The 52,937-nt window shown below is 68.0% G+C and carries 63 protein-coding genes and 3 tRNA genes (2 of these 66 only partly in view); 35 read left to right on the top strand and 31 right to left on the bottom strand.

Annotation, left to right across the window (positions count from 1 at the left end; genetic code table 11):
* A protein-coding gene (locus ACQUSM_RS09220) for an ABC transporter ATP-binding protein (protein ID WP_435117971.1) crosses the window boundary here: on the top strand, nt 1–122 show its 3' portion. 652 nt of this gene lie to the left of the window's left edge; the window shows 122 of its 774 coding nt (coding positions 653–774); its start codon lies off the left edge, out of view; its stop codon occupies nt 120–122.
* Nucleotides 115–825 carry an ABC transporter ATP-binding protein gene (locus ACQUSM_RS09215; protein WP_435117969.1) on the top strand — a complete coding sequence of 237 codons (711 nt, stop codon included), beginning with the start codon at nt 115–117 and terminating at the stop codon, nt 823–825. The genes ACQUSM_RS09220 and ACQUSM_RS09215 overlap by 8 nt, the downstream gene beginning before the upstream one ends.
* A 110-nt stretch (nt 826–935) precedes the next feature.
* Here ACQUSM_RS09215 and ACQUSM_RS09210 read toward each other — a convergent pair.
* From ACQUSM_RS09210 to ACQUSM_RS09195, 4 genes are all read right to left on the bottom strand, one after another.
* A tRNA-Val gene (locus ACQUSM_RS09210) sits at nt 936–1,010 on the bottom strand.
* Between the two features lie 42 nt (nt 1,011–1,052).
* Nucleotides 1,053–1,316: a DUF7553 family protein gene (locus ACQUSM_RS09205; protein ID WP_435117967.1), complete on the bottom strand. Its 264-nt coding sequence runs from the start codon at nt 1,314–1,316 to the stop codon at nt 1,053–1,055.
* A 43-nt stretch (nt 1,317–1,359) separates the two neighbouring features.
* Nucleotides 1,360–1,899 (bottom strand): cob(I)yrinic acid a,c-diamide adenosyltransferase, encoded by a 540-nt coding sequence (locus tag ACQUSM_RS09200; protein ID WP_435117965.1) that lies wholly within the window; start codon nt 1,897–1,899, stop codon nt 1,360–1,362.
* On the bottom strand, nt 1,896–2,135 hold the full coding sequence (locus ACQUSM_RS09195) for a glutaredoxin family protein (RefSeq protein WP_435117963.1): 240 nt from the start codon (nt 2,133–2,135) through the stop codon (nt 1,896–1,898). Before ACQUSM_RS09195 ends, ACQUSM_RS09200 begins: the two co-directional genes overlap by 4 nt.
* 576 nt (nt 2,136–2,711) lie before the next feature.
* Between ACQUSM_RS09195 and ACQUSM_RS09190 the strand changes: the two genes are divergently transcribed.
* Complete coding sequence (locus ACQUSM_RS09190) at nt 2,712–2,879, top strand: hypothetical protein (protein WP_435117961.1); 168 nt, start codon at nt 2,712–2,714, stop codon at nt 2,877–2,879.
* A gap of 24 nt (nt 2,880–2,903) precedes the next feature.
* Here ACQUSM_RS09190 and gcvPB read toward each other — a convergent pair whose 3' ends face one another.
* From gcvPB to gcvT, 5 genes are all read right to left on the bottom strand, one after another.
* The gene (gene gcvPB, locus ACQUSM_RS09185) at nt 2,904–4,355 is read right to left on the bottom strand and encodes an aminomethyl-transferring glycine dehydrogenase subunit GcvPB (protein ID WP_435117959.1); all 1,452 of its coding nucleotides are present in this window, start codon (nt 4,353–4,355) and stop codon (nt 2,904–2,906) included.
* The gene (gene gcvPA / locus ACQUSM_RS09180; RefSeq protein ID WP_435117957.1) at nt 4,352–5,674 is read right to left on the bottom strand and encodes an aminomethyl-transferring glycine dehydrogenase subunit GcvPA; all 1,323 of its coding nucleotides are present in this window, start codon (nt 5,672–5,674) and stop codon (nt 4,352–4,354) included. The genes gcvPB and gcvPA overlap by 4 nt, the downstream gene beginning before the upstream one ends.
* Nucleotides 5,675–5,829: 155 nt before the next feature.
* Nucleotides 5,830–6,144, bottom strand: coding sequence for a hypothetical protein (locus ACQUSM_RS09175; protein WP_435117955.1), 315 nt, complete (start codon nt 6,142–6,144; stop codon nt 5,830–5,832).
* A gap of 76 nt (nt 6,145–6,220) precedes the next feature.
* Complete coding sequence (gcvH, locus tag ACQUSM_RS09170) at nt 6,221–6,601, bottom strand: glycine cleavage system protein GcvH (RefSeq protein WP_435117953.1); 381 nt, start codon at nt 6,599–6,601, stop codon at nt 6,221–6,223.
* Nucleotides 6,598–7,707: a glycine cleavage system aminomethyltransferase GcvT gene (gcvT, locus tag ACQUSM_RS09165; RefSeq protein WP_435117951.1), complete on the bottom strand. Its 1,110-nt coding sequence runs from the start codon at nt 7,705–7,707 to the stop codon at nt 6,598–6,600. Before gcvT ends, gcvH begins: the two co-directional genes overlap by 4 nt.
* A gap of 89 nt (nt 7,708–7,796) precedes the next feature.
* On the opposite strand from gcvT, the gene ACQUSM_RS09160 reads away from it, so the two are divergent.
* The 6 genes from ACQUSM_RS09160 to ACQUSM_RS09135 all read left to right on the top strand — a co-directional run bounded on the left by ACQUSM_RS09160 (nt 7,797) and on the right by ACQUSM_RS09135 (nt 11,148).
* Nucleotides 7,797–8,084, top strand: coding sequence for a hypothetical protein (locus ACQUSM_RS09160; protein WP_435117949.1), 288 nt, complete (start codon nt 7,797–7,799; stop codon nt 8,082–8,084).
* Nucleotides 8,081–8,470, top strand: coding sequence for a hypothetical protein (locus ACQUSM_RS09155; RefSeq protein ID WP_435117947.1), 390 nt, complete (start codon nt 8,081–8,083; stop codon nt 8,468–8,470). The genes ACQUSM_RS09160 and ACQUSM_RS09155 overlap by 4 nt, the downstream gene beginning before the upstream one ends.
* Complete coding sequence (locus ACQUSM_RS09150) at nt 8,460–8,999, top strand: DUF7504 family protein (protein WP_435117945.1); 540 nt, start codon at nt 8,460–8,462, stop codon at nt 8,997–8,999. The genes ACQUSM_RS09155 and ACQUSM_RS09150 overlap by 11 nt, the downstream gene beginning before the upstream one ends.
* A gap of 77 nt (nt 9,000–9,076) precedes the next feature.
* Nucleotides 9,077–9,451, top strand: coding sequence for a translation initiation factor IF-5A (locus tag ACQUSM_RS09145; protein ID WP_435117943.1), 375 nt, complete (start codon nt 9,077–9,079; stop codon nt 9,449–9,451).
* Nucleotides 9,451–10,299, top strand: a complete 849-nt coding sequence (locus ACQUSM_RS09140; protein WP_435117941.1) for an arginase family protein — start codon at nt 9,451–9,453, stop codon at nt 10,297–10,299. The genes ACQUSM_RS09145 and ACQUSM_RS09140 overlap by 1 nt, the downstream gene beginning before the upstream one ends.
* Before the next feature lie 27 nt (nt 10,300–10,326).
* Complete coding sequence (locus ACQUSM_RS09135; protein WP_435117939.1) at nt 10,327–11,148, top strand: MBL fold metallo-hydrolase; 822 nt, start codon at nt 10,327–10,329, stop codon at nt 11,146–11,148.
* A 7-nt stretch (nt 11,149–11,155) separates the two neighbouring features.
* On the opposite strand, the gene ACQUSM_RS09130 is transcribed toward ACQUSM_RS09135, so the two are convergent.
* Complete coding sequence (locus ACQUSM_RS09130) at nt 11,156–12,109, bottom strand: DUF5787 family protein (RefSeq protein WP_435117937.1); 954 nt, start codon at nt 12,107–12,109, stop codon at nt 11,156–11,158.
* Between the two features lie 131 nt (nt 12,110–12,240).
* On the opposite strand from ACQUSM_RS09130, the gene ACQUSM_RS09125 reads away from it, so the two are divergent.
* The 10 genes from ACQUSM_RS09125 to ACQUSM_RS09080 all read left to right on the top strand — a co-directional run bounded on the left by ACQUSM_RS09125 (nt 12,241) and on the right by ACQUSM_RS09080 (nt 19,288).
* Nucleotides 12,241–13,476: a translation initiation factor IF-2 subunit gamma gene (locus ACQUSM_RS09125; protein WP_435117935.1), complete on the top strand. Its 1,236-nt coding sequence runs from the start codon at nt 12,241–12,243 to the stop codon at nt 13,474–13,476.
* Nucleotides 13,473–13,859: a twitching motility protein PilT gene (locus ACQUSM_RS09120; protein WP_435117933.1), complete on the top strand. Its 387-nt coding sequence runs from the start codon at nt 13,473–13,475 to the stop codon at nt 13,857–13,859. Before ACQUSM_RS09125 ends, ACQUSM_RS09120 begins: the two co-directional genes overlap by 4 nt.
* 1 nt (nt 13,860) lies before the next feature.
* Nucleotides 13,861–14,427 (top strand): DNA-directed RNA polymerase, encoded by a 567-nt coding sequence (locus ACQUSM_RS09115; protein WP_435117931.1) that lies wholly within the window; start codon nt 13,861–13,863, stop codon nt 14,425–14,427.
* Nucleotides 14,428–14,625, top strand: a complete 198-nt coding sequence (gene spt4 / locus ACQUSM_RS09110) for a transcription elongation factor subunit Spt4 (protein ID WP_049979771.1) — start codon at nt 14,428–14,430, stop codon at nt 14,623–14,625. It begins immediately after the preceding gene.
* Nucleotide 14,626: 1 nt separating this feature from the next.
* On the top strand, nt 14,627–15,157 hold the full coding sequence (locus ACQUSM_RS09105) for a GTP-dependent dephospho-CoA kinase family protein (RefSeq protein WP_435117929.1): 531 nt from the start codon (nt 14,627–14,629) through the stop codon (nt 15,155–15,157).
* Between the two features lie 549 nt (nt 15,158–15,706).
* Nucleotides 15,707–16,024, top strand: coding sequence for a 30S ribosomal protein S24e (locus tag ACQUSM_RS09100; RefSeq protein ID WP_435117927.1), 318 nt, complete (start codon nt 15,707–15,709; stop codon nt 16,022–16,024).
* 6 nt (nt 16,025–16,030) lie between these two features.
* Nucleotides 16,031–17,623, top strand: coding sequence for a bifunctional N(6)-L-threonylcarbamoyladenine synthase/serine/threonine protein kinase (locus ACQUSM_RS09095; RefSeq protein WP_435117925.1), 1,593 nt, complete (start codon nt 16,031–16,033; stop codon nt 17,621–17,623).
* A gap of 52 nt (nt 17,624–17,675) precedes the next feature.
* Entirely contained in the window at nt 17,676–17,960 is a 285-nt protein-coding gene (locus tag ACQUSM_RS09090; protein ID WP_435117923.1) for a DUF5808 domain-containing protein, read from the top strand.
* A 128-nt stretch (nt 17,961–18,088) separates the two neighbouring features.
* Nucleotides 18,089–18,715 (top strand): non-canonical purine NTP pyrophosphatase, encoded by a 627-nt coding sequence (locus ACQUSM_RS09085; RefSeq protein WP_435117921.1) that lies wholly within the window; start codon nt 18,089–18,091, stop codon nt 18,713–18,715.
* Between the two features lie 102 nt (nt 18,716–18,817).
* Complete coding sequence (locus tag ACQUSM_RS09080) at nt 18,818–19,288, top strand: GNAT family N-acetyltransferase (protein ID WP_435117919.1); 471 nt, start codon at nt 18,818–18,820, stop codon at nt 19,286–19,288.
* Between the two features lie 8 nt (nt 19,289–19,296).
* On the opposite strand, the gene ACQUSM_RS09075 is transcribed toward ACQUSM_RS09080, so the two are convergent.
* A complete protein-coding gene (locus ACQUSM_RS09075) occupies nt 19,297–19,767 on the bottom strand; it encodes a DUF7384 family protein (RefSeq protein WP_435117917.1) in 471 nt (156 codons plus the stop codon).
* A gap of 347 nt (nt 19,768–20,114) precedes the next feature.
* Between ACQUSM_RS09075 and ACQUSM_RS09070 the strand changes: the two genes are divergently transcribed.
* Nucleotides 20,115–20,726: a metal-dependent hydrolase gene (locus ACQUSM_RS09070; RefSeq protein WP_435117914.1), complete on the top strand. Its 612-nt coding sequence runs from the start codon at nt 20,115–20,117 to the stop codon at nt 20,724–20,726.
* A gap of 43 nt (nt 20,727–20,769) precedes the next feature.
* Nucleotides 20,770–21,141, top strand: coding sequence for a cupin domain-containing protein (locus ACQUSM_RS09065; protein ID WP_435117912.1), 372 nt, complete (start codon nt 20,770–20,772; stop codon nt 21,139–21,141).
* On the opposite strand, the gene ACQUSM_RS09060 is transcribed toward ACQUSM_RS09065, so the two are convergent.
* Together ACQUSM_RS09060 and ACQUSM_RS09055 are read right to left on the bottom strand one after the other, a co-directional pair.
* Entirely contained in the window at nt 21,138–21,731 is a 594-nt protein-coding gene (locus ACQUSM_RS09060; RefSeq protein WP_435117910.1) for a hypothetical protein, read from the bottom strand. The two genes, ACQUSM_RS09065 and ACQUSM_RS09060, sit on opposite strands and share 4 nt — an antisense overlap.
* A 220-nt stretch (nt 21,732–21,951) precedes the next feature.
* Nucleotides 21,952–22,488, bottom strand: coding sequence for a DUF7344 domain-containing protein (locus ACQUSM_RS09055; RefSeq protein WP_435117907.1), 537 nt, complete (start codon nt 22,486–22,488; stop codon nt 21,952–21,954).
* A 196-nt stretch (nt 22,489–22,684) separates the two neighbouring features.
* On the opposite strand from ACQUSM_RS09055, the gene ACQUSM_RS09050 reads away from it, so the two are divergent.
* A complete protein-coding gene (locus tag ACQUSM_RS09050) occupies nt 22,685–23,473 on the top strand; it encodes a helix-turn-helix transcriptional regulator (protein WP_435117904.1) in 789 nt (262 codons plus the stop codon).
* Between the two features lie 32 nt (nt 23,474–23,505).
* On the opposite strand, the gene ACQUSM_RS09045 is transcribed toward ACQUSM_RS09050, so the two are convergent.
* The 8 genes from ACQUSM_RS09045 to ACQUSM_RS09010 all read right to left on the bottom strand — a co-directional run bounded on the left by ACQUSM_RS09045 (nt 23,506) and on the right by ACQUSM_RS09010 (nt 31,875).
* The gene (locus ACQUSM_RS09045) at nt 23,506–24,042 is read right to left on the bottom strand and encodes a hypothetical protein (RefSeq protein WP_435117902.1); all 537 of its coding nucleotides are present in this window, start codon (nt 24,040–24,042) and stop codon (nt 23,506–23,508) included.
* On the bottom strand, nt 24,032–24,895 hold the full coding sequence (locus ACQUSM_RS09040; RefSeq protein ID WP_435117900.1) for a signal peptidase I: 864 nt from the start codon (nt 24,893–24,895) through the stop codon (nt 24,032–24,034). Before ACQUSM_RS09040 ends, ACQUSM_RS09045 begins: the two co-directional genes overlap by 11 nt.
* A gap of 52 nt (nt 24,896–24,947) precedes the next feature.
* Entirely contained in the window at nt 24,948–25,622 is a 675-nt protein-coding gene (locus tag ACQUSM_RS09035) for a hypothetical protein (RefSeq protein WP_435117898.1), read from the bottom strand.
* Between the two features lie 462 nt (nt 25,623–26,084).
* The gene (locus ACQUSM_RS09030; protein ID WP_435117896.1) at nt 26,085–26,711 is read right to left on the bottom strand and encodes a hypothetical protein; all 627 of its coding nucleotides are present in this window, start codon (nt 26,709–26,711) and stop codon (nt 26,085–26,087) included.
* A gap of 47 nt (nt 26,712–26,758) precedes the next feature.
* Entirely contained in the window at nt 26,759–27,346 is a 588-nt protein-coding gene (locus tag ACQUSM_RS09025; RefSeq protein WP_435117893.1) for a SipW-dependent-type signal peptide-containing protein, read from the bottom strand.
* A gap of 116 nt (nt 27,347–27,462) precedes the next feature.
* Nucleotides 27,463–29,235, bottom strand: coding sequence for a SipW-dependent-type signal peptide-containing protein (locus ACQUSM_RS09020; RefSeq protein ID WP_435117891.1), 1,773 nt, complete (start codon nt 29,233–29,235; stop codon nt 27,463–27,465).
* 115 nt (nt 29,236–29,350) lie between these two features.
* Nucleotides 29,351–31,036: a SipW-dependent-type signal peptide-containing protein gene (locus ACQUSM_RS09015; RefSeq protein ID WP_435117889.1), complete on the bottom strand. Its 1,686-nt coding sequence runs from the start codon at nt 31,034–31,036 to the stop codon at nt 29,351–29,353.
* A gap of 8 nt (nt 31,037–31,044) precedes the next feature.
* Nucleotides 31,045–31,875 (bottom strand): SipW-dependent-type signal peptide-containing protein, encoded by an 831-nt coding sequence (locus tag ACQUSM_RS09010; protein ID WP_435117887.1) that lies wholly within the window; start codon nt 31,873–31,875, stop codon nt 31,045–31,047.
* A gap of 222 nt (nt 31,876–32,097) precedes the next feature.
* On the opposite strand from ACQUSM_RS09010, the gene ACQUSM_RS09005 reads away from it, so the two are divergent.
* The gene (locus tag ACQUSM_RS09005) at nt 32,098–32,628 is read left to right on the top strand and encodes a DUF7344 domain-containing protein (protein ID WP_435117885.1); all 531 of its coding nucleotides are present in this window, start codon (nt 32,098–32,100) and stop codon (nt 32,626–32,628) included.
* 28 nt (nt 32,629–32,656) lie between these two features.
* Here ACQUSM_RS09005 and ACQUSM_RS09000 read toward each other — a convergent pair whose 3' ends face one another.
* The 3 genes from ACQUSM_RS09000 to ACQUSM_RS08990 all read right to left on the bottom strand — a co-directional run bounded on the left by ACQUSM_RS09000 (nt 32,657) and on the right by ACQUSM_RS08990 (nt 34,505).
* Complete coding sequence (locus tag ACQUSM_RS09000) at nt 32,657–33,472, bottom strand: hypothetical protein (RefSeq protein WP_435117883.1); 816 nt, start codon at nt 33,470–33,472, stop codon at nt 32,657–32,659.
* 242 nt (nt 33,473–33,714) lie between these two features.
* A tRNA-Thr gene (locus tag ACQUSM_RS08995) sits at nt 33,715–33,786 on the bottom strand.
* A gap of 53 nt (nt 33,787–33,839) precedes the next feature.
* Nucleotides 33,840–34,505, bottom strand: a complete 666-nt coding sequence (locus ACQUSM_RS08990; protein WP_435117881.1) for a DUF7114 family protein — start codon at nt 34,503–34,505, stop codon at nt 33,840–33,842.
* Between the two features lie 145 nt (nt 34,506–34,650).
* On the opposite strand from ACQUSM_RS08990, the gene ACQUSM_RS08985 reads away from it, so the two are divergent.
* Nucleotides 34,651–35,373, top strand: coding sequence for a DUF3105 domain-containing protein (locus ACQUSM_RS08985; RefSeq protein WP_435117879.1), 723 nt, complete (start codon nt 34,651–34,653; stop codon nt 35,371–35,373).
* A gap of 9 nt (nt 35,374–35,382) precedes the next feature.
* Here ACQUSM_RS08985 and ACQUSM_RS08980 read toward each other — a convergent pair whose 3' ends face one another.
* Nucleotides 35,383–36,216: an NAD+ synthase gene (locus ACQUSM_RS08980; protein ID WP_435117877.1), complete on the bottom strand. Its 834-nt coding sequence runs from the start codon at nt 36,214–36,216 to the stop codon at nt 35,383–35,385.
* Between the two features lie 170 nt (nt 36,217–36,386).
* Between ACQUSM_RS08980 and ACQUSM_RS08975 the strand changes: the two genes are divergently transcribed.
* Nucleotides 36,387–36,457: transfer RNA gene (locus tag ACQUSM_RS08975), tRNA-Gly, on the top strand.
* Nucleotides 36,458–36,611: 154 nt separating this feature from the next.
* Nucleotides 36,612–37,868, top strand: coding sequence for an RNA-guided endonuclease InsQ/TnpB family protein (locus ACQUSM_RS08970; protein WP_435117875.1), 1,257 nt, complete (start codon nt 36,612–36,614; stop codon nt 37,866–37,868).
* Nucleotides 37,869–37,946: 78 nt separating this feature from the next.
* Here the strand turns inward: ACQUSM_RS08970 and ACQUSM_RS08965 are convergent, their stop codons facing one another.
* Together ACQUSM_RS08965 and ACQUSM_RS08960 are read right to left on the bottom strand one after the other, a co-directional pair.
* On the bottom strand, nt 37,947–38,858 hold the full coding sequence (locus ACQUSM_RS08965) for an acyltransferase (protein WP_435117873.1): 912 nt from the start codon (nt 38,856–38,858) through the stop codon (nt 37,947–37,949).
* Between the two features lie 555 nt (nt 38,859–39,413).
* On the bottom strand, nt 39,414–40,922 hold the full coding sequence (locus ACQUSM_RS08960; protein ID WP_435117871.1) for a heme-binding protein: 1,509 nt from the start codon (nt 40,920–40,922) through the stop codon (nt 39,414–39,416).
* Nucleotides 40,923–41,079: 157 nt separating this feature from the next.
* On the opposite strand from ACQUSM_RS08960, the gene ACQUSM_RS08955 reads away from it, so the two are divergent.
* Complete coding sequence (locus tag ACQUSM_RS08955; protein ID WP_435117869.1) at nt 41,080–41,604, top strand: PadR family transcriptional regulator; 525 nt, start codon at nt 41,080–41,082, stop codon at nt 41,602–41,604.
* A 3-nt stretch (nt 41,605–41,607) separates the two neighbouring features.
* Here ACQUSM_RS08955 and ACQUSM_RS08950 read toward each other — a convergent pair whose 3' ends face one another.
* The 3 genes from ACQUSM_RS08950 to pyrH form a co-directional block, all read right to left on the bottom strand.
* Nucleotides 41,608–43,476 (bottom strand): site-2 protease family protein, encoded by a 1,869-nt coding sequence (locus tag ACQUSM_RS08950; protein WP_435117867.1) that lies wholly within the window; start codon nt 43,474–43,476, stop codon nt 41,608–41,610.
* 84 nt (nt 43,477–43,560) lie between these two features.
* On the bottom strand, nt 43,561–45,261 hold the full coding sequence (gene lysS, locus ACQUSM_RS08945) for a lysine--tRNA ligase (RefSeq protein ID WP_435117864.1): 1,701 nt from the start codon (nt 45,259–45,261) through the stop codon (nt 43,561–43,563).
* On the bottom strand, nt 45,254–45,976 hold the full coding sequence (pyrH, locus tag ACQUSM_RS08940) for a UMP kinase (RefSeq protein ID WP_435117862.1): 723 nt from the start codon (nt 45,974–45,976) through the stop codon (nt 45,254–45,256). The genes lysS and pyrH overlap by 8 nt, the downstream gene beginning before the upstream one ends.
* A gap of 90 nt (nt 45,977–46,066) precedes the next feature.
* Between pyrH and ACQUSM_RS08935 the strand changes: the two genes are divergently transcribed.
* The 3 genes from ACQUSM_RS08935 (at nt 46,067) to ACQUSM_RS08925 (ending at nt 48,635) form a co-directional block, all read left to right on the top strand.
* Nucleotides 46,067–46,843: a molybdopterin synthase gene (locus ACQUSM_RS08935; protein WP_435117860.1), complete on the top strand. Its 777-nt coding sequence runs from the start codon at nt 46,067–46,069 to the stop codon at nt 46,841–46,843.
* Between the two features lie 256 nt (nt 46,844–47,099).
* Nucleotides 47,100–47,363, top strand: coding sequence for a DUF7123 family protein (locus tag ACQUSM_RS08930; protein WP_435117858.1), 264 nt, complete (start codon nt 47,100–47,102; stop codon nt 47,361–47,363).
* Between the two features lie 126 nt (nt 47,364–47,489).
* Entirely contained in the window at nt 47,490–48,635 is a 1,146-nt protein-coding gene (locus tag ACQUSM_RS08925) for a site-2 protease family protein (RefSeq protein WP_435117856.1), read from the top strand.
* A 13-nt stretch (nt 48,636–48,648) separates the two neighbouring features.
* Here the strand turns inward: ACQUSM_RS08925 and thiL are convergent, their stop codons facing one another.
* On the bottom strand, nt 48,649–49,530 hold the full coding sequence (thiL, locus tag ACQUSM_RS08920; RefSeq protein ID WP_435117854.1) for a thiamine-phosphate kinase: 882 nt from the start codon (nt 49,528–49,530) through the stop codon (nt 48,649–48,651).
* Nucleotides 49,531–49,613: 83 nt separating this feature from the next.
* On the opposite strand from thiL, the gene ACQUSM_RS08915 reads away from it, so the two are divergent.
* The 5 genes in view from ACQUSM_RS08915 to hisS are tightly spaced (at most 58 nt apart) and all read left to right on the top strand, a layout consistent with a single transcriptional unit that may run on beyond the window.
* Nucleotides 49,614–50,648 (top strand): lysylphosphatidylglycerol synthase transmembrane domain-containing protein, encoded by a 1,035-nt coding sequence (locus tag ACQUSM_RS08915; protein ID WP_435117852.1) that lies wholly within the window; start codon nt 49,614–49,616, stop codon nt 50,646–50,648.
* Nucleotides 50,649–50,706: 58 nt separating this feature from the next.
* Nucleotides 50,707–51,162 carry a 30S ribosomal protein S19e gene (locus tag ACQUSM_RS08910; RefSeq protein WP_435117850.1) on the top strand — a complete coding sequence of 152 codons (456 nt, stop codon included), beginning with the start codon at nt 50,707–50,709 and terminating at the stop codon, nt 51,160–51,162.
* A gap of 43 nt (nt 51,163–51,205) precedes the next feature.
* The gene (locus ACQUSM_RS08905; protein ID WP_435117848.1) at nt 51,206–51,559 is read left to right on the top strand and encodes a DNA-binding protein; all 354 of its coding nucleotides are present in this window, start codon (nt 51,206–51,208) and stop codon (nt 51,557–51,559) included.
* A complete protein-coding gene (locus ACQUSM_RS08900) occupies nt 51,559–52,149 on the top strand; it encodes a DUF7411 family protein (protein WP_435117846.1) in 591 nt (196 codons plus the stop codon). Before ACQUSM_RS08905 ends, ACQUSM_RS08900 begins: the two co-directional genes overlap by 1 nt.
* Before the next feature lie 37 nt (nt 52,150–52,186).
* Nucleotides 52,187–52,937: the 5' portion of a histidine--tRNA ligase gene (gene hisS / locus ACQUSM_RS08895; protein WP_435117844.1), read on the top strand. It continues 560 nt past the right edge of the window; only the first 751 of its 1,311 coding nucleotides appear in the window; the start codon lies at nt 52,187–52,189; its stop codon lies beyond the right edge, outside the window.

The raw sequence follows: 52,937 nt of genomic DNA, 5'->3' as shown, positions 1-52,937 counted from the left end.
ATCTCGCGGATCCGATCGTGGTGCTCAACCAGGGTGCCGTCCTGATGGAGGGCAGCCCGGACCAGGTGCGCAGCGACGACCGCGTCGTCGAGGCGTACCTCGGGGGTGGTGGCGATGTCTGATCGCGTCCTCGAGGTCGACTCCGTCGACGCCGGCTACGGCGACGTGCAGGTGCTCGACGACCTCTCGATGCATCTCCAGTCGGAGGAGATCGTCTGCCTCGTCGGCCCGAACGGCGCGGGGAAGTCCACCGTCCTGAAGACGGTGTTCGGGCTGCTGACGCCGTGGGAGGGCTCCGTTCGGTTCCGCGGCGAGGAGATCTCCGGGGCCGAGCCCCCGGATCTCGTCCGGAAGGGGATGGGGTACGTCCCGCAGGTCGACAACGTGTTCGGCTCGATGACGATCGACGAGAACCTCCGCATGGGCGGCGTGTCCCGCGAGAGCGGCCTCGAGGAGACGATGGACGAACTGTACGACCGCTTCGACATCCTCGACGACAAGCGGCGGGCGAAGGCCAGCACGCTCTCGGGCGGCCAGCGGCAGGTGCTGGCGTTCGCTCGCGCGCTGATGACCGAGCCGGACGTCCTGCTCATCGACGAGCCGTCGGCCGGGCTCGCGCCGAACATCGTCCAAGACGTGTTCCAGAACGTCCAGACCGTCAACGAGCTCGGGACGGCGATCCTGATGGTCGAACAGAACGCCGTCGAGGGGCTGGACATCTCCGACCGCGGCTACGTCCTCGATCAGGGGACCGTGCGGTTCGAGGACGACGCCGACGCGCTGCTGGACAACCCCGAGGTCGGGCAGCTCTACCTCGGGGGGTGACGGCGGGGCGGCGAGAGTGTCCCGATTTCGGCCACCCGCCGTGACCGTTCGCCGACGACAGGCTGTCGAAGAGACGCGACGCTCGTCGATCGACGATCGAGCCGAGAAAGTGGGTCGGCCAAGATTTGAACTTGGGGCCTGCTCCGTGTGAAGGAGCCGTCATAACCGGACTAGACCACCGACCCTTCACCACGAACAACGCCGAGGGCGGACTTAAGCGTACTGTCTCACTCCTCGCGCTGCTCGCGGTAGGCGGTCACGCGCTCCCGGGCGTTTTCGACTGCTTCGCGGGCCTCGCCGGAGGCGCGCCCCTCGAGCTCCTTCAGGTCGGCCTGGAGCTTCTCCAGCCGGCCGGGCTCGGGCGCTTCTTCCGTCCCCGTCAGTTCTCGAACGCGCTCCTCCAGCGACTCCAACTCCTCCACGATACCCGCTTTCGCGTGGTCGACCGCACGACCCATGTAGTAGCGCGCGTCTTGGAAGTGGTCGGCCATATCTAGTGTTGTGCGACCGAGGTCGAAAAGCCTTGAGGCCGACTCAGTACGTCGGCGATTCCTCGGGCACCCCGTCGCGCTGGTTCACGAGCCGTGCGGCGGTGAACAGGTAGTCCGAGAGGCGGTTGAGATAGGTGATCGCCTCGGCGTTGACCTCTTCGTCGTCCTGCTCCGCGAGCGCGACCGCGCGTCGCTCGGCGCGACGGGTGACCGCGCGGGCCTGGTGGAGGCGCGCGCCGGCGTCGCCGCCGCCGGGGAGGATGAACGAGGTGAGCGGCTCCAGTTCCTCGTCGGCCTCGTCGATCCAGTCCTCCAGCTGCTCGACGTCCTCGGGGCCGATCTGGGGATCGTCCTCGCCCGTGTCGGGATTGGCGAACTCCGCCTGCACGACGTGGAGGCAGTTCTGGACCCCCTTGAGCTGCTCGTCCACGTCGTCGTACTCCGTCGGGCGCACGCGGCCGACGAGCGCGTTGGCCTCGTCGACGGTGCCGTAGGCTTCGATGCGGTGGCTGGTCTTCGAGACGCGTTCGGCGTTGCCGAGGTCGGTCTGCCCCTCGTCGCCGCGGCCGGTGTAGACGGTCACGCGAGGGTCTTCTCCACGTACTCGACGATGTTCGCGCTCTCGGCCATGGTGACGCCGTGGTCCTCGTCGACGAGGACGGGCACCGCGCGCTGATTGCTCACGCGGGCGACCTCGTCGCGCTCGGAGTGGAGCGCGTCGACCCAGACCGTGTCGTACTCGACGCCGGCGTCTTCGAGGGCGTCGTGGGCTTTCTCACACCACGGGCAGCCGTCCAGTGCGTACAGCGTGACGGACATGGACGGTGGTTGGGCTGGGTGGGGGAAGTAGCTTGTTACGACGGTGTTCGGTTTTCCGTGATCGACGTCGAAGTGGGGGCGATGACTCTGAACGCGACCGAGATTTCGGTGTTTCGACCGCGAACAGCGACAGCATCTCGGAGTCTGACTACTTGCGACCGCACCGCCTGGCACAGCCCTCGAACCTCCCCAGCCGATTCGCTCGTTCGCTTCGCTCACTCGCTCATCCCTCGCGCTCGGCTCGCGCACGGAGGCGCGAGCGCTTCGCGCCGACAGCGACCGCGGTGCGGTCGCGGTGGACGCCTCGCGATCGGCGATCGCCGCCGATCGCGGGGGGAGGGGTGGGGACTCGGGGCTGTGCCGAACCTCGTGTTCGGCGCACTGCGGTCACAAGTGGTCTACGAACGAGCTGCTGTCGCTGTCGCGGTCGCTGTTCCATGTGCCAACGAGCGAGATACCGTTGCTGTCGCGGTCGCAGTCACGTACTCACCCCTCGAACCGACCAATCCGACCGTACTCACGGCGTCGATGGAAGAAACGACATCTTCAACACGCCCACGACCGAACTCCACAGCCATGAGCCTCGAAGCCGAACACGAGTGCCCGGAGTGCGGGGGAACACGGACGTTCTGGAAGACCGCGTCGATGAACCTCCACCTCGGGAAGAAGACGAAGTGGCAGTGTGAGGACTGCAACTACGGCTTCATCGAGATCAACGGGATCAGCACCCAGCAGCCCGCATAACGCGGACCGCGGTTTCTCGATTCGCTACTCCTCGTCCAGCGCCTGCCACGAGAGCCGCGGGTTCCGCGCGGCGCTCGTCTGGTCGATCCGCGTCGCGGTCGTCCGGCTCGGCGCGTCGTGGCGCTCCTCGTCGGTCGACCCCAGCGCGGCGTCGAACGCCGCCGCGAGATCGTCCAGCGACTGCTTGCTCTCGATCTCCGTCGGCTCGGTCAGCATCGCCTCCGGCACCATCTCCGGCCAGTTCGTCGTCGGCGGGTGGACGCCGAAGTCGAGCATCCGTTTGGCCACGTCGGCGGCCTCGGCGTCGCCCGCCGTCGCCGCGAACTCGTGGTGGAACGGCTCGTACGGCACCTCGAGATCGATCTGCTCGGCGAGGTAGTTCGCGTTCAGCACCGACTTCGCGCTCGCGTCGCGCAGCCCCGCGTCACCCAACCGGGCGATGTAGGCGTACGCCTTCACGAGCACGAGCCAGTTCCCCTGGAACCCGTGGACGCGCTCGATCGCTTCGTCGGTCTCGACCAGCTCGTAGCCCGAGTCGGTCTCCGCGACGCGGGGGTTCGGGAGGTACGGCTCCAACTCCTCGGTGACGCCGACCGGGCCGGCACCCGGCCCGCCGCCGCCGTGGGGCGTCGCGAACGTCTTGTGGACGTTGTAGTGCATGATGTCGAACCCCATGTCCCCGGGCCGCGCGCGGCCGAGCAGGGCGTTGAGGTTCGCGCCGTCGTAGTACAGCAGGCCGCCGGCGTCGTGGACCACGTCCGCGATCTCCTCGATGTCGCGCTCGAACAGCCCCACCGTGTTGGGGTTGGTGAGCATCAGCGCCGCCGTGTCCTCCGAGACTGCGGCCTCCAACGCCTCCATGTCGACGCGACCGTCGTCCCCGGAGGGGAGTTCGACCACGTCGTAGCCCGCAAGCGCCGCCGTCGCGAAGTTCGTCCCGTGGGCGGAACTCGGGATCAGCACCTCGCTGCGGTCCTCGCCGTTGGCGCGGTGGTACGCCCGGGCGATGGCGATCCCGGTGAACTCGCCTGCCGCGCCGGCGGGCGGCTGGAGGGTCACGGCGTCCATTCCGCCGATGCGGGCGAGGTAGTCCTGCAGCCCCGCGAGCAGGCCGAGCGTCCCTTGGATCGACGAGTCCGATCGATCGGGGTGCACCGCCGCGTTCGGGTCGGCGGCCACGTCCTCGGTCACTGGGGGGTTGTACTTCATCGTACACGAGCCCAGCGGGTAGGGGCCGGACTCGATGCTCCAGTTCATCTGGGAGAGCCGGGTGTAGTGTCGCGCGACCTCGGGCTCCTCGGGGTTGGGCAGCGTGAGTTCGTCCCGCGTTAGATCGTCCGGCAGCGCGTCGCCGGGTTCGACGGTGTCGCTGCGCTTCTCGCTCAGCAGCGGCTCGTTCTCCTCGTCGCTCACCGCATACGTGGCTTGGTCGTACGTTCGCCCGGGCTCGCGTCCGTCCGGTCCGTTGCCGCTCATGCCGCCACCTCCTCGAACGCCGCGACGAGATCGTCCGCCGCGTGGGCGTTCGCGTCGGTGATACACACCTGCAGGCGGTGGTCGCCGACCACGTGGACCGCGAACCCCTCCTCTTCGAGATCGTTCGCGACCGCCTGTGCGGGCTGATCGGTTCCCACGACGAACTCACGGAAGTGGTGGCGGTCGTCGACCGGTGCGCGTAGGCCGGTGATCTCGTCGATGTCCGCCGCGAGATCGCGGGCGAGCGTCACGCAGTCCTCCGCGAGGTCGACGAGCCCGTCGGCGCCCAGATACGCGGCGTGCATCGCCGCCCGGAGCGCGACCCACGCCTGATTGGTGCAGATGTTCGAGGTGGCGCGCTGTTTCCGGATGTGTTGTTCGCGGGTCTGGAGCGTGAGGGTGTACGCCCGCGTCCCGTCGGCGTCCTCGCTGGCGCCGACGAGCCGGCCGGGCACCTGTCGGAGGAACTCCTCCTTGCAGGCGAACAGCCCGAGTCCCATGCCGTAGGCGGCGGGCAGGCCGAGCACGCCGGCCTCGCCGACGACCACGTCGGCGCCGACGCTCGCCGGCTCCTCGAGGATCGACAGCGCCACCGGATCCGAGCCGAGACAGAAGACGGCCCCCGCCTCGTCGGCGATCTCGCCGATCGTCGCGAGGCTGGGCTCGATGCAGCCCCGGACGGTCGGCGTCTCGGCGTAGACGAACAGCGTCTCGTCGCCGGCCACGTCGGCCAGCGCGTCCACGTCGGCGGTCCCGTTCTCGATCGGGTAGCTCTCGATCCGCAGCTCCGCGCCGTCGACGTAGTTCGCGAGCACCGAACGCTTCCCCTCCCGGAGCGTCTCGGGCACGAGTACGACCTCGCCGTCGGCGCTGCGCACGCGGTCCGCGAGCAGCGCGGCCTCGCCCAGCGCGGTCGCAGCGTCGTACATCGAACAGTTCGCGATCCCCAGCCCCGTCAGCTCCACGAGCATCGACTGGTACTCGAACAGCGCCTGCAGGAACCCCTGCGTGATCTCGGGCTGGTACTGCGTGTAGGAGGTGAGGAACTCCGAGCGCTGCGAGAGGCTGTCGACCACGCTCGGCACGTAGTGTTCGTAGTGGCCGCGCCCGAGGAACTCGGTCAGGTCGTCGTTGCGATCGAGCAGCCCCGAGAGCTCCCGCCGGAGCGCCTGCTCGCTCCGGGGTTCGATGCCGAACTCGCCGTCGAACGCGACGGGGTCGGGGATGTCGAACAGGGCGGCCTCGTCGTCGACGCCGACGGCGTCGAGCATCGCCGCCGTCTCGGCATCCGTGTGGGGGGCGTACGGGCTTCCGCTCATCGTCCCCCTCCGTGGTGAGATGGGTTCCGGCCGTGGTCCGAACTGCCGTTGCTCATGGTCGAAACCGTGGTCCCTCGGGGACAAAGACGTGCCGACTCCGGCCAGTCAGGCGGGGTGGCTGTACAGGGTCGTGGGGCGACCGCCGGCCCGCGGGGTCAGCTACTGCTGCTCCCGGCCTCGAAGCTCGCGAAGTTCACGACGACGAACAGCGCCAACAGCGCGACGCCGCCGACGCCGAAGACGAGCGCAGTGGTGCGCTGCTGTGTGGGCGTGAGGTCGAACCGCTCGGCCGCCCACGGCGTCGCGACGACACCCGAGAGCAGCAGGCACAGTCCTGAGAGCCCGAGCCACGCGCCGGCCAACGGCGACGCACCGAACACGAGCGCGCCGTAGCCGAGCAGCGCGACGCCGAGGGCGGCGACGACGACGGGGAGGAAGCCGACCGACTGCTGGGAGGATCTACTGCTCACGACTGTCCTATGGCTCGCTCCGGGGATAGCTATTGCGGGCGTGGCGCCCGGAGAAAAGCGGCCCCTGCCGGCCGAATCAGGCGATCTGCTCGCGGTACTCCTCGGCGTCCATCAGCTCCTCGAACTCCGACTCGTCGCTGGGCTCGACCTCCAGCAGCCAGCCGTCGCCGTAGGGGTCCTCGTTGACCAGTTCGGGCTGATCACGCAGCGCCTCGTTCACGGCGACGACCTCGCCGGAGATCGGCGCGTAGAGGTCCGACACCGCCTTGATCGACTCGACGACGCCGAACGCCTCGTCGTGGGAGATCTCGTCGCCCTCGTCGGGCAGTTCCACGAACACCACGTCGCCGAGCTCGTCCTGCGCGAAGTCGGAGATGCCGATTCGGGTGGGCTCGTCGGTGGTGACCCACTCGTGCGATGCGAGGTAGTGCCGGTCGTCGGGTACGTCGAAGCTCATTGGTCGATGAAGGGGGGTGTGGTGACTGTCGCTCGCTTCTCCTCGCCGCGGATCACGACGTGGAGTTCGGTGCCGTCCTCGGCCAGCTCCGTCGGCAGGTAGCCCAGCGCGATCGCCTCGCCGAGCGTCGGGCTCATCGTCCCGCTGGTGACCTCGCCGACACGCTCGCCGTCGTGGGTGATCTCGTAGCCGTGGCGGGCGACGCCGCGCTCCTGCAGCGTGAGCCCGGTGAACGTCTCGTCGATCCCCGCCTCGTTCTGGGCCGCCAGCGCGTCCCGGCCGACGAACTCGGTGTCGAGGTCGACGGTGAAGCCGATCCCGGCCTCGTAGGGGGTCCGGGGGTTCTCCTCGGGATCGAAGTCCTGCCCCGAGAGCAGCAGCCCGGCCTCCATCCGGAGGGTGTCACGGGCACCGAGCCCGCAGGGCTGGGAGTCGAACGCGCTCCAGACCGCCTCGGCGTCGTCGGTCGAACAGAGGATCTCCACGCCGTCCTCGCCCGTGTAGCCCGTGCGGGCCACCAGACAGTCGACGCCGGCGACGGTCGCCTCGGTCGCCGTGAACCGCGAGAGGTCGGCGATCTCGTCGCTCTCCGCGGCCAGCGGCGCGCCGATCGCGTCGACGGCCTCGCTCGCGAGTCCGACCGCGTCCGGCCCCTGCACCGCGAACATCGCCCAGTCCGCGGTCTCGTTGGTGACCGCCGCGTCGAGGTCGTGCTCGTCGCGGTAGTCGACCCAGCGTGCCTCGGCCTCCTCGTCGTGGCCCGCGTTGGGGACGAACAGGAACGCCCCGCCGGGGAGCTTGTAGATCATCGTGTCGTCCTGGATGATCCCGTCCTCGTCGGTGATGCAGGTGTACTGGGCGTCGCCCGCGTCCATGGCGGACACGTCGTTGGTCGTGAGCCGTTGCATCAGGGTCTCGGCGTCGGGCCCTTCGACGCGGATCTCCCCCATGTGGGAGACGTCGAAGATCCCGGCGGCCTCCCGGACGGCGGCGTGTTCGGCCCGGATGGAGTCGAACTCCACGGGCATCTCCCAGCCGCCGAAGTCGGTGAACCCCGCCCCGCGGTCCTCGTGGACCCCGTACAGCGGTGGTCGCCGTGTGGCCATAGAGGCAGTGCCGGTGGCGGGAAGTAATGTCTTGCCATCCGCCCCCTGCGGTCCCAAAGGCTAACTGCGATAGGGTCAAGCAACATCGTGTGCCAGCGCTCGTCGAACTGTTCCGGCTCGGGCAGGTCGTCGTGCTGTCGACGACGCTGCCGTTGGCGGTCGTCGCCGCCCGCGGCTTCCGCGGGACGCCGTTCGGGCGGGTGGTCCGCCCGCTCGTCCCGATCACCGGCGCGTACCTCGCGATCGCCGCGACCAAGGTCGTGGCTCCCGCGGCGGCGGCCACCGCCAGCCGCGTCTTCGGTACGCTCGCCGTCGTCCTGATGGCGTGGACCGCCGTACAAGCGATCCTGCTCCTGAGCGGACGGAGGGCGCTATGAACCACGTCCTGTTCACGGTCCAGACCGCGGTGTTGGTCACGATCTCGCTGGCGATCCTCTACCCGGTGGTGGCCTACTCCCGATCGGTGCTGCACACCGAAGCGATCGTGTCGCTCGCGGCGTCGATGCTCGTGTTCACCGCCGGCTCGCTGGTCGAACAGGCGCTCGGATACCCGGTCGCCGCCGAGGGGATCTACCTCCTCTCGGGGGTGGTGCTCGCCCTTGCCGTCTGGCTGTTCGCACGGGAGTTTGTCCGTCCCGGGGAGACTGCCTTCGAGGAGGGCGACGACACCACGTCGGGAGGGTCCGCCGGGTTCGGTGACGCCGTCCCCGACGCGGCCGAGGGCGGGTTCGCGAGCGCTCCGGAGGACGACGATGGCGAGTAGCGAGTACAGCCGCGCCGACCCGGAGCTCGATCTCACCCCCGGGGAGGCGGCGTTGGTCCGGCTCTCGGGCCGGGCGTCGGCGGTCGAGCAGCTCCCCCGGGAGGCCTACGAGAACCTCCTCGTCGTCACCGTCGACGCCCCGGAACGGGTCGAGGCGGCGGTCAGGAACGGCGGCGGCAACCCCGAGAACGTCGGGATCGTCCCGGTGTCGGCGTCGCCGGTGCGCTACGACGGTCCCTGCTGGACCGCCGACCGGGTGTCGCCGTCGGACCTGACGGGGATCAGCATCCAGTTCTCCCGCGGTGAGCGCTACCTCCGCGAGGGGTCGGGCTGGGTCGTCGTCGACGGGCTGGGGACGCTGCTGATGTACACCGACGAGGGGAAGCTCTACCGGCTGCTCTCCCACCTGATCACCCGTGCCCGGGAGCGACAGCTCCGGCACGTCACCGGCGTCGGCTCGGGCGTGCTCTCGCCGGAGACACTCGCGCGCTTCCGGGGGGTCCACGACCGCTCGATCGACTTCGAGTGATCCGCGGAACCGCGGCGACGGCGGGGCTCCCGGCCCGTTCCAAGAGGTTTATACCGTTCACCCGGGAACCCGCAGGCATGGCGAAAGAGCAGAAGCAGGTGCGCGAACTGCAGGAGGGGAGCTACGTGATGATGGACGAGGCCCCCTGCGAGATCAACCACTACAGCACCGCCAAGCCCGGCAAACACGGCAGCGCCAAGGCCCGGATCGAGGGCGAGGGCGTGTTCGACGGGAAGAAGCGGAGCCTCTCCCAGCCCGTCGACGCCAAGGTCTGGGTCCCGATCGTCGAGCGCAAGGGCGGGCAGGTCGTCTCCGTCGAGGGCAACGACGCCCAGATCATGGACCTCGACACGTACGAGACGTTCACGATGCGCGTCCCCGAGGACGAGGAGCTCACTCCGGACGACGAGATCGAGTACCTCGAGTACGAGGGCCAGCGGAAGATCGTGTGATGGGGTTCCCCGGCGCCGTCGCCGAGCGCGAGCACGCCGACTACGCGATCGTCGGCGCACCGCTCGATGTCTCGACGACGTTCCAGCCGGGAGCCCGGTTCGGCCCGGAACGGATCCGGCGGTTCGGCCAGTCCTACGACGACTACGACCGCCGCACCGACCAGCAGTTCTCCGAGTTGGGGGTCCACGACGCCGGCGACGTGCGGGCGTGGGACGACGCCCCCGAGTACCTCGAGTTCCTCGGCGGCAGCCTCGCCGATCTCGTTCGCGACGACGTGACCCCCCTCACGCTCGGCGGCGAGCACACGGTCACCGCCGCGGGCGTCCGCGCGACCGACCCCGACGTGCTGGTCGTGCTCGACGCCCACCTCGACCTCCGGGAGGCGTACGACGGGAACCCGTGGAGCCACGCCGCGGTCACGCGGCGCGCGCTCGACGGCGACCCCGCGGACGAACCGCTCTCGACGATCGACGGCACCGCCGACCGTGCGGTGGTTCTCGGCGCTCGAACGGGCTCGGAAGCCGAGTGGGAACGCGCCGAGCGCGACGACGTGACGGTCGTTCCCCCTGAGGACGTGGCCGACTGGGAACCGGAGTTCGGCGACGAGTCGGTCTACCTCTCGGTGGACATCGACGGCGCCGATCCGTCGGTCGCACCCGGAACCGGGACGATGGAGCCGTTCGGGCTCTCGGCACGCGAGATGCGCGACGTGGTCCGTGCCGTCGCCCCGACCGCCGTGGGCTTCGACGCCGTCGAGGTGAACGACCGCGACGACGGGCAGGCCGCGGCGCTGGCGGCCAAACTGTGTAAGGAGTTCGTGTTCGCGAACGCCGACCCGGACCACTAAGTCCACGGCCGCCCGCTCCCGAACTGAATGCGCGTCACCCTCCTCGGCACCGGCGACACCACCGGCACCCCGACGGTCGGCTGTGACTGTGCGACCTGCGAGCGGGCTCGCGAGCGCGGGATCGAGCGCTCGCGGTTCTCGGTCCACGTCGAGAACGAGCGCACCGGCGAGTGTCTGCTGATCGACGCCTCTCCCGACTTCCGCTCGCAGTTCCTCGAAACGGGCGCCGCCCTCCCCGACGCCGCCGTGATCACCCACATCCACTTCGACCATCTCGACGGGCTGGGGAACGTCTACCGCCTGACCGACGACCTCCCGGTCCACGCCGCCAGCGAGGTCGACCCGTTCACCGACGAGAGCGTCGCCGACTCGATCCGGGAGCGCTACGACTACCTCGATGTGGTCGAGATTCACGGACAGGAGCCCCTGACGACGTTCTCGGCCTGCGGCTTCGAGCTGACGCTCGTCCCGGTCGAACACCCGCCGATGGCGTGCTACGGGCTGGCCGTCGAGGAGCCCGAGACGGGGGCGAAGCTCTCGCTGTCGGGCGACACGAGCTACGACATCCCCGAGGCGTCCCGCGACGCGCTCCGCGATCCGGACCTGTTGCTGGCCGACGCGATCGTCCCGGCATCGCTGGCCCCCAAACACCCCATGGGCGGCTCGGACTTCGTGGACGACGTACCGATGACGTTCGGCACGAAGCACATGACCCGCGAGGGGGCGATCCGGCTGGGTGAGGATCTCGACGCCGACGAGACGCGGCTGGTCCACCTCGCCCACTACTACCCGCCCGAGGAGGCGTTCGAGGAGCCGTTGGCCGTCGACGGCGAGGTGTACGAGCTCTGAACGACCGCTAGAACTGATCCAGTCCCGTCTGCCTGCGAGCGACGCCGGCGGGGTCGCGGACCCACTGGCTCCGCTCGTCGCGGACCGCGTCCGGATCCACGCCGGGCGCTTCCCCGGACTCGTACCCCGGACAGTCGCTCCCGCAGTCCATCGACGGCGCGACCGGGCGATCGTGGAACGCACAGTACGGAACGCCGGCGTCCGTCGTCGAACACCGCGTACAGCCGGGGAACGCGTCGGGCCGCCACCCCTTCCCCCACGCGCGTTCGGCGATCCGGCGGCGCTGGCGGGCTTTCGCGTCGGCGCTCACCAGACGTATGTCGGTCCGGAGCGCCTCCTCGGCGCGGAGTTCGATCCCCGGCTCGTCGACGGGAAGCGGCGACGCTTCCCGGACCGTCTCACGCTCGCCCGTCTCGGGGTCGAACCGCCAGACGCCCACGGAGTCAGGAATACGGTTCAGGTGGGCGCCGGTGACGTAGCTCTCTGTCGCGAGCCACACCTCGTCGAACAGCGCGAGTTCGACGTCGAAGCGGAGTTGGAAGTCCAGATCGCCCGGCCGGCCGAGGTCGGGCTTGTTCTCGACCCCGACGAGTCGGTCGATCCAGTCGGGGTAGCGCGTCGTCTGCCGGACGTACGTGCGGCCGCCGCGGCGCTCGCGCTCGAAGAACCCGAGTTCGGCGGCGTGTTCGGCGACCGCCTCGGCGCGCTCCGTGCTGCAGTCGAGCGCGTCGGTGACGGCCACCGCCTCCCCGGCGCCGACGGCGCCCTCGATCGCCAGCGGCGGGATCGTCTCGCTGGTGATGGCGGCACGGTCCGTCACCGCGTCGGTGGGGACGACGCCGACGGTGTCCATCACACGGGCGCCGGGGTTCTCGACGGCGGCGCCCAGCTGGCGAGCGACGACCCAGTCGGTCGCGGCTTCGAGGTGGGCCGACAGCGCGAGTTCGAACGCGACCTCCACAGTCGGTGGTGGGTGACCGGCGGACAAAAGCGCGTCTCTCTCGCCGACGCGGCCGTCGCGAGGAGGGGAGAACAGCACCTTTATCAGTCGCTCGGGGCGAATTTAGCATAGAATTCCTCTCAGGAGGTCACATGGTGACGGAGAACTCAACACAACCGGAGGTGAACATCGGACTGGTCGGCCACGTCGACCACGGGAAGACGACGCTCGTGCAGGCGCTGAGTGGTTCGTGGACCGACAAGCACAGCGAGGAGATGAAACGCGGGATCTCCATCAGACTGGGGTACGCCGACGCGACGCTGCGTCGGTGTCCCGAGGAGGAGGAGCCCGAGTGCTACACGGTCGAGGAGCACTGCGAGGAGCACGACGTGGACACCGAGATCGTCCGCGACGTGTCGTTCGTCGACGCCCCGGGGCACGAGACCCTGATGGCGACGATGCTCGCCGGCGCGGCGATCATGGACGGCGCGGTGCTCGTCGTGAGCGCCACCGAGGACGTGCCCCAGGCCCAGACCGAGGAGCACCTCATGGCGCTGGACATCATCGGCATCGAGAACGTCGTCATCGCCCAGAACAAGGTCGATCTGGTCGACGGCGAGCGGGCCCGAGAGAACTACCGCCAGATCCAGGAGTTCGTCGAGGGGACCGTCGCCGAGGACGCGCCGGTCGTCCCGATCAGCGCCCAGCAGGAGGTCAACATCGACCTGCTGATCGACGCGATCGAGCGCGAGATCCCGACGCCCGAGCGCGACCCGACCGCCGACTCCCGGATGTACGTCGCACGCAGCTTCGACATCAACAAGCCGGGGACGACCGCGGACTCGCTGCTCGGCGGCGTCGTCGGCGGCTCGCTCGCGCAGGGGACCCTGAGCGAGGACGACGAGATCGAGCTCCGCCCCGGCCGCGAGGTCGAAGAGGGCGGCGAGAGCGAGTGGCGGCCCATGACGACCACCGTGCGCTCGATCCAGGCCGGCGGCAACCCCGTCGAGGAGGCGACGCCGGGCGGGCTGCTCGGCGTCGGTACCGGGCTGGACCCCTCCTACACGAAAGGCGACGCGCTCGCGGGGCAGGTCGCCGGCGAACCCGGCACGCTCCCCCCGACCGTCGAGGGGTTCGAGATGGACGTGGAGCTGCTCGACCGCGTCGTCGGAGAGGGCGACGAGGTCGAGGAGATCTCGACGGGCGAGCCGCTGATGCTCACCGTCGGCACCGCCACCACCGTGGGCGCCGTCACCAGCGCCCGCGGCGGCGAGTGTGAGGTGTCGCTCAAACGGCCCGTCTGTGCGGAAGCCGGGGCGAAGATCGCGATCAACCGCCGCGTGGGCGCGCGCTGGCGGCTCATCGGCATCGGCACCCTGAAGGAATGAGCACGACGGCGGTGCTGGACACCAACGCCCTGATGATGCCGGTCGAACTCGACGTGCGCGTGTTCGACGAACTCGACCGGCTGCTCGGAGCGTACGAGGCTGTCACCCCCCGAGCGGTCGTCGCGGAGCTGGAGAAACTCCGCGACGGCAACGGGGCGGAAGGCACCGCCGCCGCGGTCGGCCGTGATCTGGCCGAGCGCTGTCGGATCGTGGAGACGGAGGAACCGTACGCGGACGACGCCGTCGTCGCGGCCGCGAAAGCGGCCGACGGCGACGTGTACGCGGTGACCAACGACCGCCCGCTTCGCGACCGCCTGCTCGACGCGGGCGTTGACGTAATCGGTTTAAGGGGGCGGAACACACTGGAGATAACTGAAACCTAGCATGTACAAACGGGTACGACTCAAGGACACGGTCGAGGTGCCGCCGCGGAACCTCGCCGACGTGACGGAGGAGCGGGTGAAAGCCCTGCTCCAGGACAAGCTCGAGGGACGGATGGACGAGGACGTGGGCAGCGTCGTCAGCGTCGTCGAGGTGCACGACATCGGCGACGGCGCCGTGTTGCCCAACCGGCCGGGCGTCTACTACGAGGCGGAGTTCGACGCCATCACCTACGACCCGGACATGCAGGAGGTCGTCGACGGCACGGTCGTCGAGGTCGTGGAGTTCGGTGCGTTCGTCGGGATCGGCCCGATCGACGGCCTGCTCCACGTCTCCCAGATCTCCAACGAGTATCTGGCCTACGACGGCGAGAACCAGCAGCTCGCCTCCTCGGACTCGGACAAGACCCTCGGCGTCGACGACGCCGTGCGCGTCCGGATCGTCACCAAGAGCATCGACGAGCGCAACCCCCGGGACTCCAAGATCGGCCTGACGGCCAAGCAGCCGGGGCTCGGCAAGCACGAGTGGCTCGCCGAGGAGTACGAGCAGCGACAGGAGGAGGAAGCGTAGATGGCAGATCCGCGACTGGCGTGTCGGGAGTGTCACTACGTCAACGACCCGGACAGCCAGAGCTGTGACTACTGCGGCTCCTCCAGCCTGACGGAGGACTGGGCGGGGTACGTGATCATCAACCACCCCGAGGAGAGCGACGTGGCCGACGAGATGGAGGTCACCGAGCCGGGGAGCTACGCGCTGAAGGTTCGCTAACGTGCTCACGCTGCCGCCCGAGCTTCGCGAGGCGTTCAAGGAGCCGTTCGGCCCGCTGTTCACCGACGTGGAGTCGCTGCTCGCCGAGGCCGAGGAGCCGATCATCGCCGTCGGCGACATGGTCACCTACCACCTGCGGGAGGCGGGCCACGAGCCACACGTCTCGGTCGTCGACGGGCTGACCGAGCGCGCCGCGATCCCCGAGGAGGTCCGTGCGGCGCTCGAAGACGCCGGCGAGCACCGGACCGAGGTGGTGAACGAGCCCGCGGAGCTCTCGCGGGAGCTGCTGCTCGCGCTCCGGGAGGCCGTCGACGCCGAGGCCGACACGCTGCTGGTCGTCGAGGGCGAGGAGGACCTCGCGACGCTGCCCGCGGTGCTGGCGGCGCCGCTGGGCGGCAGTGTTGTTTATGGCCAGCCCGGCGAGGGGATGGTCCTGATCGAAGTGACGGAGGCGGCACGGGCGGAGATGCGCGATCTGCTGGTGCGGTTCGACGGCGATGCGGATGCCGCGTTGGCTGCGTTGGGTGTGTGAGTTCGGCGTTTCTGACCGTGTTCGTTTCTGGGTGGATGGTCGTCTATCGCTGGTAGCGACTGCGACGGAAGCGGTGACTGAGACGGAAGCGGTGACTGCGACATCAACAGCAGTTCGATCGCTGGCACCTTGTGACCGCACCGCCCCGCACAGCCCACGAACCTCCCCAGCCGACTCGCTCCCTACGGTCGCTCGTCCCTCGCGCTCGGCTCGCGCACGGAGGCGCTCGCGCTTCGCGCCACCGCGACGGCGGTGCGGTGGACGCCGCGGCCGCCGACGGTCGGCGGCCGCGGGGGAGGGGTGGGGACTCGGTGCTGTGTCGGGCCTCGTGCCCGACACCCTGCGGTCGCAAGTGGCCAGCGATCGAGCTGCTGTCGCGGTCGCAGTTGCCAACGATCGAGCAACGGCCGCCGTCACAGCCCGACCCTGCCACAGTGACCACCGAAACGCCGTCACCGCCACACCGACGCCCATCCAACGCGACACAGCCCGACAGTAGCCCTTCGAAATCCTTTTGCCGTTTTCCGGCGCATCTTCGGGCAACTGACCATGGAGATCGAAATCGTCGACGAGACCGAGAACCCGATGTTGCACCGCACCGACGTCCGCTTCGAGCTCACCCACGAGGAGGCGACGCCCTCGCGCCTGCAGGTCCGCGACAGCCTCGCGGCGACGCTGGACAAGGACTCGGACGAGGTCGTGATCCGGAAGCTGGACACCAAGTTCGGCATGCGGAAGACGATCGGCGACGCGAAGGTGTACGACTCGCCCGACGACGCCCGCGACGTGGAGCAGGACCACATGCTCGAGCGGAACAAGATCGAGGCCGACACCGACGCCGAGGAAGCGGCCGCCGACGGCGAGTAACGCCGGATGCGCGTTCTGGGTGTCGAGGGCACGGCGTGGTGTGCGAGCGCCGCCGTCCACGACACCGCGACCGACGAAACCTTCATCGAGTCCGACGCGTACGAACCCGAGAGCGGCGGCATTCACCCGCGCGAGGCCGCCGAACACATGGGCGACGCCGTTCCGCGCGTGATCGAGACCGCGCTCCAGCGGGCCGACGGCGAGATCGACGCCGTCGCGTTCTCACAGGGGCCCGGACTGGGCCCGTGTCTGCGCGTCGCCGGCACCGCCGCGCGGGCGCTCGCCGGCACGCTCGACGTGCCGCTCGTCGGCGTGAACCACATGGTCGCCCACCTCGAGATCGGGCGCCACGAAGCCGACTTCGACTCGCCGGTCTGTCTCAACGCCTCCGGCGCCAACGCCCACCTGCTCGGCTTCCACGACGGCCGCTACCGCGTGCTCGGCGAGACGATGGACACCGGCGTCGGCAACGCGATCGACAAGTTCACGCGCCACCTCGGCTGGAGCCACCCCGGCGGCCCCAAGGTCGAGGAGGCGGCGAAAGACGGCGAGTACGTCGATCTCCCCTACGTCGTCAAGGGGATGGACTTCTCGTTCTCGGGGCTGATGAGCGCCGCGAAGGACGCCGTCGACGAGGGAGCGGCCGTCGAGGACGTCTGCTTCTCGCTGCAGGAGCACGTGTTCGCGATGCTCACGGAGGTCAGCGAGCGCGCGCTCTCGCTGACGGGGAGCGACGAGCTCGTGCTCGGCGGCGGCGTCGGGCAGAACGACCGCCTGCGGGAGATGCTCGCGGCGATGTGCGAGCAGCGCGGCGCCGAGTTCTACGCGCCCGAACCCCGATTTTTGCGGGATAACGCGGGGATGATCGCCGTCCTCGGCGCGGAGATGGCCGCCGCCGGCGACACGATCGATATCGAAGACAGCGCGATCGACCCGAACTTCCGTCCGGACGAGGTGCCGGTGACGTGGCGCGAGAACGAGTCCGTGGCGGTCGGCCGCGGTGCGACCGCGGATCGGGCCTCGGGGCTCACCGACCCCCGCCGCGGCGCGGAGGCCGTCGTCGACGTGCAGGACGGCGTCGTGGTGAAGCGCCGGATTCCCAAGGCGTACCGCCACGCCGACCTCGACGCGAAGCTCCGCCGTGATCGGACCGTCCTCGAAGCGCGCCTGCTCAGTGAGGCGCGCAGGGCGGGCGTGCCGACGCCGCTGGTCCACGACGTGGACGTGCCCGAGGCGACGCTTCGACTCCAGCACGTCGGCGACACGGACCTCGCGGACGCGCTCACGACCGAGCGAGCGCGGGTGCTCGGCGAGCATCTCGCCCGGCTGCACGGCCGGGAGCTCGTCCACGGCGATCCGACGACGAAGAACGTCCGCGTCGGCGATCGACTCTACCTGATCGACTTCGGGCTCGGCTATCACTCCGGCCACCCGGAGGACCACGCGATGGACCTCCACGTGTTCGAGGGCTCCGTCGAGGGGACGGCCGGCGAGCCGGCGCCGCTCTGTCGGGCGTTCGAGGCCGGATACGCCGCCGTCGGCGACGGAGCGGTGCTTGACCGCCTCGCGGAGATCCGCGGGCGCGGCCGCTACCAGTAGCCGGCGGCGCGCGGTCCAAAACGATTTATCGCCGCCGGTCCACGGTTCGCCCATGGGAGACAACGAGAGCGGCAAGCCCGAGTCCGGCGAGCTGTTCGGCATTCCGTACAACTTCGAGGAGCCGAGTATCGGTCGGCTGCTGTCGAGCCACTGGCAGCCCGACGAGGGGATGTTCGTCGAGCAGCCGTTCGGCGTCGGCTACACGCTCAACCTCGCCAACTGGCGCTCGTGGGTCGTGGCCGCCGTCGCGCTGGGCCTGTGGTGGCAGGAGAGCCAGCAGGGTCACGAGGAGACCGACGACGAGGAGCCGGTCGAAGTCATCGTCGACGACGACTGATCTGTCCGGCGACGGTCGGCCGGACAGGACGACTGATCTCGCCGGCACGCTGTCAGCCGGCGTGGGCGACTGATCCCGCCGGTCCGGAACCGCGAACTCTTTTCCGAGCCGTGCCGACGGTGCGGTAGATGCTGCGCTACGTCACCACCAACCCCGGGAAGGTCCGCGAGGCCGAGGAGTACCTCGGCGACGACTCGGTCGCCCAGCTCGACTACGACTACACCGAGGTCCAGAGCGACGATCTCGGGACCATCGCCGCCCGCGGCGCCCGGGAGGCGTACCGCCACGCCGGCGAGCCGACGCTCGTCGACGACGCGGGGCTGTTCGTCCGCGCGCTCGACGGCTTCCCCGGCCCGTACTCCTCCTACACCGAGGAGACGATCGGCGTCGAGCGAACCTGGGAGCTCGCCCGCGAGGAGGAGGACCGCGCGGCGTCGTTCCGCTGCGTGCTGGCGTACTGCGACGGCGAGGGGTTCGACGCCTCGCCCGACCCCGTCGACGTGGACGACCGCGTCGCCGCCGCCGCGGCGGGGCCGGACGCCGACGACGAGGCGGAGGCGCTGCCCGTGAAGCTGTTCGAGGGTCGCGTTCGCGGGACGCTGGTCGAACCGCGCGGCGAGGGCGGGTTCGGCTTCGACCCGATCTTCGAACACGAGGGGACGACGTTCGCGGAGATGGACGAGGCCGAGAAGAACGCGATCTCCCACCGCGGCCGCGCGCTCGCGAAGTTCGCGGAGTGGCACGCCGAGCGGTAATCGGGGACCGGGAGGCTGTGGCACGCCGAGCGGTAAGCGGGGGTGCGACGCCCGGGCAGCCAGTCCCGACCAATTTTTGCCTGACGCCGACGCCGTTCCCGCATGCAGATCCGTCCGCTCCACGCGTCGGAAGTCCCCGCGTTCGTCGATGAGCTGTGGGTGCCGTTCTGTCGGGAGATGGCCGAACACGACCCCTACCACGCTCTCGCCGACGAGTACCGCGAGGGCGTGATCGAGTTCCGCCGCGAGCGGCTGACCGAAGACGGCCGGATCGACCACGTGGCAGTCGTCGACGACGAACTGGCCGGCTTCGTCTCCGCCGAGGTGCAGGAGGCGCCGCCCGTGTTCGCCCACGACGACACCGCTCACGTCAACGAGATCTACGTCCGGCCGGCGTTTCGACGTGAGGGGATCGCGGACGAACTGATGACGGCCGCCGAGTCGTGGGGGGCGAAGCGGGGCTGTGCTCACGTGACGCTCACCGTCGACGCGTGGAACGAGTCCGCACAGGCGCTCTACGAGGACCGAGCGTACGACGTAACGCGACACACGATGCGCAAGCCGCTGGAGTGATTCCGGAATCAGGCTCGCGGGTCCCGATCCGGCCCCGGGTACTCGCCGCCCACCACTTCGGGGTAGAGCTTCTCGGGGTCGAACAGCGTCGCGAACGCGTCCGGCGTCCGGACCGCCGTCTCGACGCGGTCGCGCACCATCGTGTTCCCTTTCGCCCCGGTGAGTCGCTCGTCGAAGGAGAGAACGTGCATCGCGCCGCCGTGGTACGCCGACGCCAGCGCGGGGTGGTCGCCCTCGGGCTGGTCGACCGGCTCCCGGCAGTCTTCTATCCGGTCCCGCCAGTCCGCCGCGAGCTCGGCGTCGGCGAGGCGTTCGATCACCGCCTCGGCGTCGTCGAGCAGCGGGTCGCTGGCGACCAGCGTGAGCCACGAGTGGCTCCGGATGTGGTCCAGACACGTCCGCGCGTCGCCGCCGGTCAGCAGATCCGCCGCGAGCACGTCGCTGTCGGCGACGATCCGGGCCGGCGACGGCTCACTCATCCCTGACCTCCGCGAGCGCGTCCCTGACGGCTGCCTCGTCCGCCTCGTACTCGGCGGCGCGGGCGAACAGCGACTCCCAGCGTTCGGACATACCTCCACGATCGGCCGACCGCCGTATCGGTGTTGTGGGTCGCGGGCGAACCGAGCGTCTGACGCGGCTTTAAGTCAACTCGTTCGCTGTATCCCTGTGGGCGCACACCTACAGTTCCCATCCTCGCAGTGTGCCCGACACGACTCCACCGACGACGCCCGCCCGTCGATTTCCCCGCCCCCGGTGACGGAGCGGGACGTCGTCGTTTCCCCACTCGCCGTGAGCGTTATCCGCGACTGGCGCCTATCTTCGGGGGATGATGGCCACGACCCACGCGCTGGCGGGGCTGCTCCTCTCGGTACCGGTGGCGCTGGTCGCGCCGGAGTTCGCCGTCGTCGCCGCCGTGGCGGGCTTTACGGGCGGCGTGTTCCCGGATCTCGACATGCCCGGGCAGCACCGCCGGACGCTCCACTTCCCGGTGTACTACGCGCTGGCCGCCGCGGCGGTCGGCGTCGCTGCCGTCCTCGTGCCGTCGGTGTGGACCGTCGGCGGCGCGCTGTTTCTCGGCGGCGCGGCGGCCCACTCTCTCACCGACGGGCTCGGCGGCGATCTCGAACTCCGGCCGTGGGAGCAGCGCGGCGACCGTGCCGTGTACAGCCACTACCACCGCCGGTGGTGGCGGCCGCGGCGCTGGGTCCGGTACGACGGCGCGCCCGAGGACGCCGTCGCGACCGTCGGCCTCGGCCTCCTCGCGCTGTTGGCCTACGACGGCGTGTTCGACGCGATCGTCGCCGGGACAGTCGCCGTCGGGGTAGTCTACGCCGTGCTCCGGCGACGGATCGTCGATTGGGGCGAGCAGGCGGTCGACGCCCTCCCCGAGGAGGCGGTCGACCGGATGCCCGACTCGATGATCGAGGACCTGCGCTGACGCCGGCGACGCGCTTTTCGCTCCGGCGTCCGCGCGATCTGCCATGGAGACCGTCGACATCGACGAGGCGTTCGACGCGTTCGAGGAGCGGTGGGCGCCGCGGCTACTCGCGTCGCTCAACGGGCAGGAGCTGAAAGCCGCCAAGCTCGACGGCTCGTTCGTCTGGCACAGCCACCCCGACGTAGACGAGCTGTTCTGGGTGATCGAGGGTGACCTGACGCTCGAACTCCGGGGGGAGCCCGACCAGCACCTCGGCGACGGCGAGCTCGGGGTCGTCCCGGCGGGCGTCGAACACCGCCCGGTCGCCGACGGGCTCGCGAAGGTCGTCCTCTTCGAGCCCGCCGGCACCGAGAACACGGGCGACGCCGACGCCGAGGACCGGAAGCGGGAGGTCCAGACGCTGGAGGAGGATTAGGAATCGACAGCGCCGCTCTCGCCGGGCAGTCGGTCCAGCGCGAGCGCGCCGGCGAGCACGATCCCGGCGACGACGAGGCCGCCGACCGCTTCGCCGACGGTGTGGGCGCCGGTCGCGATCCGGCTCCAGACGAGCAGCGGCGCCACGAGTACCAACGGCGCGAACCGCCGATCGGCGGCGACAAGTGTGCCGGCGGGCACGGCGGCGTAGATCACGTGGCTCGACGTGTCCCACAGCGGGACGACGACGAGGTGGAGGAGGGAGGTGACGATCAGGAGCACGGCGTACGGCGGGACGAGTGCGCCCCAGTCGAACTGCCGCCACGCGACCGCGATGCCGGCGAAGGCGACGATCAGGCCGAGTGCGGCGAAGAAGTCGTCGCCGCCCGGAACGCCGGTGCCGGCGATCGTCGGGCCGCCCTGATAGACGGCGAACGCCAGCGCCCACGCGCCGGCGACGACGGCGAGCCGCGGCGCGATCGACTTCGGGGCGAGATCGTCGCGACCCTCGTAGCCGACGAGCAGTAGAGTCGCGAGAAGGACGAACAGTTCGGGGGCGAAGACGGTGGAGACGGTGTCGGCGACGGCCATACGCGTGGGGGTGGGTCGGTGCGAAAAAGGCGTTTCGTCACGGCGTAGCTGTCGTCCGCCCGTCTCGAGTGACGGGCAGTACGACGGATCGGCAGAAAACCGCGTCACTCGATCGGTAAGCGTCAGCCGAGGCGGCCAGACCGGATAGCGTCGTTCTAACGACGCGCTCCCGCCGTGGACGTGAGAACGAGTATCGTCGCCGTCGGTGCGGTCGGCACGATCAGCCGTTCGTGAGCCGGTCGAACCACGGGCTACCCTGTTCCCGTATTTGATACGCGATCGACGCGAGGAGTACGACGAGTGCACCGGACGCGTACGCTGCCGGGTCGAGTGTAGACAGCCCCGGCGTACCGATGGCGCTGGCGAGCGTGGCGACGAGACCGAGTACGACGATCCCGAGATGATACTCGCTCCAAGAGAGGTGGCCGCGTTCGACGGCTTCGAGGTAGATGTCGATCTCGTTCGCTCGATCGCCGAGCGCTACCGTCTTCGACGTATCGTCGTACTGGACGAGATCGAGCGAGTCGAGTTTCGGGAGATGGTTCTGGTGGAGCGTTACGTAAACGCTCTGTCGAACTTTCCGCGGCGCGGGCGACTCACCCGACTCGGCGGCGGCGATGTCGTTGGCGAGCGAGCGGAGGTCTCGTGGATTTTCGTCGCTGAGGAGATTAAGCACGCGATACCGACGGTTGTTGCTCAACACATCGTGGATCTCTGCCCGGTTCAGCGACTCGTTCCTCCTTCGTTGTTCGAGCATTTTGTATCCTCCTCGTGTACGGTCCTGTCACCTACTTCCCTATCCCAGGGGGCTGGTACCCTTCCTTATTATTGTACGTTGGGTAAGAGGTTGTATAGTTAATTGGTGAGAGCAGTTTCAAATCGTGAAATTCCGCTTCTTCTTAATATGAAATTGATACGAGGAACTATTGCAGGTGTTACAAATATCTTGGGGTATGGGAGACAACAACGCGCCCCATATCCTCCGAACCGCCGCCCGTCGACAGCGGGCGTTCGCGGAGTTCGAGGAGGGGAACGCGACGCGGTCGGATATTCAGGACGCGCTCGGCGTCTCGCGTTCGACCGCGTTTCGCGTCGTCAACACCTTCGAATCCCTCGGGCTGATCTCCCGCCAGAATGGCACCTATGAACTCACCCCGTTCGGCGACGTCGTTCACTCCGAGACTTCGCGAGCGATCGGAACGATCCGCATCGCCCGCAGCCTGTCGCCGCTTCTGGACGCACTCGAGGAGACTGAGGAACCGATCGAAATCCGCGCGTTCGACGATGCGACAGTCACGGAACTCGAACCCGGCGACCCGTACAAACCGATGCGGCGGTTTCTCTCGCTCACCGAGGAGACGTCTTGCATCCGGGAGTTCACGCCGACAACTCCGGATCCGGCCTATCAGAACACGCTTTACGACCGCGTTCGGGACGATCTCTGGGTGGCCGTACTCTATCCGCCGTCGGTGGTCGACCAGCTGCGGCAGGAGGGCGATAGCGAGTTCGAACGCGCGCGTGAGGAAGGGGAGTTCCACGTACGCGTCAGTGACCCACCCGCGTTCCGCCTCGTCGTGACGGACGAACGTGTCTACGTCGGTGGGTACAACGATGACGCATCGTTCCTGCAGCTCGTCGTCGACACCGCAAACCCTGACGTACAGGAGTGGGCGACACGCTGTTTCGAGAGTCAGTGGAAGCGGGGGACGCCGTTCGACTCGTACGTCGAAGGCCTCCGTTGAGGCTGCCGAAACGAGCGCCGATACCACCGTCCTCACTCGGCCGTCTCTGTCCCCGTATCTGTCGTGTTCTCGGTCGCTGTTGAGTTCTCTGTCGCGGTTGGGGTGGGGGTTGCGGTCGGGGTCGGCGTTTCGGTGGTGTTTGGCGTCGCTGTCTCGGTCGGTGTTGGGGTCGAGGTCGCAGTTGGTGCCGTGACCGGGGTCGCTGTCGCGGTTGTGTTCGTCGTTTCGGTGGTGTCAGGCGTCGCTGTCGCGGTTGTGTTCGTCGTTTCGGTGGTGTCAGGCGTCGCTGTCGCGGTTGTGTTCGGTGTTGGGGTCGGTACTGCGGTTGCGTTCGGTGTTTCGGTGGCGTTGGGCGTCGCCGTCGAGGTTGTGTTCGGTGTTGCAGTCCGTGTCGTATTCTCTCCGGCTTCACTCGGTGTCACCGAGCTCTCAGTTGCCGGCGCTTCGTTGACGTTGACAGCCACTCCGACTGTCTCGGTGTCGGTCAGCGCGGCGACGGTGAACCCGCCCGTGAATCCGGCAAGCAGGATTGCCACAACCATAACGAGCACGCTGGGCTTACTCGCCATCGTTCTCACCTCCAGTCCCGTCAGTGCTGCCAGATGCCGGGCGGGTTTCGCCACCGTCGGTCACCCGGGGGTCCCGTGGTTGGCTACCGGTGGAGGACGATTCACGTCCGGCGATGAACACCGTGGTGACGAACGCGACGACGATCGCTGCGCCGGCGAAGACGCCGACGCTCACCGGCTTGGGGTCCTGGTACGCGATGTAACCGCTGTAGACCGCGAGGGCGCCGAACCCGATTGTGCTCAGCTGGAGATCGCGGGTCGTGACTACGAGGCCGTCGTCGGCCACCTCCGCCGGCGAGCCGAACTCGCCGATATGCCGTCGAGGGGTTGGTTCAGGCTCTTCTCCCTCCGCCGCATCACCTCGCGTGAACGTGTAGAGTTCGGACACGACGAACGCGACCACCGGGAGGCCAATCAGGAGGGCCATCCCTCTTGTGGTGTTCGCGAACATCACCACGTGACCGACGTACGGGAGAACCATCCAGACCTTGCCCGTGACGTTCTCGGCGGGCACGAGCGCGGGGTCCGGACTGTCGTTGGCATCGCCTTTCGTCCGGAACGCTACTCCGTCCTCGGTGTCGACGACTTCAACGACGCGGTGTGTAACCGGCGTCGATTCCTCGGCGCGCACGAACGTGATGACGTCACCGGACTCGACATCAGCAGGGTCGACGCTTTTCACGATAACGGCGTCGCCGGACGATATCTCGGGCTCCATACTCCCGGAGAGAACGACGTAACTGGCGTCGGCACCGATGATGCCGGGAACGGCTTGGACGACGAAGACGCCGACGAACAGGATCGCCAGGACGGTGACGGCGACCCCCGCGACGCGCCGGGAGGAGGGGATCACGCCGACCACCCCGCAAGCGTCGATACAAGCGATCGTTCTCGGTCGTGGGTAGTTATTGCCATGGGTTTCTCGGAATCGTGTGACGGCATTGGCTGGCGAACAGGTCCAGATCGAACGACACCGACTCGCCGGCGACCGATGTCGGGTCCGAGAGATACCAGTCCAGAGTGAGAAACGCCGGCTCGCAGCCGACACAGATGTCGCCGACACAGTCGAAGACGACGAAGTGACTGAGGCCGCTTGGATTCCCGGCCGGGTTCGATCCGGTGACCAACTCGCTCGCCGTGGCGGCACAGTCAGGCCGGTAGATCACGAGACCCGTATCGGGCCCGCCGCCGCCTTTCACGTCCACGCGGCAGAACTCGAAGGCGTCCGCCTGGAGGTCGACACCACGGACTTCGTCCCCGTCGTCCTTCCGGTAGAGTCCCGTGATTTCGACGTCGACAGGACCATCAGGCCCGTCGAGAGTCAACGTTCCGGGGACGGCGTCGACGGGCAGCGACTCCCCGGTTCCCTCGACGACGAACTCGGCAGGGTCCTCGGTGAGTTCGACTTTTCCGAGCTCCCTGCAGTTTCCGGCACCGAGCAGGCTCCCATCGGCGTACGCGTCGTACAGTCCGGAGAGGGACCCCTCGTAGAGCTGCCGGCTGGCTGCCCCGGCCGCAGGTGCGTACGTGAGCGTGACGTCCATCGCGTCGGCAAGTACATCGGACTCGCCGTCCTCCACCCGCAACCAGACTCGGCCGGAGTTCTCACACAGACGGAACGCGACAGTCGTCGATCCGGACGTTTGGCCCTGATTCGGGTCGATAGCCGGGAACGCGACGGTGATCGTCGACTCCGGCACAAACGTCGACGGGAACGAGCCGTCCTGTTCCGGGTTGTACGACGTCGTGGACTCGGACTCGGTACGCGTCGCGATTTCGAGATCGAGCGAGCCTCCCGCCATGGTGTTCGAACCGAACAGCTCGCCGTCGGTGAAGTACGCGTACGCACCGACTCCGGAAGCGCCGCCGAGGCTCGCCGCCCCAGCGAACGTGACGCCACGCAGGATCGACCGCCGCGAGACGTCAGGCATCGTCGCTTTCCTCCGTTCCTGTCCGGGGCACGTTCCGGAGTACGTCCATTGTTGGCATACTTATTGGTCTGTTTAGGCGCCGAACCGGCCGTTTAACCGGTCGTGAAACGGTCACGTCTCATCACACGGTTCGACCGTGAAGCTGAGCGACGTCTCGACGCTGTCGCCCTGTATCCGGTTTCCGACCGAACCGGGCAACGACCAGGAGATGCCGACACAGACCCCACTCGTCGGGCCGAGGCAGTCGCCGCCGAGCGAAACCCCCTCGGCGAGGGCGGCGTCCGCGTCGACGAGCGACCCGTCCACGAGCGTGGTTTCCGAAGCGTCTAGGTCGCCGTCACAGCCGCCGAGCTCGGACACGCCGAACGAGCCGGTGTCGTACCAGGCCGAGACTTCGAGCGCGTCCGCGAGTTCGCCGCGGTCCGCCGTCGCATCCCCGGCGATCCTCTCGGGCTCGTTCCAGCCGTTCTCGTTGTTTGCGGTGAGTACGAGCGAGAACCACACGCGTACGCTCTGGTCGGTGGCGGGCGTCACGCGGAACGCTACGGTCCCCGAGTCGCCCGGCTGGGCGGTTTCGACGTCGAGTACCGGGCCGTCGCTGTCGCCGCCGCGGTCCACGACAGTGCCGTTGTACGTCTCCCGCCAGTTCACGCGAACTGATGGGTCGCTGCCGACCGTCGTCGACGACTGGTAGGCGACCGCGTCCGAGCTGAGCGCGGTGAGGCCCGATACTGACACCACACCAGCCAGCGCAGCGGACCCGAGCAGTCGACGGCGGTTCAACCTCACGGCTGCGCCCCCGTGACTGGGCTCGTCGTCCCGTCGTTGTTCCGGCGCTGTACTGCCACGAACGTGAGGTCGAAGGTCACGCTGTCGCCCGGGACGACGTTCCCGACGCTCGCGGGGGGCGCCCATTCGAATCCGCGGTACCGGACCTGTTCGTCGCCCGGCTGGTCCTGTGGGAAGCAGTCGCGGTCGGTAGTGTCGGGATGGCCGTCCAGTGGTATACCGTCGTCGACTGCCGTGAGCAGCTCTCCGAGCGTCCCCTCGAAGACGAACGGGCGCTCGGGCGGCGTCTCATCTTCGACCGCCGGACTGTTCGTGCGGAGTTCGTCGCGACTGTTCGGGTCGTTCTCGTACTGCTCCGGAAACGCGCTGACGTACTCGGTCCTGTTGTCCCGGTGGCACTTCTGTTCCCAGTCCCGTCGCGCGTCCATCGCTTTCGCCGTAATCGTGTTCTCCTCGAACGTTTCGGTCTCACTGAGAAAGGCGGTCGTGCCGAGACTGGCGCCTGCCGATGCCAGCCCGACGCTGTCCACCCCAACGTGTACGTTTCGCCGTGAGAGTCGGTAGTGGTGTCTGTCGTCGCTCATAGTCGCTCCTCGGACGGGAAACCCACCGGCGGAGTCGAACCGCCGTTCCGCGGCCGCCGCGGCACGACCTCGGTACCGCGGGGCCCGTGTTCCAAGTGGGCTAGTCGACTGCACGCTCAGCTGGGCGCGGTGTAGTTGCCCGCTTCGTAGAGGACTCCCTCGTCGGGGTCCGTTATCTGGATATCCACGGAACGACTCGAACCGTCCGTCGCGGGATCGGTCGTCGTGTACGACAGCGTGTACGCGGGATCGGTGATCGCGCCGACGACGTCGTTCAGGATCGTGTCGAAGTCCGCGTCGAAGATGTCGATCCACGTCCCGTCGTCGACGTTCTCCGCGATGTCGCGCTTCGAGACGCTCCCGGAGCCGACACTCTCCGGCGCCACGGCGTAGAACGAGAAGTTCCCGTCGTCGAGGAACGTCTCGATGTCAGACTGACTGAACCGCGTGTCTTCGTCCGTTTCTGGCGACGCGCCGACGTCGGTGATGTCGATGACGACGCGCTGGGCGCCCGACCGGAACGCGGACAGCGAGTCGCCGTCGCCGTCTTGGGCGGCGGCGTTGCCAGTCCCGACCGCCAGCGCGTCGAGGTTGTCCTCCGGCGTGTCGCCACCGCCGGACGCACTCAGGCCGTTGACCGCGTTCTGGAACGTCGATGCGTCGGTGAAGTCCTGGTCCAGTTCCTCGATGTCTTTGAACGAGACGAGCGCGTAGCGGGCGTCGATGCCAGCGTTCTCGATGTCGGTCGTGAGCGACGTGACCTCGTTCTGCAGCGTGCTAATCTGGCCGCCCATGCTTCCGGTGTCGTCGAACACGACGACGATGTCGACGATGCCGCCGGAGTCGAAGGCGACGTCGAGCGTCTGTGCACAGCCACCCTCACAGACCGCGAAGTTCGACGCGGTGAGGTCGCCGGCGTTCCCGGTCGGCGTGTCGACGCGGACCCGGGCGTCGATGTCCGGGAACCCCGACGTCGCGTCGGGGCCGACGGAGAGCAGGTTCGAGAAGTCGTCGTCCGTCGACCCGGGTTCGAACCCGCAGTCGACGCACTCGGTGGTGTCGTCAGCACACGGGTTGTGGGTGCCGTCGTTGTTCCGGCACTGTTCGGCGTGGAACTCCAAGTCGAACTCGAGGGAATCGCCCTGTATCTCGTTGCCGACCGAAGTCGGCACCTCCCAGTCGAGGCAGAGACAGGGGTTGTCGGGTTCGGCGGCGTCCGTGCCGGCGAAACAGGCCTGTTCTCCCGGCGCGTCGAACCCGCCGCCGCTGGCCGGCTCGCCGTCGCCATCGAGTGGCACACCGTTCTGAATCGACGACACGAGATCGGCGAAGCTTCCGCTCCACACCTCCGTGAGCACCGTGACGTCACCCGGGTCGAAGCTGTCGCCGACGTCGTCGGCAACGTCGCAGTAGTTGACGGTGACGCTGATGCTCTCGGCCAGTTCACCGGCGCCCTCGGGGTCGCCGGGGTCGTTGATATCACCGGCCTCGCTCGTTTCGGGTTCCGGCTCCGTGTAACCGTTCTCCGAGTTCGACGTGATATCCCCGCAGAGCCAGAGGTATGCGGGGTTGGTCTCGATAACGGGGCAGAACGCCAGGAGCCCACTGTCGCCCGGCTTGACGTCGGTCAGCTCGCCGCTGACGGTGCCGCTGCCGTCTTGGGTCCCCTGCACGCTGCCGGAGCCGGCCATCCCCTGGTCCCAGTAGGAGTAGTAGCCGACCAGCAGGTCGAGTGTCCCCGCTGTGATGGTGTTGTCTTCGAACGATTCGGTGTCGTTGAGATACGCGCTCGTCCCGAGGCCCGCGCTCGCCGACGCGACCCCGGCGCCGCCGAGACCGGCGAGCACGGTTCGCCGCGAGAGGCGGTATCGATCGTTACGGTCACTCATGGTTGATCCCCTCTCGGGGAAGACTCACGAGCGGAGTCGAACCGCTCGGCACGCTGTTCGTGCCGCACCTGCGTGAGCCGAAACCGCTGGAAAGAAGGCTGAAGCCGAGCTTGGATTAGCTCCCTCCTGGGGTGTCGTTGTTCCGGCACTGCTCGGTGTAGAAGCCGAGGTCGAAGCTCACCTCGTCGCCCTGGATCTCGTTGCCGACGTCCGTCGGTACCCACCACGCGAAGCCGAGGTAGCGGGTGTAGCCTGGCTGGTAGCAGTCGCCGTCGTTCAGCATGTGCCCGTGACCCTCTTCGCCCGGGGATAACTCGCCGATCGCCTCGGCGAGCGTCCCGGAGAAGATCTCCTCCTCACAGAGGTCGCTGGTCGTCAGGTCACCGTAGGTGTGGTCGATGTCGAGAGTCAGCTGCTCGAGCTCGTTGCCATCCTCGTCGAAGATGATCATCTCGTTACTGCCGGTTACGGACGCGATGAAGTCGCCCGTACCGGAGTTCTGGAGTGCGAGACCGGTCAAGTCCTTCTCCGTCTCCAGCGTGGCAACCTCGCTGACGTCGCCGGTGATCAGGTTCATCGTGTGGAGCACGTGCCCGGCGTTCGTGTAGAAGTAGAACTCGTTGTTCGTCGTGAACGCGTTGTCGGCGCCGCTGATGTCCACGTCGAGGTCGGTTCTACTCTGTACGGTCGGCGATCCGCTACCGGGGTTGCTGACCTCGAATATCGCGTTTTCGCTCATACTACCGAGGTAGAGCGTCCCGCTGGGACTGACCGCAGCTTGGACGATCTTCCCCAGCGATCCGTAGCCGTTCTCGTCGATCCCCGTGGGAGAGCCGAGACTGTCGCTCGCGACGTCGTAGACAGCCAGCTGCGGATTGTCTTGATCGACGATGTAGACCTCTTCGCCGTCGGGCGAAGACGCGACGTGTGACGCGCCGAACTCCGTCGTCGAAATCTCGGTTGTGCTGGCAGTACCCCCACCGATATCGAGCGTGACCTCGTAGAGGACGGTACCGCTGCTGTCCGAGTGGTCGACCATGTACAGCACGTCCTCGCAGTCGCCGTCGTAGACGTTGTCGCCGCCGTCGTACCACCAGACGGTCTGGATGTTCTCGGCGAGTTCGCCGTTGTCGGGTGTCGGCTCTGGTTCGGCCGTCTCTCCACCGCTCTCCGTGAAGCCCATCGCCCGCAGCCACACGTACCCTGGGTTGTCACAGAGGTGGAAGCTCAGCGTGAACTCCCCGAAGTCCCCGGGTTTGACGTCTTGGAGGTTGATGAGGGGCTCCCCATCCTCCATGTACTCTAAGTCTGTGCGTGTGGCGTTCCCGTCACTCGGGGTGAGGTGTTCGGGCAGGTCCGCGCCGTGGTCACACGGCATGTACGTCCAGTCCTCGTACTCGACTTCCTGTGCGCCGTCGTTGTTCGGGTCCGGGAACGCCTCGATTGACGTGTTCGTCATGTACGTTCCGAGGTCGTCCTCGTGGACCCAGACCTGCGGATTCGATGGGTCGGGCATCCCGACGTAGTTGTCCGGTTCGTCGGGCTCCGAGCGATGGACGCCGTGTTCCAGCCCGTTCTCGGGGTCGTCGAACCCGTAGAGCTGCGGGTAGGAGTAGTGCTCCTCCCAGTCGACTTTCAGGTCGAGTTGGCCCGCTGCGATCGTGTTCCCCTCGAACGATTCGGTGTCGTTGAGGTACGCGGACGTTCCGAGCCCAGCGCCTGCCGACGCAAGCCCGACACCACCGAGTCCCGCCAGCACCTTGCGACGCGAGAGTTCGAACGACGTGGATTTGCCACTCATCGTTCCCCTCAGGTCCCCGTGGTGTTGGTCCCGGTGCTGTTACCAGCGAACGGGCTGCCGTTGTTCCGGACCTGCTCGGCGTCGAAGACGAGGTGGAAGCTCAGCGAGTCGCCCTGAACCTCGTTGCCGACCTCCGACGGAATCTCGAGCAGCAGGCAGAACGTCTCCATCTGCTCCCCGGAGCCGACTTCTATCGGATCCTCGCTGCCGCCGAGCGTGACGCCCGTGCTGTACGTGTCGTACGCTTCCTGTAGGGTCGTGTAGTGAGTGTCCTCGTCGACGACACCGCCCTCGTCGCGTGACGAGTTCCAACTCTCGGCCTGACTCCCGCCGGCGACGTTCGTTGTCCCATCCAATCCGGACAGGCCACTACGATCTCCCGAGTCGTCGTAGCTGTCCCAGATGGTCGCGAGAATCGCGTCGTCGAGTTCACCTTCGCCGTTTTCGTCCTCCGGCTCGGGCTCCTCGTAGCCGTTCTCCGACGACGAGAGGTTGGCAGTGCTGACTTGGACGTAACCGGGGTTCTCTCCGATGGAGATATCGAAACAGATGATGCCCCAGTCGCCGGGTTTGACGTCGTCAATGGTGACGCCGGAGACCGCTTCACCATCCGCGGTCGCGTCGAGATCGACAGCACTCGACCAGTACGAACTGGCTGCTTCGACGGTCGCGGTAACGCTCATGTCGAGCGTGCCCGCCTGAATCGTGTTGTCTTCGAACGATTCCGTATCGTTGAGGTACGCGGAGGTACCGAGCCCGGCGGCGGCACCGGCGACACCGATGGTGCCGAGTCCGCCCAGGACGCGACGCCGCGTGAGTTCGAGTTTCTTTTTCGACATGGTTTCGGTCGGCCGGCCACCGTGGCAGGCCTTGCCACATACCCTATTCCCCACCCACATAGCTAATCGCGAAATTCGTGGATAAACGGCCAATTGAACGGCTCTTAGGCCAGTATTGAGGTTTTTAAACCCGACTCAACACGGGCTAAACCGGCCGTTAGAAATCCGGAATAGTGGTAAGAAAGACGATAAATATGTGGATGGAACCGTTCGAGTTCGTGCATGAGCCTCTCCCGGTCGTCGCGGCTCGCCGAAACCGACATTCACGATATCCTGCGCAATGACCGGCGGCGGCGCGTCATCGAGCACCTCCAGGAATCCGTGGGGACCGTGACGCTGCGCGAGCTCGCTGAGACCATCGCCGCCCACGAATCTGGCGACTCCCCGCCACCACGGCCGGTCCGGGAGAGCGTGTACAACTCGCTCCATCAGACCCACCTCCCGAAGCTCGACGACGAGGGCGTCGTCGAATACGACGAACACAGAAAAACCGTCAAGCTGCGGCCGGGTGCCCGCGATGTCAACGTCTACATGGAGGTCGTAACGAAGTACGGCATTACGTGGGCGGACTACTATCGGACAGTTGCGACGGTCGCGCTCGCGGTCACAGTCGCCATCGAACTCGGTACGCCCGTCGTGAGTACCGCTCCGACGCTCCTCTGGGCGAGTCTCGCGCTCGTCGTCGTCGCCGCATCCACGGCGTATCAGCTGTGGACACGGCGATGGACGTACCTGAGGGCGTTACTGGACTGAATGTCGCCCGGACACGAAGCGGTCACCCCTACGGCTCGCTCGGGAGCTGTGCCTCGAAAATGCGAGCCCCACAGGACGTGCAGGACGCTTCGACTACGTTGACGGACCGACAGCACGACTCGACCGTATCCTCGCTGAGTTCGACGGTGCCGTCACAAACCGAGCACCGATCGAGCCAGAGGCGGAGTCCGCCGAGCAGTTTCGTCCGTTCCTCGAACCCGCGCTCGGCCCATTTCGAGTCGACCTCGGCGAGCGCGGCGGCGCCCGCGGCGTCGGCGACGAACGCCGCGCGTGAGGGCCACTCCGCGACGGTGGTTCCGGACACCCGGGTAACGACAGTATCCCCACGGAACCCGACATCCACGGAGTGGTCGAACGACGACGGAAGCAGGCGGGAGATCGCGTCGTCGAGGTCTTCCGCGGCCGGCGCCATCTCCGAGCGCCACGACGTGTGAAACACCGAGTCCAAGCAGAGGTCGTCACGATCGAGACAGGGCGTCAACGCCCCGGCTGTGAGGAGCTCCGTCTCGGGGTCGAACTCGCTGTTCCCGTCGTTCGCTGAGATGGTCGTTTCCGGCCTACTGTGTTCGAAGTACCTGAGCACGGCGTCGGGAAGAAAACGCTGTGTCAGAACCGGTGTCCCCGGAACAACGTACCCGCGAAGATAGACGAGCCCGAGTCCGACAGTCACCACGGCGATGCCGACGACTGGGTCGTACAAGGCACCGACACCCAGACCGACAGCGGCGACCAGCACGACGTTCAGGACAGTACAGGGGAAACACCGGTTCTCACCCGTGTACTCCGGTTTCCGGAGTGCCTCGACCGCGTGTCGAGCCTGCATGCACGCGTCTTGGCAGGACGCAGTGTTAGGTATTAGCGTGCTAAGGCCCCTGAACAGCCGATTAAACAGTCAACGCTGCCGGTTTATTCTCCGAAAAAGTCCGGCGTCACCGGGGTGGGAAAACGTAGGAAGCCTAGGCCGGGATTTGAACAGCGTCAGACGGTCGCTCGCTCCGCTCGCGCTGCGACTGACTGGCTCAAACCCGGCTACAGCTTTCGCTCGTCACGTTGTTCCTCGCAGAAAGCCTAGGCCGGGATTTGAACCCGGGCTCTCGTCCTTACCAAGGACGCGCTTTACCGCTAAGCTACCCAGGCGCGCACCTCCTCGTACTGCGGTTCCGTGTATAGGGATTTCGATTCGCCCCGGCTCAGGGATCCGTTCCCGCACTCCGCGTCGCCGAGCCGACGTAGCCGTCGGAGAAGCCCGCGAGTCGATCCCGGGTCGGCTCCGCGAGCAGCTCCGGCGCCGCCGGGAGCGCCCCCTCGTAGGAGCGGGCAAGCTCCGCCGCGAACCCCAGCAGCTCCTCGGAGGCGCCCCCGTCGACGGCCGCGACGCCGGCGACGACCGCGAGCTCGAACACGTCGGCCTCGAGGTTCCGGTCGATCCCCGCGGGGTTGTCGGTCCGCTCGCGGTCGGTCTGGTCGCGCCCGAACGCCCGGACGGTCTCGACCGCGCGGTCGGCCGCGGGCGTCCGGGCGAGCAGCGAGAACCCCCGGGAGACGAGCACGTCGGCGGCGACGACGGAAAGGTCCGCCTCAATGTCGTTCTCGGGGTCGCTCGCCCACGGCTCGTCGTGAGCCAGCTGGCGGGTGAGCGAGAGCCCCTCGTAGATCAACTGCACGCCGGCGGCGAGCTCCCCCAGCGTCGTCACGTCCACGTCGTCGTCGAACGCCCGGGCGGTCGACAGCGTCAGCGCCCCCGGAACCATCGACGCCGTTGCCAGCCGCTGGTCGAGCGTCTCCCGGAGCGGCTCGGGCTCGATCTCCCCCAGCGCATCCCGGGCCGAACGGCGGGCCACGGCGGCGTCGTCCATCGTCTAGGGTAAGTCGCGGCGGAGGCAAATGCCTTTGGAAAGCCCCCGAAAGCGCCACGAGCGCCGCCCAACGGAGCCGGTTCGTCGATCCGCCGCGACCACCCGATAGCGAAGGGTTATGGGTGACGGGGGCGGTGTACGCTGTATGGTCGAGTGTGAGTACTGCGGGGCGGCCTTCGACGACGAGGAGGCCCACCTCCAACATCTCGGCGACGAGCACGCCGAGGAGCTCGGGCCGATAGACCGACGCCGCGTCGACGCCGCGGGCGACGACGAGGAGGGGCTCCCGATCGTCGGCCTCCTCTCGGGCGCCGCGGTGCTGGTGGTGTTCGTCGTCGCGATCTGGTTCTTCTTCCTGAGCGGCGGGGGCGGGACGAACCTCGACGCCGAACCGGCCGGGATGGAGGACGAACCGCTGCCGAACCGTGGCGGCGACGAGTGGATCTCGCAGGTCGAGACGTTCGAGAGCAACGGCGCCGAGCACCGTCCCGGTGAGGAGATCGACTACGAGCGCGTGCCGCCGCTGTCTGGCCCGCACTGGAACGACTGGGTGTCGGCGGGCTTCTACACCGAGACGCCGCGGATGGAGGAGCTCGTCCACTCGCTCGAACACGGCGCGGTCGTGATCTACTACGACGAGGGGAACCTTTCCGACGAGGCCGAGGCCAGCCTCAGGGCGTGGGCCGCGAACAAGGACGGGCAGTGGCAGAGCGTCGTCGTCGCGCCGAACCCTAACGACGACCCGCGCGGCGACTACGTGCTGACGGCGTGGACCCACCGGCTCGTGATCGACGATTACGACGCCGAGGCGGTCCAGGCGTTCGCCGCGGAGTACCTCGGCCGCGGGCCGGAGAACCCGGTTCGCTAGTCCGTCGCTCTACTCCCGCACGGAGAGTTCGGGCGACGGCGGCATCGAGCGCTTGTGTGCGCTCCCTTCGACCAGTTCGTCGACGCGCTCGACGTGCTCCTCGGTGACGCCGTCGACGTAGCGCACTGTCGCAGCCTTCGACAGCGGGCCGTCGACGTGCAGCGCGAGCACGGCGTCGAGGTGGTCGTAGTTCAGTCCCATCTCCTCCTCGTCGGTCTGCCCCTCCCACATCTCGGCGGTCGGGGTCTGCATCACTAGCTCGTGGGGGACGCCGACGTGAGCCGCGAGCTGGCGGACCTGCTGTTTGTACAGGTCACCGATGGGGTTGCAGTCGACGGCCTGATCGCCGTACTTCGTGAAGTAGCCGGTCATCGCCTCGCTGCGGTTGCCCGTCCCGAGGACGATCCGGTTCTCGGTGTTCGCGACGTAGTAGTTCATCACGGCCCGCGTCCGGACGCGGACGTTCCCCGCGGCGGTCTTGTCGTCGACGCCCTCGGGGTAGGCCTCGTCGAACGTCTCGGCGATGGGCTCGATCTCGATCACGTCGTAGGGGATCCCCAGCGACTCCGCGACGGCTTCGGCGTCGCTCATCAGCGCCTCGTCGCTGACTCGCGCGGGCATCGTGAGCCCGTGGAGCCCCTCCTCGCCCAGCGCTTCGACCGCGAGGTAGGCGGTCAGCGTCGAGTCGATCCCGCCGGACATCCCCAGTACGGCGCCCTCCGCGCCGGCGGCGTCGACGGTGTCCCGGATGAACGAGACGATCTCCTCGCGGGCGGTTTCGAGCTCTGCCTCCGAGAAGCGGATGTCCAGCGGTGCGTTCTCCGTCAGGACGTCTTCGGGCATGGACGATCGTTCTGCCGCGGGTGACAAATAGGCACTCCCCGACTCCGGGAGGTGGACGCGCGTCCGGTTCCGGCACCGACGGGGGTGGCGGAATCCGAAACCGACTTACCGGAGGCTGGCGTTCAGTCGAGTGCGAGCGCTGGCAGGCCTCGCGAATGAAAACCACGAACGCGGATGTGGTCCAGTGGTAGGACAGTAGCTTCCCAAGCTACCGGCCCGGGTTCAATTCCCGGCATCCGCACTTTTGTTGCCTTCTTGCATCTTTAGCCGCAGGGAGGCTATTTCCGGTGAATGGGCAGATTCGGAGTGTCTCGAACCACGAGTGAGTCAGTGTCGTCCATTCATATTTCGAATGATAGGTGAAATATAAGCACCCGTGTGCTCACATTGAAGCCGTGGCAGACGACTACGTGCGTCGGACAGCAATCACTCGTCTCGTGGTGACGGACGAGCAACGCGAACTTCTCGAAGAGACGGTTTCCGCGTGGAAGCGTGGTTGCCAAATCGCTACGGATATGGCGTGGGGTAAGTGCAACGCCAAGAGCGACGTACAGCCACTCGCCTACGAAACTGTACGCGAACAGACCGACCTCGGGAGTCAGCACGCGGTTCTCGCCACCCACCAAGCCGCCCAAGCGATCACCGGCTGTATCGAACGCCAGTCCAATGGGAAGAAGGTCAGTAAGCCCACCTTCACTGCACCGACGGTGAAGTACGATACTCGGACCATGACGTTGTTCGACGACGATACGGTGTCGCTCTCCACAACGCAGAGTCGCGTCCGGTGTGAACTCGCTCTGCCCGATGCCGACGACGGCTACCAACGCCAGTACCTCGATTCCGACGAGTGGAGTGTCACGGAAAGTACGCTCACCGCCCGCGACGGCGACTACTTCCTGCATATCGGCTTCCGCCGACACAAGAACGATACCGAACGGAACACTGCCGAGGACGGAACGGTTCTCGGGGTCGACCTCGGTATCGAAAACCTCGCGGTCACCAGTACTGCCTACTTCTTCAGCGGACGGGAGTTGGCCCACAACCTCCGCGAGTTCGAGAAGGTGCGTGCCGGCCTCCAACAGACCGGGACGCGGAGCGCCCATCGCACTCTCGAACGATCGAGCGGCCGTGAACTTCGCTATGTCCGTGACGTGCTTCACCGAGCGTCGAACGCTATCGTCGCGGAAGCGGTTCGGTACGGCTGTGACGTGATCGCGTTCGAGGACTTGACCCATATCCGCGATCAAACGGGCGCGTCGTGGGGCCACAGGTGGGCGTTCCGAACGCTCTACGAGCAAGTGGTGTACAAAGCCGAAGCGGAAGGTATCGCGGTGAAGCAAGTCGGGTCAGCCCACACGTCCACTCGGTGTGCCGAGTGTGGATTCACGGCGAGTGAGAACCGCTCGAACCGAAACGACTTCCGGTGTCTGAACTGCGGGGCGGAAGCGAATGCGGACTACAACGCGGCGAAGAACATCGGAATGCGGTACGTCCGTCGAGGCCAACAGTCGTCTCGGCGGACGGGCAACAGTCAGCTTGCCCTGAAGTCTGGAATGGTGACGCCGAGCGGCGGATTTACCGCCCACCCGGACGGGTTCGAGGCCGAGTTCACGGACAAACCCAACCCTCCACGAGCGAACCCATCAGGGTGAGGTAGCTGACTTCCCGGACGGCGCATTGCTACCGATTTCGGATCTTCGAGTGCCGCAGAACGTCGAGTCTCTCCGGCCCTAGCGACCGTCGCCGCCCGGCGGCTGCAGATCCCGCCCGAACTCGTCGAACACGTCCAGATCCTCGGGCAGGTCGTACTCGATCCGGCGCTGTTCCTTGTTGCGCTCCAGTCGATCCTCGACCGGGTCGGCGACCTCCTCCCAGCCCGGCTTCACGCGGACGGATTTCGCGGGCTGGCCGACTGCGACGTGGTGGGCGGGCACGTCGCCGTCGACGACGGCCTTCGCGCCGACGACGGAGTTCTCGCCGAGTTTGGAGCCGGCCCGGACCATCGTGTCGTAGGTGAGTCGGGCGTCGTCCTCGATGATGGTCCGGTAGTTCACGACCTCGGTCTGATCGACGATATCGTGGTCGTGGGAGAGCACCTGTGCGGAGTCCGAGATGGAGACGCGGTCGCCGATCTCCAGCGCGCCGCGGTCGTCGAGGTGGACGTCGTCGTGGACGACCACGTTGTCGCCCATGGTGATGTTGTGGCCGTAGGTGAACGTGATCCCCTTGAAGAAGCGGCAGTTCTCCCCGACCTCGTCGAACAGGTGGGTCGCGAGCATCTGTCGGAACCGCAGCGCGAACTCGATGTTGTCGGCCATCGGCGTCGCGTCGAACTGGCGCCAGAGCCACTGGAGGTGTTTCGAGCGCTGGAACCGGTCTTCGTCCTTCTCGGCGTAGTACTCCGACTCCAGCGTCGCGTTGCAGGGATCGTACCCCTGCAGCCGGACGCGCTCCGCGGGCGTCACGTCGCCGCCGTCCTGCCAGCGCTCGTAGGCCTCCCGATCGCCGAACAGGTCGACCAGCGTGTCCTGCACAACGTCACAGGTGTCCTCGTCGGAGGAGAGCCGCTCGTCGACTTCCTCGATGAAGGCGTCCACCCCGGCCTCGGCGTCCGGCGGGAGCGAGGCGTACCGTTTGGTCATGCCCGGAGGGTGGAGTGGCCCGGCAAAATGGGTTCGGGTGTCCGCACGTGGTGCACGCCCGGTGGATTATGGACGTTTCTTCTCGTTAGAGGTCGCACCTGCGACAGCGTCTCGATCGTTGGCAACTGCGACCGCGACAGCAGTTCGTTCGTCGACCACTTGTGACCGCAGTGTGCCGGACACAGGGTCCGGCACAGCCCGGAGTCCCCACCCCTCCCCCCGCGATCGGCGACCGTCGCCGATCGCGAGGCGTCCACCGCCACCGCACCGCTGTGGCGGTCGGCGCGAAACGCTCGCGGCTCTGTCCGCGAGCCAGCGCGAGGGACGAGCGACCGCAGGGAGTGAGTCGGCTGGGGAGGAAGCGAGGCGGGGAGCGGAGCGACCCGCGAGCGATGAGGGCTGTGCGGGGCGGTGCGGTCACAAGGTGTCAGCGATCGAGCTGCTGTCGCCGTGGCTATCGCCGTCGCTGTCGCCGTGGCTATCGCCGTCGCTGTCGACGAGAGCCCGTCTCACTACGAAAACCGCCGAAAACGGGCGACCCCTCTCGAGACCGAATCAGGCTAGGAACACGTGCCGCGGCCGGTCCGCCAGCACGTCACGGCCCCACTGCACCGTGTCGCGGAACGCGTCCGAACGGAAGAACGCCATCGCGTCCTCCTGCGAGCGCCACTGGCTCGCGATGAACATGTCGTTCTCGTCTTCGCGGTTGACCATCAGGTCCGTCTCGAAGTGGCCGTCCATCTCCTCGAGCATCCCGCCGACGGTGTCGAACTTCTCGACGAACTCCTCCTGGTAGTCGGGCTTGACGGTGTAGAACATCCCCATCGTGCCGAAGCCGGACTCCTCGCCGGCGCGCTCGACCACGCCCGGCAGATCCGAGAGGAACCCCGCCGCGGTCTCGGCGGCGCTGGCGGTGTCCCAGATGCTCACGACCGCGACGCGGTCGGTGTACGTCCCCTCGTAGACGGCCGTCTTGACGTGCGTGTCGTAGTGCTCGAAGTTGCCCCGGAGCCCGTCGACCTCCTCGCTGACCTCCTCGGCGTCGGCCTCGCTGTACAGCACCGTCGCGTACACGTCCTCACCGTGAGGCTGACCCGCGTAGATGTCGAGGTCCTCGAGCTCGCCGCGGATGTCGCCCGCGTCGGCCTCGTCCTCGTCGTCGCCGTGGTGTTCGTCCCCGTCGTGGTGGCTTTCACCATCGCCGTGGTGCTCGCCGTCGCCGTGATGGTCACCTTCTCCGTGGTGATGCCCGTCGCTCTCGCCGTGGTGGTGCCCCTCGTCGCCCGTCGGCACCGTCTCGCCGCGCAGGTACGCGCCCAGATCCGTGGGCGGGAACCGCCGGCCGACGTAGAACGAGCCGAACTCACCGTACTTCGAGGTCGCGTCGTCGAACCGGAGCTCGTAGACGATGTCCTTGATGTCGACGGCGTCGCCGGCGAACAGCGTCACGCCCCACTCCCAGTCGTCCAGCCCGAGCGAGGAGGAGATGATCTGGTCGACTTTCCCGCCCCACTTCCGGGCGGTCTCGCCGTGGCCGGCCATCAGGTCGGCGCGCTCGTCGAACGGCAGGTCGTACCAGTTGACCTCCTCGCCGCGGCGCTTGTCCATCGGGTAGAAGCAGACGTACTCGTCGTCGGGCAGGTCGGGCTTGATCTTCCCCTCGATGTACTGCTTCAGCCCCTCGTCGACCTCCTCCTCGTCCTCGGCGAAGTAGGCGTCGGAGACGTAGCCCGACACCTCCGTCACGGAGACGTACGAGGTGGCCTGCTCGGTGTACTCGCCCAGCGCGGTGTGCTCGAACCGCCGCTCAGCCGTCGAGAGGTGATCGAGCGTCGGCCGCAGGTGCATGACCATGAGGTCGGCCTTGTCGCCGACGACGCTGAACACCGCCGAGGTGCCCTCGTCGGCGTCGGCGACGGCCTCGTGGTCCGCCAGATACTCGACGCCCTCCGCGATCGCCCGCTCGCGCTCGCGGTCGGGAGCGTCGCGCCAGGCGTCCCAGTCGACGTTGCGGAAGTCGTGGAGGACGAACCAACCCTCCTCGGTCTGCGGTGGCTCGGTCATGCTTCGGGGTCGGGCCCGCGGGGGCTTGGGCGTTGCGTGTCAGCCCGCTCACGAACCACGGACCGGCCGGATATTCCCGTTTCCGCCCGAATCAGTCGCTGAATCGCCGATTACCGGACCGAAACCCTTTCAGAGAACCCCCTCCGTACGGGGAACGATGCGGAAGAGCGGCCCCCCGAAAGGCCTCATCTCGTACATCGTGCTCGAACTCCTCGAGGAGAAACCCCGATACGGCTACGAGATCCTCAAGGAGATCGGCGACATCAGCGGCGGTCACTGGGAACCCTCCTACGGCTCCGTCTACCCCATCCTGTACAAGTTCGAGGACAACGGCTGGGCCGAGCGGATCGAACGCGAGGACGAACCGGACCGGAAGTACTTCCAGCTCACGCCCGAGGGCGAGCAGGAGCTCGCCGAGAAGCGCGTCGAAACCGGCGCGAAAGCCCGGGAGTTCGCCGACGTGATCCTCGGTTTCTACCACGTCTACGTGAGCTTCGCGACCGACGAGCGGTTCGACGTCGAGCAGCCCGCCGAACACTGGCGCTTCGACGAGACGTTCTCGCGGTGGATCTGCGAGCAGGTCGTCCGCCACCACGAGTACTACTTCGACGACTTCGAGCGTATCGAGGACACCCCCGAGGAGTTCTACGAGCGGATGGGCGTCGAGGAAGACCCCAACTGAGACTCAGTTGAGCAGTTCGGGCCCGAACACGACCAGCAGCAGCGACGCGAGCATCGCGAGCCCGACGCTCGTGGTGATCGCTCGCGTCAGCGTGTGTTTGTCCTCGACGGGGAGCCGCGCGACCACCGCCTCGACGCAGGCCCGGAGGATCCGCCCGCCGTCGAGCGGGTAGCCCGGGATGCAGTTGAAGAAGGCGAGGTTGAGGTTGATCCAGCCGGTCCAAAAGAGGAGGTTCGCCAGCAGGAACACCCCGCCGCCGAGCGGTTCGAGCGGCCCGGTGATCTCGTAGAAGTTGCGGTTGGCCGCGACAAAGCCCGCGAAGTTGTAGCTCCCGCCGCCGACCGCGCCGATAAAGGGCAGCAGCAGGACGACGAGCACGAGCCCGAGCACGGAGCCGCCCGCGGCGACGACGCCGACGCCGCCGTCACCGTTCAGCAGCGAGAGGAACCCCTCGGCGGGGTAGTAGTCGACGCCAAGGCTGCTCGTGCCGACGCCGCTGTACTCGCCGCCCGACAGCGGTGCGATCCCCAGGTAGCCGCCCGACTCGTTCTCGCGGTAGTCGTCGACCAGCGTCACCGTCGCGCTCCGGCGCTCGCCGTCGACGACCCCGACGATTTCGACCGTCTCACCCGCGCTCCGACCGTCGAGCGCCGCCGTCACGTCCGCGGCGGTGTGGGTGGGCTGCCCGTCGATACTGAGCAGCGTGAACGGCGTTCGGGACGGGAACCCCGCGGAGCTGTTGAGGGGGTGATCCCCCGGCTCGCCGCCGACGCCCGGCAGGTCCGGCGCGGTCGCGCGGACGACCATCCCCATCGGACCGGTCGTCGTGTCCCCGTCGGCGGTCGCGATCGTGACGCTCGTCCGGTTCCCGACCACCTCGCGGAAGCCGCGTTCGGTGCGGACGGTGGTGCCGTTGACCGCGGTGATCGTGTCGTTCACGTCGAGCCCGGCCGCGCCCTCGCGGTCGAACGGCGAGCCGCCGGCGACTCTGGTGACGAGCAGCGAGCGCTCGACGGTCGTCTCGGTGCCGTCGCCGAGCGTGACCGTCACCTCGGTGTCGCTGCTGCTCGCGAGGTAGGCGTCGAGATCGCTCCCGTTCGCGATCTCGCGGTCGCCGGCCATCACGATCCGGTCGCCGCCGTCGATCCCGGCCTCGGCGGCCGCCGAGCCGGGCTGGGCGCCGCCGATCGCCGCGCCGGGGGCGACGGCGATCGAGCCGACGATCGGCCCGAGCAGCAGCGCGAACGCGACGATGGTGACGAGGTAGTTGTTGGTGACGCCGGCCGCGAACATCCGGGCACGGGCGCCGCGGTCGGCGGCCCGCTGACTCTCCTCGTCGGGCTCGACGAACGCGCCGATCGGGATCACTGCGAGCGTCACCAGCCCCATCGAGTCGATGTCGATGTCGCCGACGCGACAGAGTAGCCCGTGGCCCCCCTCGTGGACGACCAGCCCGACCAGCAGGCCGGCGATTATCTCCGGGGCGACCGACAGCGGGAGGAACTCGTTGACGCCGGGGATCACCAGCACGTTCGCGGGCTCGTTCACGGGCGACGGCGCGGGTGGGTCCTCGAGGATCATCCGCCCCTGCTGGAGCAGCAGGACGAACATCCCGACCATCACCACCAGCGTCGCGCCGAGGCCGACGTTGGTCCACGCCCGCCAGAACCGCTTGGGGCCGGCGAGCCAGTTGAGGAACGCCCGACCGCGCTTGGTGTGGATGGTCGTGATCGGCCCGGAGACGCTGATCGAGTCGGGGACCAGCCCCCGTTCGTCGAGCCAGTAGGCCGCCAGCGAGTAGGCGGCTACCCCGACGAGGATCCACGTCAGCGGGCCGAGGGTGGGAATCGCCTGTAACAGCCCGTCGATCATCTGCGTGTGGATCCGGCCCGGCCGGGCAAAGGCGTTCGGGTCCGACGTGACGCCGCCGTTGGACGCGGCGACGGGAGCGGGGAGCTACCCCTCCCGGCGGAGCCGTTCGACGACGAACGACTGGTCGAGCTCGCCGAGGAACTCGCCCAGCCGGGGCCCCTGCTCCTTGTCGAAGAACAGCCGGTAGCCCGCGGCGAACAGGTCGCCCGTCTCCAGCCCGTGTTCCTCGGCGAGCTCGTAGATCTCGCCCTGAATCGCGTCGCCGTCGTGGCCCGCGGCGACGAACGCGGCGAGGTCGTCCAGCGCCGCCCGCTCGTCGTCGGTCAGGTCCACGTCGGGCAGCTCGGTCTGGAGCCGGTAGTTGTAGGCGTTGTCACAGCGCTCGGCCCACGCGCGGGCTTTCTCGACGCGGGCGAGCGCGTCGTCGATCGCCCAGTCCGGCGCGTCCTCGGGGATGTGTCCCTCGTTGCGGGCCATCTGGACGCGCAGGTCGCGGTCCTCGACCATCCCCAGCACCGCGGCGAACGTGTAGGGGAGGCGGATGCGCTCCTCGTGAATCTCGTCCACGACGAACGGATAAGCCCGGTCCGCGAACCGCGTTAGCTCCTCGTCGTCGACCTCGCCGAAGTACGCTCGCTCGAAGCGGTCGAAGTCGTCGACCAGCTGATCGAGCCGGGAGATGTCGAAGTCCCGGGCCTTGTTCGGGTCGAGCGCGAAGAAGTACCGCAGCACCTCGGGTTCGAGCAGGTCGAGCACTTCGGGAACGGTGACGACGTTGCCCGACGACGAGGAGAGCGGCTCGCCGTTGAGGGTGAACCACTCGTAGGTCATCGGCACGGGGGGCTGGATACCGAGCACCTTCCGGGCGATCTCCTCGCCGGAGGGCCACGACCCCTCGGCGTGGTCCTTGCCGAACGGCTCGAAATCGACGCCGAGCAGGCTCCACTGCGCGGGCCACTCGAAGCGCCACGAGAGCTTCCCGTCCCGCAGCGTGGCCTCGCCGGCGTGGCCACAGCCCTCGATCTCGCGGTCGCCCGCGGTGATGCCCGTACACTCGTACTCGACGCGTCCCTCGTCCAGGTCCGCGACGGTCACGTCGGTGGTGACGATGCCGCACTCCTCGCAGACGACGCGGAACGGTGAGTAGTCGGCGTCCACGGAGTCCTGGTAGTCGGCGAGCACCTCGCGGGCGGTGTCGACGTTCTCGAGGATCGTCCGGATCTCCGGCTCGAACTCCCCGGTTTCGTACAGTTCGGTGTTCGACAGCACGTCGACGGGCACGTCCACCATCTCGGCCGCGCCCGCGAGCAGGTCCGCGAAGTGCTCGCCGTAGGAGTCGTGGCAGTCGCCGAACGGGTCGGGGATCGCGGTGTAGGGCTTGCCGAGGTTCTTCCCGAGCGCGCCCGCGTCCACGTCGCCCAACTCCACGACGTTCCAGTCCGCGTCGGCCAGTCGTCGGGGGAGCTTTCGGAGCGGGTCGCGGTCGTCGGAGGTGAACACCTGCCGGACCTCGTGACCGCGCTCGCGGAGCACTTCGGCGACGAAGTACCCCCGGACGATCTCGTTGAAGTGGCCGAGGTGGGGGATCCCCGAGGGGGAGACGCCGCCCTTGATCACGATCGGGTCGTCGGGATCGCGGGCCTCCACGTCGTCGGCGACGGCGTCGGCCCAGAACGCGTGGAACTGTGTCTCGCCGTCGCCCTCGCCGGCGTCGCTGCCCGCAGTCGGGCCCGAGGACGGGCCGGCGGCGTCGGCGTCCGGGTCGGGCGTCTGTTCGCTACTCATGCTGGGTCCAGTAGGTGGGTTCGTCGCTCTCGCCCGTGGGGACGATGTCGGTGCCGCTGTGCTCGCCGCGCAGCACGGCGTCGACGACGGCTTCGGGGTCGGTGCCGTCGAGGACGATCGTGCGCAGCGAGGAGCGCTCGATCAGCTTGGCCGCGAGCAGGTCGACCGGGGCGGAGGCGCCCGCGCCGCGGTCCATCGGCGCGATCACTTCGACCAGTTCGCTGGGGGTGAGCTGGCCGTACTGTTCGGCGTCGTCGTCGGTCTCGGGGTCGGCGCTGTACACGCCGTCGGCGCTGGTCGCGAACACCAGCAGTTCGGCGTCGATGTACTCCGCGAGCGCGGCCGCGACGGCGTCGGTGGTCTGCCCGGGCGTGATCCCGCCCATGACGACGCTGTCGCCGTTTCGGATCGCCTCGCCGGCCTCGTCGTAGCTCGTGGCGGGCGTCCGCTGGACGCCGTGGCCCATCGCCGCGATCAACAGCCGGGCGTTGAGCCGCGTGACGCCGATCCCCAGCTCGTCGAGCTGGAACTCGTTGGCCGCCAGCTCACGGGCGGCGCCGATGTACTGTCGGGCGACGGTGCCGCCGCCGACGACCGCGCCCAGCTCACAGCCCTCTGCCGAGAGCGTGCCGAGGGCGTCGGCGAACCCTTCGACGCGCTCGGGGTCGAGACCGGGCGCCAGTACGCTACCCCCGATAGAGACGACGACTCGCATTAGGTGAGGTTCCGGGGGTGGCGCTCTTAAGAGCGGTGGTCGCCGCCCGGCGAGAAAAGGCCTAAGCCGGTCGCCGACCCCCATAGAGCCATGCAGGCTCTCTCTATCGTCGGCCCCGGCGCTGCCGACGTGCGTGACGCCGTCGCAGCACGGGTGGACGGTCGCGTCGCGACGGTCGCTCGGACCGACAGTATCGACGACGTGGCCGCCGCCGGGCGGTTCGAACTCGCCGAGGACGGCGGCTGGACCGCGGCCGGCGACGACCGCTCGTTCGAGTCGCTGCTCGACGACCTCGCGACCGACTACGAGTACGCGGTGATCTCGGGGTTCTCGAAGCTCCGGCTCCCTACGGTCGTCGTCGGCGACGAGGAGGTGCCGGGCGACGTGCTCCGCCGCGTCGACGACGCGAGCGATCTCGACCCCGACGCGCTCGCGGCGGAGCTGGACGAGCTCGATCCGTACGTCACGCTGGAGTCGCTGATTCAACGGGCCAAACAGTCGCCGCTCGCCGAACGCTCCGGCGCTATCGCGACGTTCACCGGCCGCGTACGGGCGAAAGACGCCGAGGACGACAGCCGCACGACCCACCTCAAGTTCGAGAAGTACGAGGGCGTCGCCGAACAGCGGATGGCCGACATCGCCGCGGAACTGGAGGAGCGCGACGGCGTGTTCGAGGTGCTGTTCCACCATCGGACCGGCGTCGTCGTCGACGGCGAGGACATCGTGTTCGTCGTCGTGCTCGCGGGCCACCGCCGCGAGGCGTTCCGGACCGTCGAGGACGGGATCGACCGGCTGAAAGACGAGGTTCCCCTGTTCAAGAAGGAGACAACCGAGGACGAGGAGTTCTGGGTACACGACCGCGCGTGACCCGTGCCCGACGCGGCGGCCGGTTCGATCCGGGGGATTACGCTCCCGATTCGGGAGCCGTAACGCATCTGGAACGGAACCGATGTAGATGGCTTAGAACAGTTCATAAAACGTCTAGAACTCTCTGAACCGCTCGTGAACGATCCGTTTTAGCTCTGTTTCACCGTTCGACCGGCTTGAAACGGTTCGAACTCCGGGGGACGGTCTGGAGTTTATATGCCCCCGTAGGCCGTGGGACGGAGTGAGGCGAACACCAATGAGCGCAACCCGGAACCCCTCCACCGACGGCGTGGCTGAGACTGACGAGCTCTCCAAAGAGGAGCGCCTGACGCGCTACCTGCGTGAGAAGGCCGAGGACGGCGAGATGTACTTCAAGTCGAAGTTCATCGCCGACGAGGTCGACCTCTCCCCCAAGGAGATCGGCGCGCTGATGGTGAAGCTCAGCGACGCCGCCTCCGACCTCGAAGTCGAGAAGTGGTCGTACACGAGCGCGACCACGTGGCGCGTCGAGACGGCCTAGTAACCGCGTCGACCGACTACCGCCGGGCAGCGCACGCCGCCGGCGGTCCCCGCTGACGGTTTCCCTCCGTTCGGTCCCCCTTCTGCCGTACCAAGTCTTATGCGCGAGCGTCGGTAATCGCGACCGATGGCAGACAGATCCGGGTCCGACGAGATCCCCCACCCGGAGGCACTCGACGCGTGGTTCCACCTGACGGCGGTCCGGCGTGACGGCGACCGAATCCGCTACTACGGCGAGTCGCTGGTCCCGCGCTCCCGGCTCGCCGACGAGCTGGTGCCGGCGTTCGAGGCGGCGGGCTACGAGCTCCAGTTCTCGGCCGACGAGGCGGGGAACGACGTGCTGGTCGCCCGCCCGATCGGTTCCTCCGTCGCCTCGGAGACGAACCCCCGGCTCAACGTCGCGCTGCTTGTGGCGACGGTGTTCACGACCATGTTCGTGGGCGCGACCGTCTGGTACTACATCCCGCTCTCGGCGATCGCCGCGAACCCGCTCAGGGTTTTGGAGGCGTGGCCGTTCACCGCCGCGGTGTTGGGGGTGCTGTTGACCCACGAGATGGGGCACTACGTCGCCGGCCGACGACACGGCGTCGACGTGAGCCTCCCGTACGTGATCCCGTTCTACGTCCCGTTCGGCACGATGGGCGCGGTGATCCGGATGCGGAGCCGGGTGCCCGACCGCGAGGCGCTGCTGGATATCGGCGCCGCCGGCCCGCTGGCCGGGCTGGTCGCGACGGTCGTCGTCACCGCGATCGGCGTCTCGCTCGACCCGATGACGGTTCCCCAGCGCGTGCTCCAGGGGACCGGCGAGGCGATCGTCTTCCACAACCCCCCGCTGCTCGACCTGATCGCGACCGCGCTGGGGCAGGAAACCGGCTACAGCGACCCCTCGCAGGCGGTCCATCCGGTGGTGATGGGCGGCTGGATCGGGATGTTCTTCACCGTACTGAACCTCCTGCCCGTCGGCCAGCTCGACGGCGGCCACATCCTCCGTGCCGTGCTCGGACCCAGACAGGAGACGGTCGCCGCGCTCGTCCCCGGTGCGCTGTTCGGGCTCGCGGGCTACCTCTGGTACGTCCGTGATCTCGGGATGCAGAACTCCGTCGGCCTGTGGCTCCTCTGGGGGTTCATCACGCTGTTCGTCTCCTTCGGCGGCGCCGCGAACCCGATCGACGAGACGCCGCTGGGGTGGAAACGCGTCGCCGTGGCAGCGCTGACGTTCGCGCTCGGCGCGCTCTGTTTCCTCCCGGTGCCGATCGAGATCGCGACCGTCTGACCGCCGACCCTGTTCAGTCGTCGCCGTGCGTGTAGCCCCGATCGGGGAGCGACGAACCGTCGGCGGTCACACCGTCTTCGACGACTTCCCCGATCACCGTCGCGTCGGTTCCGGTCGCCTCGACCGCCTCGATCGCGGCGTCGGGATCCGGCGCCGTGAACACGAGTTCGAAGTCCTCGCCGACGTGGGCCGCACAGTCCCGGCGGTCGGACTCGCTCTCGGCGACTGCGTCGACGGCCGGATGGACCGGGAGTCGGTCCCAGTCGATCGCGAAGCCGCAGTCGCTCGCCTCCGCTAATTGGTGGAGCGAGCGTGCCAGCCCGTCGCTGGAGTCCATCATCGCGCTCGCGTGGCCGCGGAGGGCGCGTCCGGCGGCGACTCGGGGAGTGAACCGGAACAGCTCGTTCCCCGACTCGGTGTCGCCTGCAGCAAACCGACGGAGGGCGGCCGCCGTCCGGCCGAGTTCGCCCGTCACACAGACCACGTCGCCGGGGCTCGCGCCGTCCCGGTAGATCGGTTCGTCGACGTGGCCCACCGCGGTGGTCGCGGTCGTGAACTCCGTGTGCTCGTCGAGGTCGCCGCCGACGTACTCGGCGCCGACCAGTTCGCAGACCTCGCTCGCGCCCCGGACGAACGCCGAGAGCGCCGCGTCCTCGAACTCGGGGGCGGCGTAGACGGCGACTGCACAGGTCGCGTCGGCACCCATCGCCGCCAAGTCCGAGAGCGAGGCGCCGACGGCGCGCCAGCCGGCCGTCTCCCGGGTCGTCCCCGCCGGGAAATCCGAGCGCTCGTGGAGCATGTCGGTCGTGATCGCGAAGTCGTCGACGACGGCAGCGTCGTCACCCGCGGCGGGCACCGTCGCCGCCAACGCTGCCAGCGCGCTTCGCTCGTCCATGTCCCGGCGTGGGCGGGCGCTCCGGATAAACCCCATCGACCGCCATCGGAGGCTTGAAACGCGTCCCGAGAGTTCCACCCGGCATGGATACCGACCGGCTCAAGGCCACACTGGTTGGCTTCGCCGGCGCGATCGCCGTGCTCGCGCTGCTGCTCTACTTCGTCGGTGTCGGCGATCTGCTGCGGTACCTCCGGGACGCCGACGCGGCCACCGTCGGGCTGGTCATCGCGGTCACGGTCGCGTGGCTGTTCGCGTGGGGACTGGCGCTCCGGACGGTGTTGGACGTGCTCGGGCAGCACGTCTCGCCGATCAAGACGTTCCTCGTGTTCTCGGGGGCGATGTTCAACAACAACGTCACGCCGTTCGGACAGGCCGGGGGGGAGCCCGTGACCGCGCTGCTGATCTCGAAGGTGACCGACAGCGACTACGGCACCGGGCTCGCGGCCATCGCGAGCGTCGACACGCTCAACTTCGTCCCCTCGATCATCCTCGCGCTGCTGGGGATGGGGTACTTCGCGACGCAGACGACGTTCAACGCGCGGCTGGAGTCGGCGTCGATCGTCGTGGTCGGGCTCGCGGTCGTCGTCGTCGCCGGCCTCGTGTTCGGCTGGCGGAACCACGAGCGAGTGGAGGCGGCGGTCGTGAGTCTCGGGGCGCGTGCCGGCCGGCTCGCCGGCGAGTACGTCCCGCGCGTCGCCGACCCCGGACGCGAAGCGGTCGAGAAGCGCGTGAGCCACTTCTTCGAGGCGATCGAGCGCGTCGCGACGAACCCCCGGGGGCTCGTGCTCGCGCTGCTATTCTCCGCGCTGGGCTGGGGGCTCCAGATGTCGGGGCTGTGGCTCGCGTTTCGGGCGATCGGGGAGCCGGTGAGTCTGGCGGCGGTGATGTTCGTGGTCCCGATCGGCGCCATCGCGGGGATGACCCCGCTGCCAGGCGGCGCCGGCGGGATCGAGGCCGTCCTCGTCTTCCTGCTCGTCGCTGCGCCGCTGCCGGGCGTCACCGAGTCGGTCGCGCTCGCGGCGGTCGTGATCTACCGCGGCGCGGTGTTCTGGGTGCCGGTCGTGCTCGGGGGTCTGGTCATGGGGACCGTCGGTGCGGGCGCCCGCGCCAGCGCCTGACACCCTCACGGGAGGCCGATACGATGGGTTTATCCGGAGCAGGGAAGAATTCCTCCCTATGGCAACCCTCTACGACGTTCCGGCGGAGGACCTCATCGAGGCCCTCGCCGAGGAGCTCGACGGCCGTATCGAGGAACCCGACTGGGTGGAGTTCACCAAGACGAGTGTCGACCGCGAACTCCCGCCCCAGCAGGAGGACTTCTGGCACGTTCGTACGGCCAGCCTCCTGCGGAAGGTGGCGGTCCGCGGCCCCGTCGGCGTCGAGCGACTCGCGACGGAGTACGGCGGCTCGAAGAGCGGCACGACGCGCTACCGCGTCTCCGGTAACGAGCACACCGGCGGCTCCCGCAAGATCATCCGGACCGCGCTCCAGCAGCTCGAGGACGAGGGCCTCGTGGAGACGGCGAAGGGTGAGGGTCGACGCGTGACCGACGAGGGGCGGAGCCTGCTCGACACCGTCGCGAGCGAGACGCTCGAGGACCTCGACCGGCCGGAGCTCCAGAAGTACGCGTAACGACGCCGCAATCGTTTTGCGCGGAGAGCAGTAACAGCTACCTATGAGTGGCAACCCCGACGAAGACCGACTCGAAGAGCTTCGCCAGGAGCGACTCGAAGAGCTGCAGGAGAAAGCCGGCGGCGACGACGCCCAGCGGCAGGCCGCCAAGGAACAGCAGGAGCGCGCCAAGGCCCAGCAGGACGCGCTGCTGAAACAGCATCTCACCGACGACGCCCGCCAGCGGCTCAACGCCGTCGAGATGAGCAAGCCCGAGTTCGCCGAGAAAGTCAAGCGGCAGGTGACCGCGCTGGCACAGAGCGGCCGGGTGCAGGGGCAGATCGACGAGGAGAAGATGAAGCAGATCCTCCGCGAGCTGAAGCCCGAGGAGAAGAGCTTCGACATCCGCCGGCGCTGATGGAGCTGGCGCTCCTCTACAGCGGCGGCAAGGACTCCTCGCTCGCGGCCCTGATTCTCGACCGGTTCTACGACGTGACGCTCGTGACCGCCCACTTCGGGGTCACCGAGGAGTTCGAGAACGCCCGCGCGGCCGCCGACGCGCTGGGGTTCCCGTTCGACACGGTCGAGCTCGACCGTGACGTCGCGGAGGAAGCCGTCGACCGAATGATCGAGGACGGCTACCCGCGGAACGGTATCCAGCGCGTCCACGAACACGCGCTGGAGGTGGTCGCCGAGCGCGACGTGGTCGCCGTCGCGGACGGCACCCGCCGGGACGACCGGGTGCCGACCGTCTCCCGCGCCACCGCACAGAGCCTGGAGGACCGCCACGGGATCGACTACCTCTCGCCGCTGGCGGGGTTCGGTCGCGGTGCGGTCGACCGACTGGTCGAGCAGGAGCTCGACGTGGAAACCGGCCCGAGCGAGGAGATCGCCCGCGCCGACTACGAGGGCGAACTCCGCGAACTGATCCGCGAACGCGAGGGCGAAGACGCCGTCGAGACGGTGTTCCCCGATCACGACCAGACAATCGTCCGCGGGCTGGCCTAACACAGGATTCAAGCGCCGGCGGCCGGAACTCCCGGCCATGTACGACCGCCTGAAGGGGTTCAAGGATTTCTACCCCGACGAGATGGCCGCCCGTCGCGAGGTCGTCGACACGACCGAAGAGGTGGCCCGCCGCTACGGCTTCCGGGAGATCGCGACGCCCGCGCTCGAGGACGTGGGGATGTACGTCGACAAGTCCGGCGAGGGGATCGTCGACGAACTGTACAACTTCACCGACAAGGGCGGTCGCGAGGTAGCCCTCACCCCCGAGCTCACGCCGACGGTCGCTCGGATGGTCGTCGCGAAGCAGCAGGCGCTCTCGAAGCCGATCAAGTGGTTCTCCACGCGGCCGTTCTGGCGGTACGAGCAGGTCCAGCAGGGGCGGTTCCGGGAGTTCTACCAGACCAACGTCGACATCTTCGGCTCCGCCGAGCCCGAGGCCGACGCCGAGATCCTCGCGTTCGCCGCGGACACGCTCTCGGAGTTGGGGCTGCCCGCCTCGGAGTTCGAGTTCCGCGTCTCCCACCGGGACATCCTCGGCGAGCTCCTGCGGTCGTTCGACGAGAACGTCGACGTACAGGAGGCGATCCGGGCAGTCGACAAGAGCGAGAAGGTCGACCGTGCTGAGTACCTCGGTCTGCTGGCGGATGCGGGGCTCTCGATCGAGGACGCGGAGGCGTTCGACGACCTGCTCGCGGCCGGGAACGATGATCTGGACGCGCTGCTGGCCGAGGTCGATCGGCCGACGCTCACCGACGCCGTCGAGAACCTGCAGGCGGTGCTGTCGGCGG

Source organism: Halolamina sp. C58 (assembly GCF_051195095.1).
GTDB lineage: Archaea > Halobacteriota > Halobacteria > Halobacteriales > Haloferacaceae > Halolamina.
This window is presented reverse-complemented; position numbering and strand designations above follow the sequence as displayed.

Coding starts and splice junctions, on each gene's coding strand:
- ACQUSM_RS08960 (WP_435117871.1), bottom strand. CDS start 40,922: ATGACCGAGCCACCGCAGACCGAGGAGGGTTGGTTCGTCCTCCACGAC.
- gcvH (WP_435117953.1), bottom strand. CDS start 6,601: ATGAGCTTCGACGTACCCGACGACCGGCACTACCTCGCATCGCACGAG.
- ACQUSM_RS08925 (WP_435117856.1), top strand. CDS start 47,490: ATGGCAGACAGATCCGGGTCCGACGAGATCCCCCACCCGGAGGCACTC.
- ACQUSM_RS08985 (WP_435117879.1), top strand. CDS start 34,651: ATGGTCGAGTGTGAGTACTGCGGGGCGGCCTTCGACGACGAGGAGGCC.
- gcvPA (WP_435117957.1), bottom strand. CDS start 5,674: ATGAGCGGAAGCCCGTACGCCCCCCACACGGATGCCGAGACGGCGGCG.
- ACQUSM_RS09215 (WP_435117969.1), top strand. CDS start 115: ATGTCTGATCGCGTCCTCGAGGTCGACTCCGTCGACGCCGGCTACGGC.
- ACQUSM_RS09155 (WP_435117947.1), top strand. CDS start 8,081: ATGAACCACGTCCTGTTCACGGTCCAGACCGCGGTGTTGGTCACGATC.
- ACQUSM_RS08935 (WP_435117860.1), top strand. CDS start 46,067: ATGCAGGCTCTCTCTATCGTCGGCCCCGGCGCTGCCGACGTGCGTGAC.
- ACQUSM_RS09075 (WP_435117917.1), bottom strand. CDS start 19,767: ATGAGTGAGCCGTCGCCGGCCCGGATCGTCGCCGACAGCGACGTGCTC.
- ACQUSM_RS08905 (WP_435117848.1), top strand. CDS start 51,206: ATGAGTGGCAACCCCGACGAAGACCGACTCGAAGAGCTTCGCCAGGAG.
- ACQUSM_RS09080 (WP_435117919.1), top strand. CDS start 18,818: ATGCAGATCCGTCCGCTCCACGCGTCGGAAGTCCCCGCGTTCGTCGAT.
- thiL (WP_435117854.1), bottom strand. CDS start 49,530: ATGGACGAGCGAAGCGCGCTGGCAGCGTTGGCGGCGACGGTGCCCGCC.
- ACQUSM_RS09135 (WP_435117939.1), top strand. CDS start 10,327: ATGCGCGTCACCCTCCTCGGCACCGGCGACACCACCGGCACCCCGACG.
- ACQUSM_RS09100 (WP_435117927.1), top strand. CDS start 15,707: ATGGAGATCGAAATCGTCGACGAGACCGAGAACCCGATGTTGCACCGC.
- ACQUSM_RS09060 (WP_435117910.1), bottom strand. CDS start 21,731: ATGGCCGTCGCCGACACCGTCTCCACCGTCTTCGCCCCCGAACTGTTC.
- ACQUSM_RS08990 (WP_435117881.1), bottom strand. CDS start 34,505: ATGGACGACGCCGCCGTGGCCCGCCGTTCGGCCCGGGATGCGCTGGGG.
- ACQUSM_RS08900 (WP_435117846.1), top strand. CDS start 51,559: ATGGAGCTGGCGCTCCTCTACAGCGGCGGCAAGGACTCCTCGCTCGCG.
- ACQUSM_RS09005 (WP_435117885.1), top strand. CDS start 32,098: ATGAGCCTCTCCCGGTCGTCGCGGCTCGCCGAAACCGACATTCACGAT.
- ACQUSM_RS09120 (WP_435117933.1), top strand. CDS start 13,473: ATGAGCACGACGGCGGTGCTGGACACCAACGCCCTGATGATGCCGGTC.
- spt4 (WP_049979771.1), top strand. CDS start 14,428: ATGGCAGATCCGCGACTGGCGTGTCGGGAGTGTCACTACGTCAACGAC.
- ACQUSM_RS09045 (WP_435117902.1), bottom strand. CDS start 24,042: ATGGCGAGTAAGCCCAGCGTGCTCGTTATGGTTGTGGCAATCCTGCTT.
- ACQUSM_RS08965 (WP_435117873.1), bottom strand. CDS start 38,858: ATGACCAAACGGTACGCCTCGCTCCCGCCGGACGCCGAGGCCGGGGTG.
- ACQUSM_RS09140 (WP_435117941.1), top strand. CDS start 9,451: ATGGGGTTCCCCGGCGCCGTCGCCGAGCGCGAGCACGCCGACTACGCG.
- ACQUSM_RS09090 (WP_435117923.1), top strand. CDS start 17,676: ATGGGAGACAACGAGAGCGGCAAGCCCGAGTCCGGCGAGCTGTTCGGC.
- ACQUSM_RS09205 (WP_435117967.1), bottom strand. CDS start 1,316: ATGGCCGACCACTTCCAAGACGCGCGCTACTACATGGGTCGTGCGGTC.
- ACQUSM_RS09015 (WP_435117889.1), bottom strand. CDS start 31,036: ATGAGTGGCAAATCCACGTCGTTCGAACTCTCGCGTCGCAAGGTGCTG.
- ACQUSM_RS09020 (WP_435117891.1), bottom strand. CDS start 29,235: ATGAGTGACCGTAACGATCGATACCGCCTCTCGCGGCGAACCGTGCTC.
- ACQUSM_RS08980 (WP_435117877.1), bottom strand. CDS start 36,216: ATGCCCGAAGACGTCCTGACGGAGAACGCACCGCTGGACATCCGCTTC.
- ACQUSM_RS09145 (WP_435117943.1), top strand. CDS start 9,077: ATGGCGAAAGAGCAGAAGCAGGTGCGCGAACTGCAGGAGGGGAGCTAC.
- ACQUSM_RS09025 (WP_435117893.1), bottom strand. CDS start 27,346: ATGAGCGACGACAGACACCACTACCGACTCTCACGGCGAAACGTACAC.
- gcvT (WP_435117951.1), bottom strand. CDS start 7,707: ATGGCCACACGGCGACCACCGCTGTACGGGGTCCACGAGGACCGCGGG.
- ACQUSM_RS09095 (WP_435117925.1), top strand. CDS start 16,031: ATGCGCGTTCTGGGTGTCGAGGGCACGGCGTGGTGTGCGAGCGCCGCC.
- ACQUSM_RS08955 (WP_435117869.1), top strand. CDS start 41,080: ATGCGGAAGAGCGGCCCCCCGAAAGGCCTCATCTCGTACATCGTGCTC.
- ACQUSM_RS09195 (WP_435117963.1), bottom strand. CDS start 2,135: ATGTCCGTCACGCTGTACGCACTGGACGGCTGCCCGTGGTGTGAGAAA.
- ACQUSM_RS09050 (WP_435117904.1), top strand. CDS start 22,685: ATGGGAGACAACAACGCGCCCCATATCCTCCGAACCGCCGCCCGTCGA.
- ACQUSM_RS09065 (WP_435117912.1), top strand. CDS start 20,770: ATGGAGACCGTCGACATCGACGAGGCGTTCGACGCGTTCGAGGAGCGG.
- ACQUSM_RS09085 (WP_435117921.1), top strand. CDS start 18,089: ATGCTGCGCTACGTCACCACCAACCCCGGGAAGGTCCGCGAGGCCGAG.
- ACQUSM_RS08910 (WP_435117850.1), top strand. CDS start 50,707: ATGGCAACCCTCTACGACGTTCCGGCGGAGGACCTCATCGAGGCCCTC.
- pyrH (WP_435117862.1), bottom strand. CDS start 45,976: ATGCGAGTCGTCGTCTCTATCGGGGGTAGCGTACTGGCGCCCGGTCTC.
- ACQUSM_RS08950 (WP_435117867.1), bottom strand. CDS start 43,476: ATGATCGACGGGCTGTTACAGGCGATTCCCACCCTCGGCCCGCTGACG.
- ACQUSM_RS09125 (WP_435117935.1), top strand. CDS start 12,241: ATGGTGACGGAGAACTCAACACAACCGGAGGTGAACATCGGACTGGTC.
- ACQUSM_RS09055 (WP_435117907.1), bottom strand. CDS start 22,488: ATGCTCGAACAACGAAGGAGGAACGAGTCGCTGAACCGGGCAGAGATC.
- ACQUSM_RS08915 (WP_435117852.1), top strand. CDS start 49,614: ATGGATACCGACCGGCTCAAGGCCACACTGGTTGGCTTCGCCGGCGCG.
- ACQUSM_RS09010 (WP_435117887.1), bottom strand. CDS start 31,875: ATGTCGAAAAAGAAACTCGAACTCACGCGGCGTCGCGTCCTGGGCGGA.
- gcvPB (WP_435117959.1), bottom strand. CDS start 4,355: ATGAGCGGCAACGGACCGGACGGACGCGAGCCCGGGCGAACGTACGAC.
- ACQUSM_RS08930 (WP_435117858.1), top strand. CDS start 47,100: ATGAGCGCAACCCGGAACCCCTCCACCGACGGCGTGGCTGAGACTGAC.
- ACQUSM_RS09000 (WP_435117883.1), bottom strand. CDS start 33,472: ATGCAGGCTCGACACGCGGTCGAGGCACTCCGGAAACCGGAGTACACG.
- ACQUSM_RS09070 (WP_435117914.1), top strand. CDS start 20,115: ATGATGGCCACGACCCACGCGCTGGCGGGGCTGCTCCTCTCGGTACCG.
- lysS (WP_435117864.1), bottom strand. CDS start 45,261: ATGAGTAGCGAACAGACGCCCGACCCGGACGCCGACGCCGCCGGCCCG.
- ACQUSM_RS09190 (WP_435117961.1), top strand. CDS start 2,712: ATGAGCCTCGAAGCCGAACACGAGTGCCCGGAGTGCGGGGGAACACGG.
- ACQUSM_RS09115 (WP_435117931.1), top strand. CDS start 13,861: ATGTACAAACGGGTACGACTCAAGGACACGGTCGAGGTGCCGCCGCGG.
- ACQUSM_RS09150 (WP_435117945.1), top strand. CDS start 8,460: ATGGCGAGTAGCGAGTACAGCCGCGCCGACCCGGAGCTCGATCTCACC.